Raw genomic sequence first — 55,940 nt, 5'->3', positions numbered from 1 at the left:
AATGGAATTGAAGGAAGCTTCCCAGCGTCTGTCGGATGTGCGGCTTGGCGTGGACTTGGGAATCCTGAAAGCTCCATCCATCTCGGTGCTCAATGAGCTGAATGTCAAGACGCAGCCTGGATTTCTGCAAAAGATGTTTGGCGAGAAGCTGAGCTCAGCCGAATGCGATATGTACCGGGCGAAGCTGTTCCGGGATACATTGGGGATCACACATTAATTATAGATATTTATTATTTATGGAGGTGCAGGGTTATGATGTTTGGCAGATTTACGGAACGCGCACAAAAAGTGCTTGCGCTGGCGCAGGAAGAAGCCGTTCGGCTGGGACACAATAATATCGGCACAGAACATATTTTACTCGGACTTATTCGCGAAGGCGACGGCATTGCCGCCAAAGCTTTGATTGCCCTTGGTCTCGGTCTGGAAAAAATTCAGGACGAGGTGGAAACGCTCATCGGCAGAGGACAAGAACAGCCGACGAACATCGCGTACACCCCGCGAGCCAAGAAGGTCATCGAGCTGTCGATGGATGAAGCCCGTAAGTTGGGCCACACCTACGTCGGCACCGAGCATATCCTCCTCGGACTCATCCGCGAAGGAGAAGGCGTGGCTGCTCGCGTTCTGAACAACCTGGGCATCAGCCTGAACAAAGCCCGTCAACAGGTTCTGCAGCTCCTGGGAAGCAGCGAGTCCACTTCGAGCCACAGCGGAGGCCCATCCAATGTAAGCACACCAACGCTTGACGGATTGGCCCGCGACCTGACGGCCTACGCTAAAGATGGACACTTGGACCCGGTTATCGGGCGCAGCAAAGAGATTGAACGCGTCATTCAGGTGCTGAGCCGCCGGACGAAGAACAATCCGGTGCTCATCGGTGAGCCAGGGGTAGGTAAAACGGCAATCGCCGAAGGCTTGGCACAAAAGATTATCAATAACGAGATTCCGGAAACACTGCGCGACAAGCGTGTAATGACGCTGGACATGGGCTCGGTCGTTGCTGGCACCAAATATCGCGGCGAATTCGAAGATCGTCTCAAAAAGATCATGGACGAAATTCGTCAGGCGGGCAACATTGTGCTCTTCATCGACGAATTGCATACACTGATCGGTGCAGGCGGGGCTGAGGGAGCCATTGACGCTTCCAACATCCTGAAACCCGCGCTGGCCCGCGGCGAGCTGCAATGCATCGGCGCGACAACGCTGGACGAGTACCGCAAGTACATCGAGAAGGATGCGGCTCTGGAACGTCGTTTCCAACCAATCACGGTAGATCAGCCTACTCCGGATGAAGCTGTTCAAATCCTTTACGGCCTGCGTGACCGCTATGAAGCGCATCATCGTGTAAAAATTACGGATGAGGCAATCGTTCAGGCGGTGAAACTGTCTGACCGCTATATCACCGACCGCTTCCTGCCGGACAAGGCGATCGACCTTATTGATGAGGCGGGCTCCAAAGTAAGACTGAACTCTTACACGATTCCGCCGAATTTGAAAGAGCTGGAAACGCGGCTTGACGATATCCGCAAGGAAAAAGACGCCGCTGTTCAAAGCCAGGAGTTCGAAAAAGCGGCTGCTCTTCGTGATACGGAGCAAAAAATCCGTGAAGAGCTCGATACAACAAAGAATCAATGGAAAGAAAAACAAGGCCGTACCGATTCCGAGGTTACCCCTGAGGATATCGCTCAAGTGGTGGCCAGCTGGACCGGAATTCCTGTTAATAAGCTGAAAGAAGAAGAAACGGAACGCCTGCTCAATATGGAAGCCCTGCTGCATGATCGTGTTATCGGCCAGGATGAAGCCGTCAAAGCGGTCAGCCGGGCCATCCGCCGGGCTCGCGCTGGTCTGAAGGATCCGAAGCGTCCGATGGGCTCCTTTATCTTCCTCGGCCCGACTGGGGTTGGTAAGACGGAACTGGCGCGTGCGCTTGCCGAAGCGATGTTCGGAGACGAGAATGCCGTTATCCGTATCGATATGTCGGAGTACATGGAGAAACACTCCACTTCCCGCCTTGTAGGGGCGCCTCCGGGATATGTAGGCTATGAAGAAGGCGGACAGCTTACCGAGAAAGTACGCCGCAAGCCATACTCTGTAGTTCTGCTCGATGAAATTGAGAAGGCACACCCTGAAGTATTCAACATCCTGCTGCAGGTGCTGGAAGACGGCCGCTTGACCGATTCCAAAGGCCGCGTCGTTGATTTCCGCAATACGCTGATCATTCTGACCTCGAACGTTGGCGCTCAAGCGATCAAACGCAACTCCACGCTCGGATTTACGGCGGTACAGGATGCCGGCGCCGAGTACTCGAGCATGAAGGGCAAGGTCATGGATGAACTGAAGAAGAGCTTCCGTCCGGAGTTCCTGAACCGGATCGACGAAATCATCGTATTCCACTCGCTGGAAGAGAAGCACATCGCCGAGATCGTTACGCTGATGTCCGAAGAGCTGCGCAAGCGGCTGCGTGAATACGCCGTCGATTTCGAATTGACGGACACAGCGAAAGCTTTCCTGGCCAAAGAAGGATTTGATCCGGCCTTCGGCGCGCGTCCGCTGCGCCGCGCGATCCAGAAGCATATCGAGGACCGTCTGTCCGAGGAGATGCTGAGAGGCAATATTGCCAAGGGCGATTTGCTGAAGATCGACGAAGAGAACGGCGAACTGACCGTGCGCAAGAAAGAGCCGGTATCGCTGGAGAAGGACGGAGAATAAGATACAGCCTAAAGAATAGGCATGGGTAATCATAGAAGGAGAGCCGCTTCCTTGTTCGGAAGCAGGCTCTCCTTTTTGGCATATATGGATATATATGCTGCGCCCTTTTCCCGAATGCTCTTTCGTTCACCGCCCTTAAATGGTAAACTTTGATTGACAGGGAAATATCCGCGATTTGAAGAAGTGGCGGCATGGTTAAACGGTTCGAAGGAGAAATTATGGCTAAGACAAAAACAAAATTTTACTGCATTGAATGCGGGTACGAGTCTCTGAAATGGCTTGGGAAATGCCCAGGATGTCAGGCTTGGAATAGCATGGTGGAAGAAACGGAAAGCGTAGTCAAAACTCAGGGGATGAACACCCCTGTTTTTCATAGTAAAGAAAAGCCCCAGTCCATCATAAATATAGAAAGCGATCAGGAACCCCGCATATTGACCGGTATCGGCGAACTAAACCGGGTGCTTGGCGGAGGGATTGTGCCGGGCTCTCTGGTGCTTGTGGGAGGCGACCCAGGCATAGGGAAATCGACGCTGCTGCTGCAGACCTCCCATGCGCTGACTACGCAGGGATTGCGCGTGCTGTACATTTCGGGAGAAGAATCGGTTCGTCAGACCAGACTGCGGGCGGACCGGCTCGGAGCCCTGTCATCCGAGCTGTATGTGCTCTGTGAGACGAATATGGAAGCGATCGAGGAAGCGATTGAGGCGATTCAGCCTCAGTTTCTGGTAATCGACTCCATACAGACGGTGTTTCTGCCGGAAGTGACAAGCGCGCCAGGAAGCGTGTCGCAGGTCCGCGAATGCACGACAAGATTTATGCGGATCGCCAAGATTCGCGGCATCGCGACCGTGCTGGTCGGGCATGTTACGAAGGAAGGCGCAATCGCCGGACCCCGGATGCTTGAGCATATGGTGGACTGCGTGCTGTATTTCGAAGGCGAGCGCCATCATACGTACCGGCTGCTGCGGGCCGTCAAGAACCGTTTCGGTTCCACGAATGAAATCGGCATTTTTGAAATGGGCGAAATCGGCCTGTCCGAGGTTGGCAATCCGTCTGAGCTGTTTCTTTCCGAGCGGCCCCTCGGCGTAGCGGGGTCCACAGTTGTAGCCAGCATGGAAGGCACGCGCCCGGTGCTGGTGGAACTTCAGGCGCTTGTCGCCGCCACGCATTTCCCCTCGCCGCGGCGGATGTCCACCGGACTGGATAACCAAAGGATGGCGCTCATTATCGCTGTGCTGGAGAAGCGGATGGGCATGTTCCTGCAAAATCAGGATGCCTATCTTAATGTCGCGGGTGGGGTTAAGCTGGATGAGCCGGCCATTGATCTGGCAGTCGCGGTCAGTATTGCTTCGAGTTTCCGGGATATCCCGACCAAACCGTACGACGTGTTCTTCGGTGAGGTGGGGCTTACAGGGGAAGTCAGAGGCGTCTCGCGTGCGGAGACGCGCGTTAAGGAAGCTGCCAAGCTGGGGTTCCGGAGGGTCATTATGCCCGAGAAGAGCCTGAAAGGCTGGAAGCATCCGCAGGATATACAGATTGTCGGGGTAAGTACCGTAGCAGACGCATTAGCGGTCGCGTTAAATTAGGGGGCAGAGGAATGAAAGACTACCAACTGGAAAATATGAACGATCTGCTCAGGCTAGCCGCACCGGGCACATCCTTCCGGGAAGGACTGGAAAATGTGCTGCGGGCCAAGACAGGCGCGCTGATTGTCGTCGGCTACAGTCCCGAGGTGATGGAGGTGGTAGATGGAGGATTTTCCATCAACTGTGATTTTTCGCCCAATTATTTGTATGAACTGGCCAAAATGGACGGCGCGATTATTCTGAGCGAAGATCTGAAACGCATACTATATGCCAACACTCAATTGATTCCCGATCCCTCGATTTCCTCGATCGAGACCGGAATCCGTCACCGGACGGCTGAACGGGTTGCGAAACAGACGGGTAAGCTGGTCGTATCCATTTCTCAGCGGCGCAACATTATCACGCTCTATCAAGGCTCCATCCGCTATGCGCTTAAGGATATCGGTGTCATTCTGACAAAAGCCAACCAAGCGATTCAGACCTTGGAGAAGTATAAGGCCGTCCTCACGCAGTCGCTGACGAACCTCTCCGCCTCTGAATATGAAGGCATCGTATCCGTGCCTGAAGTAGTTGGCGTCATTCAGCGTGTGGAGATGGTGCTCCGCATCAAGATGGAGATCAAGCGCTATATCACCGAGCTGGGCAACGAAGGACGCCTGATCAGCATGCAGATGGAAGAACTGGTCGGAAATACCGAGGAAGAGGCGTGGCTTCTGTACAGAGACTATGCAAGGGAAGAGGAAGAGGACAAAATCCGCGAAATTATCGCCGGCCTGAAGCGAGCGAGCGACGACGAGCTGATGGATGACAATCATATCGCCCGGCTGCTCGGTTTTTCGTCTACCTCCGTCGCTTCCGAAGAGTCTGTCACACCCCGCGGCTACCGGCTGCTTAACAAAATTCCGCGGCTGCCGAATGTCATTATCCGTAATCTGGTGGAACGTTTTGAAATACTGCCCAATCTCATGATGGCGAGCATAGCGGAGCTGGATGAGGTGGATGGAATCGGAGAGATGCGGGCTCGGGGAATTCAGGACGGATTAAAACGGCTGCAAAAACAAGTTCTTATTGACAGGCAAATGTAAATAACATACAATCACGTAATGTTAGAAACGTTAAGACCTTACCGAATAATATAGGGGGTGACGAAATGATACAAAAATCAATTCCGAGTTTGTTCACGTTAGGTAATTTATTGCTCGGAATGTTCGGCATCATGATGGCGCTCAACGGTAAAATCGGTATGGCAGCAATTATGGTCATTATCGCGATGCTTGCCGATTGCCTGGACGGCCGCGTTGCCCGAGCCCTTGGCGCGGAAAGCGAATTCGGTAAAGAGCTGGACTCGCTGTCGGATGTCGTTTCCTTTGGTGTCGCACCCGCTCTTATAATGTACGTGACAAGTCTGCATGATTTGCATAATGCGTTGGCTTGGTCGGTTACCGCTATTTTTCCAATGTTCGGCGCGCTGCGTTTAGCTCGCTTCAACGTTCACCCGGGCGTTCCCGGGTATTTCATCGGCCTGCCTATCCCGGCTGCCGGAGGCGTACTGGCGACGCTGTCTCTGTTCCATAAAGATGTGTCTCCGATTTTTATGGTTATCGCTGCGCTGCTGTTGTCCTACCTGATGGTCAGCACGGTGAAGTATCCGAATTTCAAAAAAGTCGGGCTGCCCAAAAAAGCGGTCATCGGCGCACCGGTCGTCATTATCATTGCTGTCGCTGTTGCCGTTGTATTTCCGGACCAGATTTCCAAAATGATCTTTGTCCTGCTGGCCCTTTACGCCTTGTACGGTTTGAAGCAGAATGTTGACAGACTGGCGGCCAGACGCCGTCGCCGCAACAGAAGACGTTCGGATGACGAGGCTTATCACTCCAAGAACGGATGAGTTTCCAATCCTGATAATTAAAGAGCCGGTTCCACGCCTTGAAAGGTGTGGTAACCGGCTCTTGTTTATGGTTACGGAGGATCGCATGCCATACGGATGAATGGATGGCAGATCCGGCCTTACGACAAATTGAACAGTCCGAGGGTTGCGCACTTTTGTGATTCCTTCACGACGACCTCGTCCATATTGATCCCAAGCAAATTGCACAGCGCCGACATGTAGAACAGCTCCCGGCCAAGCTCGGAGCCAATGACCTCACGACAATTCTCGCACAACTCTCCCTGAACATGAGTGCCTGCGTTTTCCTTTGCCTTTTCCAGACTTACACCGGATTCAAACACCTGCTTGGTGGCATGAAGCTCGATACAGCCGCATTCCGTAATCGCCTTGACGACGGCGCGGTTGACTGATGCGCTGCTCTGACCGTTCTTGGACAGCACGTCAAGAAGACTGCGGTGTCTTAGCAGCAGCTCGGAGACTTGGTCTTGAAAAGCTTGTAAACTCGGTGCGCTCATTTGCCATTCCCTCCGTTTCTTAATTGAGTTCATTATAAGATACGCAAAAGCTCTTTTTCAACGGGTACTAAGCCATAAATCGAGAAAGCGGCTTTTGTCCACGCGAAGCTTATCCTATCTTATATTTTAAAAAAATGGGCCTCCTACGATTACCTTCCCGGAAATTGGAACATACTGGGGGATAGGCGTGAGATTAAGGGAGGTGCGTAAACCATGTGGAAAAAATGGATTTTATTATTTGCCGCATTATGCGGAGGCTTTTCGGGCTACTCGCTGTATCATGCCGCAGAGCAGGATTTTCCGGAAGGCATGACCAGGCTGGGAAACAGCCTGCCGATCGAAGGAAGTCTTTTGTTTGCGGTTCTGGGTGCCATTATTTTTTTGTTCGCGGTGGCGTTATGCGCAGATTGGGCGGAGGCAAGACTGCGGGAGGCGGTGCGGTACTGCTCTCAGGTGCCGATGGATGAATTGGCTGCCGGAACGGCGGGGCTGCTGGGAGGATTGCTGCTGGCGCTGCTGCTCTATCCTTGCATGACATGGCTGGGGAAAGCGGGCGAGCTCCTTCAGGTGCCTGTTACGGCTGGCTTGGGGTACTTGGGACTGCGAATCGGTCTTGAAAAGAAGAGGGAGCTGGGGGCGCTCTGGGCAACCGGAAGATTCGGACAAGCTGCGGAGCCGGAAGCCCCCGGGCCGGAGGAACATAAAATTCTTGATACCAGCGTCATTATTGACGGACGGATCGCGGATATTTGCAAGACGGGATTCATCGAGGGAACGATCGTCATCCCTGAATTTGTGCTGGAGGAACTGCAGCATATTGCCGACTCATCCGATCTGCTCAAGCGCAACAGGGGCCGCCGGGGTCTGGACATTCTCAATAAAATACAAAAAGAGCTGGACGTTAAGGTGCTGATATACGAGGGGGATTTCGAGGAAATCTCCGAGGTGGACAGCAAGCTGGTGAAGCTGGCGAAGGTGCTGCATGGCAAAGTCGTAACCAATGATTTCAATTTGAACAAGGTGTGCGAGCTGCAAGGCGTTTCTGTGCTGAATATCAATGACCTGGCGAACGCGGTGAAGCCGGTGGTGCTGCCGGGCGAGGAGATTATCGTCCAGGTAATTAAGGATGGCAAGGAGCACGGACAGGGGGTCGCCTATCTGGATGACGGTACCATGATCGTCGTGGAAGGCGGCCGCGAATTTATCGGCAGCACGATGGAAGTGCTTGTGACCAGCGTACTGCAGACGTCGGCGGGGCGGATGATTTTTGCGAAGCCGAAGCTTCTGGAAAAAGCGCAATAGCGCCGGGGCGTTTAAACGGAGAACCGTTTGAACGCCTTCTTTGTGTTCGTAAGGCTGAGTACTCTGTTCTTCGTACGTTCCCCCTTCTCCTGCGGCTTTGTCCGTACCTCGATTCTCCTTCTGCGCTTGCCCCGTCTCGGTCGTTAAGAGCAGCCTTCCAAAGCGCCGCCAGGCTTGGAAAAGCCGGACAAACACGCTATGATGGGGATATAAGTGAAATAACCCGTCAGGTGAGTGTTGTTGCTGCGAAGTTTATTGATGCACGAGCGGGGAACTCGGAACCAAGGACAGGAGCTTACAAGAATGGCAAACAGTGTCGGCGTCGTCGTTGTGGCGGCAGGCAGAGGAACGCGTATGGGAACGGAAGAAAGCAAACAGTATCTGCTGCTGCAGGGCAGGCCAATCGTCGTGCATACGCTGGAAGTGTTCCAGCAGCACGAACGGATCTCGGAGATTGTGCTCGTTACCGGAGTGGAGGATATGGAACGCTGCCGGAAATGGTGCGTTGAATACGGGCTGAGCAAAGTAAAAGACATCGTAGCCGGAGGCGCCGAGCGGCAGCATTCTGTATACCGGGGACTGGAACGGCTAAGTACGGAATGGGTAATGGTCCATGACGGAGTCCGGCCGTTTGTGCGTCCTTCTGATATAGACGCCTGCTACGAAGAAGCGGAGCGGACGGGCGCGTCCGTCCTTGCCGTTCCGGTCAAGGACACGATCAAGCAGGTAGACGCGCGGGGAAGAGTGCTCTCCACGCCGGACCGGCGCAGTCTGTGGGCGATCCAGACCCCGCAGACTTTTCGTCTGTCACAGCTTCGCGCGGCCTATGAAGCGGCAGACCAGGAAGGGTTCGTCGGCACCGACGATTCCAGCCTGGCCGAGCGGGCCGGGATACCGGTAGCTGTAGTCGAAGGAAGCTACAGCAATATTAAAATTACAACGCCCGATGATTTGGAGTATGCGGAATTTACAGTAACCACAGAGAGAGGGACAAGCATGATCGCTGTAGGACAAGGATTTGACGTGCATCAGCTGGTCGAAGGACGGCCGTGCATCATAGGAGGAGTAACGATTCCGTATGAGAAAGGGCTGCTTGGCCATTCGGACGCCGATGTGCTGCTGCACGCGATCAGCGACGCCATTCTAGGCGCCTTGGGGCTCGGCGACATCGGCCGGCATTTTCCCGACACGGACCCCACCTTCAAGGATGCGGACAGCCTGAAGCTGCTGGAGCATGTCTGGGGGCTGGCCAAGGAGCGCGGCTACCGGCTGGGAAATATCGATTCCACCATTATCGCCCAGAAACCGAAGATGGCGCCCTATATTCCGCAAATGACGGAGATTATCGCCCGGGCGCTGGAGGCGGAGCCGTCTCAGGTCAATGTAAAGGCGACCACGACAGAGCAGCTAGGCTTCACCGGACGGGGCGAAGGCATCGCGGCTCAATCTATTGTCTGCCTGCTCCAAAATATGCTATCATCATGAGATGACTGCAAGTAGAGCGAATCAACGAAATGAAAGAGCGGAGGAAATAAAATGGGAGATCAAGTCCGGGTGCGCTATGCGCCAAGCCCTACGGGACATTTACATATCGGCAATGCCAGAACGGCTTTATTCAATTATTTGTACGCCCGGAACCAAGGCGGCAAATTTATTATCCGGATTGAGGATACGGATGTGAAGCGCAATATCGCCGGCGGGGAAGAAAGCCAGCTGAAATATTTGAAATGGCTGGGCATCGATTGGGACGAGAGCATAGATGTCGGCGGCGAATACGGTCCATACCGCCAGACGGAACGGCTCGATCTGTACCGTGTATACTGGCAGGATCTTATTGACCGTGGGCTGGCTTACCGCTGCTATTGCACGGAAGAAGAACTTGAAGCGGAGCGCGAGGAGCAGCTAGCCCGGGGAGAGACGCCCCGTTATTCCGGCAAGCACCGCAATCTGACCGATGAGCAGCGTGCCGCTTTTGAACAGGAAGGCCGCGTCGCGAGCATCCGGTTCCGTGTTCCGGAAGACCGGACCTATTCCTTTAATGATATCGTCAAGGGTCCAATCTCCTTCCAGACAACGGAAATGGGCGATTTTGTCATAGTAAAAAGAGACGGAATTCCAACATATAACTTCGCTGTGGCCGTTGATGACCATTTAATGGAGATTACCCATGTGCTGCGCGGTGAAGACCATATCTCCAACACTCCCCGCCAGCTTATGATATATGAAGCCCTCGGATGGGAAGCGCCGTTGTTCGGACATATGACCCTGATTGTCGGTGAAGACCATAAGAAACTCAGCAAGCGCAATGAATCGATTATCCAGTTCATCTCGCAGTACGAGGATCTGGGCTACTTGCCGGAAGCGCTGTTCAACTTTATTGCACTTCTGGGCTGGTCGCCGGAAGGGGAGGAAGAGATTTTCAGCAAAGAAGAGCTGATCTCTATCTTTAATGCCGACCGCCTGTCCAAGAGTCCGGCCGTATTCGATACGAACAAGCTGGCGCATTTGAACAATCATTATATCAAGCATGCCGATCCGCAGCGGATTGCCGATCTGGCTATCCCCCATTTGCAAAAGGCCGGAAGACTGCCTGCGGAGCTTAGCGATGAGCAGCGCGCGTGGGCGGAAAGCCTTGTCACTCTTTATCAGGAGCAGATGGTGGCAGCTTCGGATATTGTCGATCTGTCGGAAATTTTCTTCCGTACCCACCTGGAACTGGATGCGGAAGCGGCGTCAATCCTGTCAGAAAGCCAAGTGCCGGCGGTGCTTTCGGCCTTTTTGGCGAAGGTTGAAGCGGCTGGGGAGTTTACGCCAGCTGCAATCGGGGCACTAATTAAGGAAGTGCAGAAGGAGACGGGGAACAAGGGCAAAGCGCTGTTTATGCCGATCCGTGTCGCTGTAACCGGACAGACGCACGGGCGCGACCTTAATGCGACCATTGCCCTCATCGGACGCAGCCGTGTCATCGATCGTCTCAAGGCGCAGATAAAAGGGGCCTAAAAGGCCTGGGGAATAGGCAAATGCCCTTGTCAGTCCTTGCGCTTTTCGCTAAGATATAAGATAGAAAATAATCGAAAAAGCTGTGATCAGGAGAAGTACACGTATAACAGCCATTTACAGAGAGAATAACCGCGAAAAGGCCTGCCTTTTCAGGCTGGAAGTTATTCATGGCACACCGTGGAAAATGCGCCTGTGAGCTGTGCGGTTGAGCGGTTGCTGGTAATAGGCACCGTTAGGCCGCGCCGGAAACATCACCGTTACGGATGCTGAGGGGGACAAGGAACCTGCCGTTTTTAAGGCGGGGAGCCCATTGTCCAAGCAGAGTGGGACCGCGCGACGACGTCTCTGCAGCTTTATGCTGCAGGGGCGTTTTTTGTTGAAATATAAGAGACTGCAGCGGCCGCTTATAGAGATCACAGAAATAGCGGATTAACTTCTTCGCTCTGCCTGACAACAGGAGGCGAGGAAGCATGGAGGGGGAACCGCGATGTTTGAGCATATCAAATCGGACATTCAGGTCGTGCTTGACAATGATCCTGCGGCCCGCAACCGGTTCGAGGTCTTCTTTACTTATGCCGGTCTGCATGCGATCTGGGCTCACCGGATTGCCCATCGCTTATACAGACGCGAATGGTTTACGGTGGCGCGCATGGTGTCGCAATTCAGCCGGTTTATGACGGGTATTGAGATTCATCCCGGCGCGCGTATAGGCAGGAGAATGTTCATCGATCACGGTATGGGCGTGGTTATTGGAGAAACTTGCGAGATTGGCGACGATGTTATCATCTACCAGGGGGTCACACTGGGAGGAACGGGTAAAGAGAAAGGGAAGCGCCATCCAACCGTTGGCAATAATGTGGTTATCGGCTCCGGTGCCAAAGTGCTCGGTTCATTCCGGATTGGAGATAACTGCAATGTCGGCTCGAACTCGGTCGTGCTGCGGGAAGTGCCGGACAACAGTACGGTTGTGGGCAATCCCGGCCGCATCGTGAAGCGCAACGGAGAGCGGGTAAGAGACAGACTGGATCATACGAAGCTGCCCGATCCGGTTATCGATTCCTTGCGTTTTCTGCAAAAAGAAATCGAAGAGCTGCGCCAGCAGATCGGCGGGGAAGACGGGCAAAAGGCGGAGCAGCGCCGGCTGGAAAGCGAGCAGTATTTCGGAGATTACGAAATTTAACCAGGCAACTGGCGACGGCCCTGAAAAGGCCGAGCGAGAAAGGATTGAGCAGTATGGCGCTCACTATTTACAATACATTATCACGGAGCAAGGAGGAATTCATTCCACTTGTCCCGGGCAAAGTCAAAATGTATGTATGCGGTCCGACCGTATACGGATACATCCATATCGGAAATGCGAGGCCGGTCATCGTGTTCGATATCGTTCGCAGCTATCTTGAGCAGCTCGGCAACGAAGTCGATTATGTGGTCAACTTTACGGATGTGGACGACAAGCTGATTCGCAAGGCCGAGGAGATGAACATGACCGTGCCCGAAATGGCCGAAATGTTTATTGAGGCTTTCTTGAAGGATAACGAGGGGCTCGGCGTGCGGCGGGCAACCCGGAATCCGCGCGTAACGCAGAGCATGGATCTGATTATCGAATTTATCAAAGAATTGGTGGATAAAGGCTATGCCTACGAAAGCGGCGGGGATGTCTTCTACCGCACCGCCAAATTTGAGAGCTACGGCAAGCTGTCCCGACAGAACCTGGAGGAGCTTCAGTTCGGCATACGCGTTGAAGTCGATTCGCGCAAGGAGAATCCTGAAGACTTCGTACTGTGGAAAGGAGCGAAGCCAGGTGAGATCTTCTGGCACAGCCCATGGGGAGACGGACGCCCCGGCTGGCATATCGAGTGCTCGGCGATGGTGCGCGAATTTTTAGGCGATACCATCGATATCCATGGCGGCGGGCAGGATTTGACCTTTCCGCATCATGAATGCGAATGCGCGCAGAGCGAGGCGCTGACCGGCAAGCCGCTCTCGAATTATTGGATGCATAACGGCTTTCTCAACATCGGCGATGAAAAAATGTCGAAATCACTCGGCAACGGTCTGCTCGTCAAGGATTTCCTCAGCCGCTACAAAGCGGGGGCGATCCGCTACTTCATGCTCGCGACGCATTACCGGAACCCGCTGAACTTCGGCGAAGAGTCGCTGCAGTCCGCGGAGAAAAGCGTTGAACGTATAGCAAGCGCCGCAGGAAACGTCAAGTACCGCCTAGATTTGGCAGGAGGCGACGCCGCAGGAGGAGCGAGTGAAGATCTCTCGGCTAAGCTTGAGGCCATTTTGAAGCAGTATCATGAAAAAATGCAGGACGATTTCAACACGCCGGACGCAATTACGGCCGTATTCGAATGGGTGAACGCAGCCAATTTGGCAATGGCGGACAATAATCTGCCAGCGGCCGATCTGGCTGCGCTGCTGAAGGCTTTTGAAGAGATGAACGCCGTGCTTCGGCTTGTTCCCGAAACGGAAGAAGAGGACGCCGACGACGAAATAGAGCGCCTGATCGAGGAGCGCGTGGAAGCGCGGAAAGCGAAGAACTGGAGCCGGGCCGATGAAATTCGCGATATTTTAAACGGAATGGGTATTGTGCTGGAAGACACTCCGCAGGGAATGCGGTGGAAGCGCAAATGAGCGAAGGCTGGTTTCCTTATTCGCCTTCCAAGCCGGTCAAGCTGATTTCGCCTATTGTGCTGGCCTATATCGGAGACGCGATTTATGAGGTGGCGGTACGGCAGTATCTCATTTCGCGTCCCAACCTGCGCCCAAATCATCTTCACCGCGCTGCGACCGGTTTCGTGTCGGCCAAAGCGCAGAGCAAGATTCTAAATTTGTTGGAACCGGAGCTTACGGATGAAGAGAAGGACATCATTCGGCAGGGACGCAACGCTAAGTCAGGCACCATACCGAAAAATGCCGATGTGCTGGAGTACCGCTACGCCACGGCCTTCGAATGCCTGATCGGCTATCTTTATTACACGGGGCAGCAGGCAAGGCTGCAGGAATTGATACACAGCGGCATTCAGCAAATGGAAAGTTAGAACCGGGAGGATACAACTATGGTTGAAGATTACGATAATAGCGAAGAAATATTGGCCGGCAAGCATTCAGTGCTTGAAGCGCTGCGCGCAGGCCGGACTCTTAATAAAATATGGATTGCGGAGAACGCGCAAAAAGCGCTGACGGCTCCCATTGTGGCCGAGGCCCGTCAGGCGGGCGTCATTATCCAGCATGTGGACAAACGCAAGCTGGACCAGCTCGCTCCCGGATTGCAGCATCAGGGAGTGGTTGCCCAGGCCGCTCCTTACGCCTACGCGGAAGTCGAGGATCTGTTGGCGGCCGCCGAAGCTAAGGGGGAGCCTCCGTTCCTGCTGCTTCTGGACGAAATAGAAGATCCGCATAACCTTGGTTCAATCCTCCGCAGCGCCGATTGCACCGGGGTGCACGGTGTGATTGTGCCTAAACGGCGTTCTGCGCAAATAACAGCCACGGTATCGAGGACTTCTGCCGGTGCGGTGGAATATGTGCCCGTTGCACGGGTAACGAACCTGGGGCAGACAATTGACCGGCTGAAAGAGCTTGGAATTTGGGTTGTCGGAACGGATGTCAATACGGATCAGGATTTGTTCGGCTCCGATATCTTTACCGGTCCGGTTGCGGTAGTGATCGGGAACGAGAGCAAGGGCATGGGCCGGCTGATCCGCGAAAAATGCGATATGCTGCTGAAGCTTCCGATGGTTGGTAGAATTAACTCACTCAATGCTTCCGTAGCCGCGGGCGTCATTATGTACGAGGTGCTGCGGCGCCGTCGCAGACCGGAATAGCGATGAGGGACCTGCGCGATGTGTTGCTGGTGGACGGATATAATATAATCGGCGACTGGCCGGAGCTCGCCGCGCTTTCCCAGACCGGCATGCAGGAAGCTCGTGACCGGCTGCTCGATTTGCTCGCCGATTATCAGGCCTACTCGGGGCGGCGGGTCATCGCCGTGTTCGACGCCTATCGGGTGCCGGGCCTCGGCCGTTCTTTTGTCCAGGGCAAAGTTCAAGTCTATTTCACGAAGGAAAAAGAAACGGCGGATGAGTGCATCGAGCGGCTGGTCGGAGAGTATAGCCACCGCCGCCGGCAGATTTATGTGGCCACCAGCGATTCTACCGAGCAGCATGTTATTTTTGCGCAGGGAGCCCTGCGCGTTTCGGCCAGGGAGCTCCGGCTGGAAGTGGAAGAAATGCAGCGGGAGGTCAAAAAGACAATCGAACCGCGAAACCCCCGCTCCTCCCGGCACACCCTTGAGGACAAGTTGCCGCCCGAAGTGCGCAGCCGGCTGGAAGATTGGCGAAGACAATAAGTATCCGGACATGTTAGAGAAGCTCCGGAAAACTGTAATTTTATGTTATTGATGATCGATACTTGGTTAAACGGTTATTGACGGTGTAAGGTAACGTAATATATACTGTTCGTATATTTCACGAAGTAACGATGCGTCCTGCGTTGCAGCCGGGGGGATTCTTGGTGAGTGTCGACCTCAAGGAACTAGTGCTTTCCGAGTATGAATTCATAAGCGATGAAGACATCGTCGAAGCTTTTCGAAGCGGTGACGGTGGCGCGTTGGAACATCTGATCAACAAATACCGCAATTTTGTGCGCGCGAAGGCCCGGTCCTATTTTCTGATCGGAGCGGATCGCGAGGATATTGTGCAGGAAGGCATGATCGGCCTTTATAAGGCGATTCGTGATTTTAAGGGCGACAAGTTGTCTTCGTTCAAGGCGTTTGCCGAGCTGTGTATTACCCGGCAGATTATTACAGCCATCAAGACGGCCACACGCCAGAAGCATATTCCGCTTAATTCTTACGTCTCTTTGGACAAGCCGATTTATGATGAGGATTCGGATCGTACTCTGATGGACGTCATTTGCGGCTCGCAGGTGCTGGACCCCGAAGAACTGATTATCAATCAGGAGGAATTCATCGGACTTGAGGACAAGATGGCCGAAATTCTCAGCGATTTAGAGCGTAAAGTGCTGATGCTCTATCTCGATGGACGATCCTATCAGGAAATCGCCGAGGATTTGAAGCGGCATGTGAAGTCGATTGACAACGCTCTGCAGCGGGTAAAGCGGAAACTGGAAAGATATCTGGAAGTGCGTGACAATTAGTGATATAATATGAACCGGAAAGGCTCGTATACGAGTCTTTTTTTAATTGGAGAACTGTCGGATGGTTTAACTATGGCGGAAATATATAATACTAGATATCAGACCGGCGGATGCAAGTGAAAGCTGGAGAATAAGGAATGCGGACACGCTTGGACAAGTTGTTTCAGAAATGCGGGAATTTTCGTTGACATTGGGCTTGGCGTTATGATAAAGTGTTTTAGGTAGGCCCAAATTCGCGGCTTTTTTTGAATATAAACAAAGTTGAGGCTTTTGGCTGGAGCTTTGATTATGTTTTGAAAAAGAGATGCCATCCACGAAAAGAACGGTCAGCCGTTTTTTCATGGGATCAATTTTTGCGTCTTTCGGTTCTGCGAATCGAGAGGACGTTTCGGGAGGTGCACAGCATGCGGGTAATTATCACTTTGGCTTGTACAAGTTGCAAACAAAGAAACTACGCGACGACCAAAAACAAGCGTAATCATCCCGACCGCATGGAGTTGAAGAAGTTTTGCAAGTTTTGCAACGCGCAAACTCCTCATCGCGAAACTAGATAGTTTGTTGGAGGTGTAGTCGGCGTGAAACGCAGTTTTAAGTCTTTGTTTTCCTTTTTCACTGAGAGCTGGACTGAACTTAAGAAGGTTCGATGGCCCAGTCGTAAAGAACTAACCAACTATACATTGATCGTTCTAGGTACAATCGTAGTTGTCGCGCTTTATTTCTGGGTTCTGGACATCGGTATTTCCGCTGTGATCGAAGCGATTATTTAGAGAGGTCCCAGGTGGCTTGATATGGAAAAAAGATGGTACGTCGTTCATACCTACTCTGGGTATGAGAACAAGGTCAAAGCCAATTTGGAAAAGCGCGTTGAGTCCATGGGCATGGAAGACAAAATATTCCGCGTTCTTGTTCCTATGGAAGAAGAAGTGGTAAACAAAGACGGCAAGAAGAAGGCCGTCATGCGTAAAGTTTACCCCGGTTATGTTTTGGTGGAAATGATTCAGACGGATGATTCCTGGTATGTTGTCCGCAACACGCCGGGCGTTACGGGATTCGTAGGTTCGACGGGTTCGGGTTCCAAGCCAACCGCATTGCTTCCGGAAGAGGTTGAGCAAATTCTGAAGCATATGGGCATGGTTGAGCCGAAACCGAAGATCGATTTCGAAATCAAGGAATCCGTACGCATTATGGTTGGTCCTTTTGCGAATTTTGTGGGCTCCGTGGAAGAAATTTTGGCTGACAAGAGCAAGATCAAGGTTCATGTGAACATGTTTGGAAGAGAAACCCCGCTGGAGTTGGATTTCACTCAAGTGGAGAAAATATAACACAAGGGTTTCTTGTGAACGAACGGCTTGCCGTTCGAAGTCCAGTATTTAAGTCAAGGAGGTGTCACTCATGGCTAAAAAAGTTATCAAGATGGTGAAACTGCAGATTCCTGCAGGGAAAGCGAACCCTGCGCCTCCGGTAGGTCCGGCGCTTGGTCAAGCAGGTGTCAACATCATGGCATTCTGTAAGGAATTCAACGCCCGTACCGCCGACCAAGCCGGTCTGATTATTCCGGTTGAAATCACGGTATTCGAGGATCGTTCCTTTACGTTCATCACCAAAACTCCTCCGGCTGCTGTTCTGCTCCGCATCGCTGCGAAAGTAGAAAAAGGCTCCGGCGAACCGAACAAGAAAAAAGTTGCAAAGCTGAACCGCGCCGCAGTGCGTGAAATCGCCGAGCAAAAAATGCCTGACCTGAACGCTGCATCCGTGGAAGCGGCTATGCGTATGGTTGAAGGAACTGCCCGCAGCATGGGCATCACGATCGAAGACTAATTTCGACTTCGTGCAGACGGGTCTCTTAGAGACCTCATTATGTGGGAGGATATTCCGCTAATACCACAAAGGAGGAACATTTTCATGGCTAAACATGGTAAGAAATACCTGGAAGCTGCCAAGCTGGTTGACAGCGAAGCAACTTACGAGCCTTCGGAAGCCGTTGAGCTTGTGAAGAAGGCGGCAACTGCCAAATTCGACGAAACCGTTGAAGCGGCTGTCCGTCTGGGCGTAGACCCTCGTAAACAAGACCAAGCCGTTCGCGGCGTTGTTGTCCTGCCTCATGGCACAGGCAAAACCCAGCGCGTGCTTGTATTTGCGAAAGGTGACAAAGCGAAGGAAGCGGAAGCGGCTGGCGCCGATTTTGTTGGCGATCAAGATATGATCAACAAAATCCAACAAGGCTGGTTCGAGTTCGACGTCTGCGTAGCTACACCTGATATGATGAGTGAAGTCGGTAAATTGGGCCGTCTGCTCGGCGGTAAAGGCCTTATGCCTAACCCTAAAGCCGGCACGGTTACATTCGATGTTGCCAAGGCTGTTCAAGAAATCAAAGCCGGTAAAATCGAGTACCGTCTGGACAAAGCGGGTCAAATTCACGCGCCAATCGGCAAAGTGTCCTTTGATGCTGCTCAACTGAACGAGAACCTTAAAGCACTTATCGATGCGTTGAACCGTGCGAAACCGGCTGCAGCCAAAGGGGTATACCTCAAAGGCATCGCCGTATCTTCGACTATGGGACCAAGCGCTCGTGTAAGCACAGCTTCTTACAGATAATTCAGGATTGACTCTCGGGACAATCTTTGATAATCTATAACAGTTGTGATGAGTTAAGGTCTTCAACTTGACTTTGAATATGCTTGCCGTAGACAGTAGGTGCCGCAAGGCTTAATTCCCTACCGAGGTGTTATGATAGAAACAAAGGAAACGGTGATGCCGTGTTCCTACCGTTTTATCAAGCCTTCGTGAATCTGCGGAGGCTTTTCTAATGCCTGCGTAGGATCGGCGGAGCTTTTCGTTAAAAGCACGCTGTATAAAATATCAGGAGGTGTAATCATTGGCAAATGCTAAAGTAATTGAAGCTAAACAGGAAGCGGTTGATGTCGTTACCGGCAAACTGCAAAACAGCATCACGACTGTTGTTGCGGACTACCGCGGATTGAACGTTTCCCAAGTAACCGAACTGCGCAAGCAGCTTCGCGAAGCGGGCGTTGAATTCCAAGTTCTTAAGAACACGCTGCTTCGCCGCGCAACCGCTGCGGCTGAGCTGACTGAACTGGACGAAGTTCTGACAGGTCCTACTGCTATCGCTTTTAGTGCGAACGACGCAGTGGCACCGGCCAAAATTTTGAACGATTTTGCCAAAAAGAACGACGCTTTAAAACTGAAAGGCGGCGTTGTGGAAGGCAAAGTAATCGGCGCGGATCAAATCAAAGCGCTGGCAGAACTTCCTTCCCGCGAAGGACTGCTGTCCATGCTGCTTAGTGTTCTTCAGGCCCCGATGCGCAACTTCGCGCTGGTAGTCAAAGCTGTCGCCGACAAAGAAGAGCAAAGCGCGTAACACAAACCGGAATTTCAATATAAAAATTTCAATATAATTGGAGGTTTAATCATGAGTAAAGAAGCAATCTTGGAAGAAATCAAAGGCATGAGCGTATTGGAACTGAACGAACTGGTTAAAGCAATCGAAGAAGAATTCGGCGTAACTGCAGCAGCTCCAGTAGCAATTGGCGGCGGCGCAGCAGTCGCTGTTGAAGCAGAACAAACTGAATTCGACGTAATCCTGACAAGTGCTGGCGGCTCCAAGATCAACGTAATCAAAGTTGTTCGCGAAATCACTGGTCTGGGTCTGAAAGAAGCCAAGGATCTGGTAGACAACGCTCCGAAGCCGATCAAAGAAAAAGTAAGCAAAGAAGACGCAGATGCTGTGAAAGCAAAGTTGGAAGAAGCAGGCGCAGCTGTAGAAGTGAAGTAATTGTAAGCAACATCCTTGGGAGTGAAGTGATTCCTCCCATCCATTGCAGCCCCTTGAACTTGTTCAAGGGGTTTGCTGTATGCCAAGGATCTAAGGTGGGTACTGAGCAATCCAGAAGAGGGAGGAATGGGTATGTCCCAGCATTATTACTCGCAGCAGCCGGAAGCCCGTCATGACAGACGCGTTATTAGCGCTGTGCTTAGGGGCACAACTTTTCGATTTACAAGCGATGCCGGCGTGTTCTCCAAAGGAGATGTGGATTATGGCAGCCGGGCGCTGATTGAAGCCATGGAAATTCCAGACGGATCTTCGGTGCTTGATGTGGGCTGCGGCTATGGGCCGATTGGTCTTGCAGCTGCGCGTTTGGCTCCCGGAGGAATCGTGACGATGCTTGATATTAACAACCGGGCAGTTGAGCTGGCTCGCGAAAATGCGAAACTGAATGGAATTTCAAATGTGAAGATAATGGAAAGCGATGTGCTGGCTGCAGTAGCTGGACAGATCTTTGATATTATTCTAACCAATCCTCCCATTCGTGCGGGGAAATCGGTGGTCCATCGTATTTTTGAGGAAGCCTATGAACATTTGAATGAAAACGGAGCACTCTGGGTCGTTATCCAAAAGAAGCAGGGCGCGCCTTCGGCGGCGTCCAAGCTGGAGAGTCTATTCGGTGAAGTGCGGGAGATTGGGAAAGACAAAGGATACCGAATTTTAAAAGCTGAAAAAATCACAAAATAAATAGGCTGACATTATTGACACGGGATGTTGGTAGTGGTATTATTATAAAATGTCAGTATTAAGATAGGCTCCATGTCTTTAGTTTGCTGAAATGTCAAGCGTCAACATTGTCAACGGCAGGCGCATGCCGAATGGCAAGTTTGCGCGCAAACGCCTATTAGCAGCCGTTTTCCTTTGAGGAGAGGGGTGATGAGGGCCGGAACGCATAAACACACGCTGGTTAACGTATAATATGTACGTTTTGGGCAAATCTACTGATTATGGAGTAATACCGCCCATGAAGAGATGCGCTCTTTTTTCGAAAGATTTCGATAAGGGCTTTTCTTTATTTCGGGGATGAATCTCTGTTGCTTGGTTCCATTATACGGTTACAAACAGGGGTTCGCAATCAATTTTTAAGTGAGTAGACATGAGGGGTGAGTAAAGTTGGCAGGACATCTTGTTCAGTATGGTCGACGCACTCGGCGAAGCTATGCGAGAATTAACGAGGTACTCGAGGTCCCGAACCTGATTGAGATCCAACAAAAATCATATGATTGGTTTTTGGAGGAAGGACTGCGTGAAATGTTCCAGGACATCTCGCCGATCCAGGATTTCACAGGTAATTTGGTGCTGGAGTTCATTGATTACAGCTTGGGTGAACCGAAATATACGGTAGACGACGCCAAAGAGCGTGACGTGACGTATGCGGCGCCTCTTCGGGTGAAAGTACGGCTCATCAACAAGGAGACCGGCGAGGTCAAGGAACAGGAAGTGTTCATGGGGGATTTCCCGCTGATGACGGAGACCGGCACGTTTATTATTAACGGTGCGGAACGGGTAATTGTCAGCCAGTTGGTTCGCTCTCCTAGCGTCTACTTTAGCACTAAAGTGGATAAGAACGGCAAAAAAACCTACACGGCCACAGTTATTCCGAACCGTGGAGCCTGGCTGGAACTGGAGACCGACGCGAAGGACATCATGTATGTCCGGATCGATCGTACCCGCAAAATTCCGGTTACCGTGCTGCTGCGTGCTCTCGGATTCGGCAGCGATGCCGAAATTTTGGAATTGCTTGGAAATGATGAATATATTCGGAACACCCTTGACAAGGACAACACGGACTCCACGGAAAAGGCGCTTATCGAAATTTACGAACGTCTTCGTCCGGGTGAGCCGCCGACGCTTGATAACGCCAAGAGCTTGCTCGTAGCGCGTTTCTTCGACCCTAAGCGTTACGACCTGGCAAATGTGGGCCGCTACAAAATCAATAAGAAGCTGCACATCAAGAATCGTCTCTTTAACCAGCGGCTGGCTCAGCCTTTGGTGGATGAATCGACTGGCGAAATCCTGGCCGAGACCGGCCAAATGGTGGATCGCCGTCTGCTGGACGAACTGCTGCCGTATTTCGAGAAAAATATGGCTGCCAAGACCTACCGCGTAAGCGGCGGCGTTCTGGATAGTGAAGACATTCCTCTCCAAACGGTGGAGGTATTCTCTCCAATTGAAGAAGGACGAGTGATCAAGCTGATCGCTAACGGCAATATCGATAAATCGGTCAAGCATATCACCCAGGCTGATATTATTTCCTCGATCAGCTACTTTATTAATCTTCTGCACGGTATCGGCAATACCGACGATATCGACCACTTGGGCAACCGCCGCCTGCGTTCTGTGGGCGAGCTTCTGCAGAACCAGTTCCGTATCGGTCTTTCCCGGATGGAACGTGTGGTGCGGGAGAGAATGTCGATTCAGGACGCGAATGCGATCACGCCGCAGGCGCTGATTAATATCCGTCCGGTTATCGCGTCGATCAAGGAGTTCTTCGGGAGCTCCCAGCTGTCGCAGTTTATGGACCAGACGAACCCGCTTGCGGAACTGACGCATAAACGCCGTCTGTCCGCGCTCGGTCCGGGCGGTCTGACGCGTGAACGCGCGGGCTTTGAGGTTCGCGACGTCCATCACAGTCACTACGGCCGGATGTGCCCGATCGAGACTCCGGAAGGTCCGAACATCGGTTTGATCAACTCCTTGTCCACTTTTGCCCGCATTAACGAATACGGCTTTATTGAAGCGCCGTACCGTTGGGTAGATCCGAAGACGGGTCAGGTTACGGAGCAAATCGATTATCTCACGGCAGACGAAGAAGATAATTACGTAGTTGCTCAGGCCAATGCCGAGTTGACGGAGGAAGGCACGTTCAAGGACGAGATGGTTATCGTTCGTTACAACAAGCTGTCCGACAACATCACGACAATGCCGAGCAACCGCGTGGATTACATGGACGTTTCGCCAAAACAGGTTGTATCCGTCGCGACGGCGCTCATTCCGTTCCTTGAGAACGATGACTCCAACCGTGCGCTGATGGGTTCCAACATGCAGCGTCAGGCCGTTCCGCTGCTCATTCCGAAAGCGCCGCTGGTCGGTACGGGAATGGAGCATAAATCGGCAAAAGATTCGGGCGTATGTATCGTCTCCAAATATGACGGCATCATCGAGCGCTCTTCTGCCAATGAAATCTGGCTGCGGCGTGTTGAGACTGTCGACGGCAAAGAAGTTAAAGGCGACATCGTTAAATATAAATTACACAAATTTATGCGTTCGAACCAAGGCACCTGCATTAACCAGCGTCCTCTCGCCAAGAGAGGCGATATCGTCAAGAAAGGTGACATCCTGGCGGACGGTCCTTCCACGGAGATGGGCGAATTGGCCCTTGGCCGCAACGTAGTCGTTGCGTTCATGACCTGGGAAGGCTACAACTACGAGGATGCCATCCTGCTGAGCGAGAAGCTGGTTAAAGAGGACGTATACACTTCGATCCATATCGAAGAATACGAATCCGAAGCGCGGGATACCAAGCTCGGACCGGAAGAAATTACACGCGACATTCCGAACGTGGGCGAAGAAGCCCTTCGTAATCTGGATGAGCGCGGCATTATCCGGATCGGCGCGGAAATCAGCGCGGGCGACATTCTCGTCGGCAAGGTTACGCCAAAAGGCGTGACGGAGCTGACGGCGGAAGAACGCCTGCTGCACGCCATCTTCGGTGAGAAAGCCCGCGAAGTACGCGATACTTCCCTGCGCGTACCTCACGGAAGTGACGGCATTATCGTCGATGTCAAGGTGTTTACACGTGAGAACGGCGACGAGCTGCCTCCTGGCGTCAATCAGTTGGTTCGTGTCTATATCGCCCAGAAGCGTAAAATCTCCGAGGGCGACAAAATGGCCGGACGTCACGGCAACAAGGGTGTCGTAGCCCGTATTCTGCCTGAAGAAGATATGCCATTCCTGCCAGACGGAACACCGGTGCAGGTTGTGCTGAACCCGCTGGGCGTTCCTTCACGGATGAACATCGGGCAGGTGCTTGAGGTTCACCTCGGGTTCGCCGCCATGCGTCTGGGCATCCACGTCGCAACGCCGGTATTCGATGGAGCGCGTGAGTATGACGTGTTCGACACGATGGAAGAAGCCGGCATGCAGCGTAACGGTAAGACCATTCTGTACGACGGACGGACGGGTGAACGTTTTGAACGTGAAGTAACGGTCGGCGTCATGCACATGATCAAGCTGGCGCACATGGTCGACGATAAAATCCATGCCCGTTCAACTGGACCATACTCGCTCGTTACGCAGCAGCCGCTCGGCGGTAAAGCCCAATTCGGCGGACAGCGCTTCGGTGAGATGGAAGTGTGGGCGCTTGAAGCATACGGCGCCGCCTATACACTGCAAGAGATTCTAACTGTTAAATCCGATGACGTTGTCGGACGGGTGAAGACATACGAATCCATTGTCAAAGGTGAGAATGTGCCGGAGCCGGGCGTTCCTGAATCCTTCAAAGTATTGATCAAAGAGCTTCAGTCTCTCGGTATGGACGTCAAAATCCTGAGCGGCGACGAGCAGGAGATCGAAATGAAAGAGCTGGACGACGAGGATGAGACTTCAAGCGACAAGCTGAGCCTCAATCTGGAAGGTGCGGAAGTCGGAGTGGAATGAATTTTCCCCATAAAGTGAAGCGGCTCTAAGATTAAGTGCTCTGCGGCGCCGCTGAACTGCTGAGGATAACAATAAAGCGGCAGCGCCATGCTTCCCCGGGGTGGCCTTCCGCTGTATGACCGCAGCTTCTCCCGCTGCAAGGAGTAGGGAGAGGAACGGCGGCACCAAATCAGGATCAGGTTAAGGAGGGTTGCTCCTTGTTGGACGTAAACAATTTTGAATTCATGAAAATCGGGCTGGCTTCCCCGGAGAAGATTCGTTCTTGGTCCCGCGGAGAGGTTAAGAAACCGGAAACCATCAACTATCGCACACTCAAGCCGGAAAAAGAGGGTCTTTTCTGCGAACGGATCTTCGGACCGCAAAAAGACTGGGAGTGTCATTGCGGCAAATACAAACGTGTCCGTTATAAAGGCGTAGTCTGCGACCGCTGCGGCGTCGAAGTCACACGCGCCAAAGTGCGCCGCGAGCGTATGGGCCATATTGAGCTCGCCGCTCCGGTTTCGCATATCTGGTATTTCAAAGGCATTCCGAGCCGCATGGGTCTGGCGCTTGATATGTCTCCGAGATCACTTGAAGAGATTATTTACTTCGCATCTTATGTCGTAACCGATCCCGGCGATACGCCTCTGGAGAAGAAACAGCTGCTGTCCGAGAAGGAATACCGCAGCTACCGCGAGAAGTACGGTTACGGCTTCCAGGCGAGCATGGGAGCGGAAGCGGTCAAAAAGCTGCTTCAGGATCTTGATATCGAAAAAGAGCTGGAATTCCTTAAGGAAGAGCTGCGCACCGCTCAAGGCCAACGCCGCAACCGTGCGATCAAGCGCCTTGAAGTGATCGAAGCTTTCCGCAACTCCGGCAACAAGCCCGACTGGATGATCATGGACGTTCTCCCGGTTATTCCGCCGGAACTGCGTCCGATGGTACAGCTGGACGGCGGACGTTTCGCAACGTCCGACTTGAACGACCTGTACCGCCGCGTAATCAACCGCAACAACCGTCTGAAAAGACTGCTTGATCTTGGCGCTCCGGATATCATCGTGCAGAACGAGAAACGGATGCTTCAGGAAGCCGTCGACGCTCTGATTGATAACGGCCGCCGCGGCCGCCCGGTAACGGGCCCAGGCAACCGTCCGCTGAAATCGCTCAGCCATATGCTGAAAGGTAAGCAGGGCCGTTTCCGTCAGAACCTGCTCGGTAAACGGGTTGACTATTCCGGTCGTTCCGTTATCGTCGTAGGTCCTTACCTGAAAATGTACCAATGCGGCCTGCCTAAGAAAATGGCGCTGGAGCTGTTTAAGCCATTCGTCATGAAGGAACTGGTTAACAAAGGTCTTGCCCATAACATTAAGAGCGCGAAACGCAAAGTCGAACGCGTAAGCCCGGAAGTATGGGATGTGCTTGAAGAAGTCATCAAGGAGCATCCGGTACTGCTGAACCGTGCCCCCACGCTTCACCGTCTCGGTATCCAAGCATTTGAACCGATTCTGGTGGAAGGCCATGCCATTCGTCTTCATCCGCTCGTATGTACAGCGTACAACGCCGACTTTGACGGTGACCAAATGGCCGTTCACGTTCCGCTCTCCGCGGAAGCACAGGCGGAAGCCCGCATCTTGATGCTGGCGTCCGGCAACATTTTGAACCCGAAGGACGGCAAACCGGTCGTTACCCCTTCCCAGGACATGGTTCTCGGTTCATTCTATCTGACCATGGACAACAAGGAAGAAAAGGGCAGCGGCATGATTCTCCGTACCGTGAACGAAGCGGTTTCCGCTTACCAGCGCGGCACTGCCGGTCTTCATGCGCGAGTAGCCATTCCGGTCAAGGCGCTTAACAAGACCAGCTTCACCGAGAAGCAGCAGACCGCCATGCTGATCACGACTGTCGGAAAAATTATTTTCAACGAGATTTTCCCGGCAAGCTTCCCTTACATCAACGAAGCGACCCGCGACAATCTGCTGCAGGGGACGCCGGAGAGATATTTCATTTACGAAAAAGGCGCCAACATCCGGGAACTGCTTGACGAGGTTCCGATTGCGGGCGCTGTCGGCAAAGAATATCTGGGCTCGATTATCGCTCGCTGTTTCGAAATTTATCATACGACCAAAACATCGGTCATTCTGGATAAAATCAAGCAGCTTGGCTTTACCTACTCTACCCGTGCCGGCGTAACGATCGCCGTATCGGACGTTATCGTGCCGGAAGAGAAGAAAGCCATCTTGAAAGAATCCGAAGAGAAAGTCGATGTCGTCGCCAAGCAATACCGCCGTGGCCTCATTACCAATGAAGAGCGGTATGACCGCGTCATTGAAATTTGGTCCAAGACGAAGGACGATCTGACCAACGTGCTCATGAAGTCCATGGACCGTTTCAATTCCATCATGCTGATGGTGGACTCCAAAGCACGGGGTAACAAATCGCAGATCACTCAGCTTGGCGGGATGCGCGGACTGATGGCGACACCGTCGGGACGTATCTTCGAACTGCCGATCAAGGCGAACTTCCGCGAAGGTCTGACCGTCCTTGAGTACTTTATCTCTACTCACGGTGCGCGGAAAGGTCTGGCGGATACGGCGCTTCGTACCGCTGACTCCGGTTACCTGACACGCCGTCTTGTCGACGTGGCGCAGGACGTAATCGTCCGCGAGGAAGACTGCGGCACCGACAAAGGCTTTACCGTCAGCCGTATCCAGGATGGCAAAGAGGTTATCGAGGATCTGTACGACCGTATTGAAGGCCGCTACTGCTTCGAGACCGTCCGCCATCCGGAAACAGGTGCAATCATTGTACACCGTAATGATCTGATTGATTCCGACAAAGCGGAAGAAATCGTCAAAGCCGGAGTAGGCAAGCTGCAAATCCGTTCCGTGCTGAGCTGCCGCGCCCGTCATGGCGTCTGCAAGAAGTGCTACGGACGCAACCTGGCGACCGGCAAGCACGTCGAGATCGGCGAAGCTGTCGGCATTATTGCCGCACAATCCATCGGTGAACCGGGAACGCAGCTTACCATGCGTACGTTCCATACCGGGGGTGTTGCGGGCGATGATATCACGCAAGGTCTTCCGCGTATCCAGGAGCTGTTTGAGGCGCGTAACCCGAAAGGCCAAGCGACCATCAGTGAAATCGACGGCGTCGTGAAGGAGATTCGCGAAGCGAAAGACCGCCGCGAAATCGAGGTTCAGGGTGAAGCGGAATCGAAAGTCTACTCGATTACCTACGGATCACGCCTGCGCGTAAGCGAAGGAGACGAGGTCGAGGCCGGTGACGAACTGACCGACGGTTCCATCGATCCGAAAGAAATGCTGCGCATCAAGGGGATCCGCGGGGTGCAGAACTATATCCTTCAGGAAGTACAGCGCGTATACCGGAATCAGGGCGTAGAAATCAACGACAAGCACGTTGAGGTCATGATTAGACAAATGCTGCGCAAAATCCGCATCATTGATGCCGGTGATACTAACCTGCTGCCTGGCTCCTTTGCGGATATCCATGAATACGAATCTGCGAATAAGGAAGTCATCCTGTCCGGCAAAGAACCGGCTGTTGCGAAGCCTGTGCTGCTCGGTATTACGAAGGCATCGCTGGAAACAGACTCCTTCTTGTCCGCGGCATCGTTCCAAGAGACGACGCGCGTGCTGACCGACGCCGCCATCAAAGGCAAGGTCGACCAGCTGCTCGGCCTCAAGGAGAATGTTATTATCGGTAAGCTGATTCCTGCCGGAACGGGCATGAACCGCTACCGCAATGTCAAATTGGTCAATCCGGAAGAAGAGCAAAGCGAAGAGGAAGCTTTAGAAACTGTTCCGGCTGAATAAAGCAAGAATTCTCTGTTAGACTATCCGCGCCGGCGCTATCTTTCGTTTAGCCCGGCGCGGAAGTCTGCAGTTATTTTTTTGAGATATTCTTGACACTGTTTGACGGCAGTGATAATATATTATAGGTGCGTGAGTATCCTTGTTATCTTTGTTCATTGGAGGGTTTTGTAATGACTGATGATAGAGGACTACGGGACGCTCAGATCAAGATCGGCACCAAGCAAACCGTCAAAGCGGTGGAGATGGGCCAGGCCGCAGAAGTCTATGTGGCGGAAGACGGAGATCCCAGGCTTACTTCAAGAATCGTTAGTCTTTGCAATAAACATGGCGTCAAGTTGACTTATGTCGATACGATGCAGCAGTTGGGCAAGGCATGCGGAATCGAAGTGGGCGCTGCAATGGCAGCCGTCTTAAAATAATAGCGTGAAGAACTGTTTTTGTGTCGTGAGAGTAACTCCGGTGGCAAAGACTTTTCATTTGTTCTTTTATGAACCGCCTGGGTCTGTGGGCTTAAGAAAAGGTTTATAAGAGATCATTATTAGAGGAAGGGGGTGGCACAACAATGCCAACTATCAATCAATTGGTTCGTAAAGGCCGTCAAGCCAAGATCGAAAAATCGAAATCGCCCGCACTGCAAAAAGGTTTTAATGCCCTGAAGCGTGAGGCTACGGATTTGAGCGCTCCGCAAAAACGCGGTGTGTGCACTCGCGTAGGTACTATGACTCCGAAGAAACCGAACTCCGCACTTCGTAAATATGCCCGTGTTCGCTTGACGAACCGCGTAGAGGTGACAGCTTATATTCCGGGTATCGGACATAACCTGCAAGAGCACAGCGTGGTGCTGATTCGCGGAGGCCGGGTTAAAGACCTTCCGGGTGTTCGTTACCACATCGTTCGCGGCGCGCTGGATACAGCAGGCGTGAACAACCGGATGCAATCTCGCTCCAAATACGGCGCGAAACGTCCGAAAGCTAAGAAATAATAAATGAACGAATAAGAACAATCTAATGAAAGGGGGATATCCATGCCACGCAAAGGTCCAGTTTCCAAAAGAGACGTACTGCCGGATCCGGTGTATAACAGCAAACTGGTTACTCGTTTGATTAACCGTGTAATGCTGGATGGTAAAAGAGGTGTCGCTCAAAGCATTCTGTACAACGCGTTCAAGTTGATTGAAGAACGTACGGGGAAAGACCCAATGGAAGTATTTGAAGCAGCCATCAAGAACATCATGCCGGTTCTCGAAGTTAAAGCCCGCCGTGTAGGCGGCGCGAACTACCAAGTGCCGATCGAAGTTAAACCTGAGAGACGTACTTCCCTGGGATTACGTTGGCTCGTAAACTACTCCCGCAACCGCGGTGAGAAGACGATGGAAGAGCGTTTGGCGGCTGAGATTATCGATGCTTCCAATAACACAGGCGCTTCCGTCAAGAAACGTGAAGACACGCACAAAATGGCTGAAGCGAACAAAGCATTCGCTCACTACCGCTGGTAGGATCAAGGTCAATCAAATAACTTCAATTTTGAAGGGAGATCCATTTCATGGCAAGAGAGTTCTCCTTGAAAAATACACGTAATATCGGGATCATGGCGCATATTGACGCCGGTAAGACGACGACCACGGAACGGATTCTTTTCTATACAGGCCGTACGCACAAAATCGGTGAAGTTCACGAAGGTGCGGCAACGATGGACTGGATGGAGCAAGAGCAGGAGCGCGGAATTACGATTACTTCCGCCGCTACCACTGCTGCGTGGAAAGGTCACCGGGTCAACATCATCGATACCCCGGGACACGTTGACTTCACCGTTGAAGTTGAACGTTCCCTTCGTGTATTGGACGGGGCAGTAGGCGTTTTCAGTGCGAAAGAGGGCGTTGAGCCTCAGTCTGAAACCGTTTGGAGACAGGCTGACCGTTATGGCGTTCCCCGGATCGCCTATGTTAACAAAATGGATATCATCGGCGCGGACTACCTTAACGTAGTTAAGGACATGCGTGAACGTCTGCAAGCAAATGCGGTTGCCATTCAGCTGCCGATCGGTGCCGAGAATGATTTCATCGGCATCATCGACCTGATCGAGCAAAAAGCCCATATGTACAAAGACGATCTTGGCCGTGATATTGAAGTGACGGATATCCCGTCCGAATTCCTGGATCAAGTCGAAGAGCTGCGCAATGAGCTCATTGAGAAAGTTGCGGAACTCGACGAAGATCTGACCATGAAGTACCTGGAAGGCGAAGAGATTACTATTGACGAAATCAAAGCTGCACTGCGCAAAGGCGTAGTGGACGTTAAGATTTTTCCGGTAATCTGCGGTTCTTCTTACCGCAACAAAGGGGTTCAGCTGATGCTGGACGCTGTTATCGATTTCCTGCCGGCTCCGATTGATGTTCCATCGATTAAGGGTCATCTTGAAGATGGTACGGAAGCCGAGCGTCACTCTTCGGACGAAGAGCCGTTCTCCGCGCTAGCATTTAAAATCATGACCGACCCTTATGTTGGTAAGTTGACGTTCTTCCGTGTATATTCCGGTATTCTGGAATCCGGTTCTTATGTTCTGAATGCCACGAAAGGCAAGCGTGAGCGTATCGGACGTATCCTGCAAATGCATGCGAATAGCCGTCAGGAAATCTCTATTGTGTATTCCGGCGACATCGCGGCGGCCGTAGGTTTGAAAGACACCGGCACAGGTGATACACTGTGTGATGAGAAGAATCCGGTTATTCTCGAATCGATGAACTTCCCGGATCCTGTTATCGAGATCGCAGTTGAACCTAAGACGAAGGCCGACCAAGACAAAATGGGCGTTGCTCTCGGCAAGCTGACTGAAGAAGACCCGACACTGCGCGCGCACACCGACGAAGAAACGGGACAAACGATTCTTGCCGGTATGGGCGAGCTTCACTTGGATATCATTATCGACCGTATGCGTCGTGAATTCAAAGTGGAGACCAACGTTGGTAAACCGCAGGTTGCTTACCGTGAAACGTTCAGAGCTCCTGCTCGCGTCGAAGGCAAGTTCGTTCGTCAGTCCGGCGGCCGTGGTCAATACGGTCACGTATGGGTTGAATTCGAGCCTCTCGAGGCAGGTACTGGCAGCCAGTTCGAAAGTAAGGTTGTCGGCGGTTCCGTACCGAGAGAATACATCGCCCCTGCGCTTGCAGGTATTGAAGAGCAAATGAAGAACGGCGTTATCGCCGGCTTCCCGCTCGTTGATGTCAAAGCAACCATCGTTGACGGTTCTTACCATGATGTCGACTCCAACGAAATGGCGTTTAAGATCGCCGGCTCGATGGCGCTTAAAGCAGCTAAAGACAAGTGTAAGCCTGTCCTGCTTGAGCCAATCATGAAAGTGGAAGTAACAGTGCCCGAGGAATACATGGGCGACGTTATGGGTATGCTGAACTCCCGCCGCGGACGGATCGAAGGTATGGATTCCCGGGCAGGAGCCCAAATTATCCGTGCGAAAGTGCCTCTTTCCGAAATGTTCGGTTATTCCACTACCCTGCGTTCCGGTACACAAGGCCGCGGCGTATTCTCGATGGAACTCTCGCACTACGAAGAAGTTCCTAAATCCATTGCGGACGAGATCGTGGCTAAGAACAAAGGCGCAGAGTAAATCCATGTTTTACTTGCCGTCCGATTGGTTCCCGATAGTCATCTTAGAGTCAGCTAAAGATCGGACGGCTCCAATAATAAGAACCCATATTAAGGAGGAACTGTTCAAATGGCAAAGGCTAAGTTTGAACGTAACAAACCGCACGTTAACATCGGAACTATCGGTCACGTCGACCATGGTAAAACGACACTGACTGCTGCAATCACGACTGTATTGTCCAAAAAATACGGCGGTGCCGCTGTAGCATTCGACCAAATTGACAAAGCTCCGGAAGAGCGCGAACGTGGTATCACCATCTCCACAGCTCACGTTGAATATGAAACTCCTAATCGTCACTACGCACACGTAGACTGCCCTGGACACGCCGACTATGTTAAAAACATGATCACCGGCGCAGCGCAAATGGACGGCGCTATCCTGGTTGTATCCGCAGCTGACGGCCCAATGCCGCAAACTCGCGAGCACATCCTGCTGTCCCGTCAGGTAGGCGTTCCTTACATCGTCGTATTCCTGAACAAATGCGACATGGTTGAAGACGAAGAGCTTCTGGAACTGGTTGAAATGGAAGTTCGCGATCTGCTTAACGAATACGAATTCCCGGGCGACGACACTCCGATCACCCGTGGTTCCGCTCGTGAAGCCCTGCAAAATCCTGACGGCGAATGGGCTCAAAAGATCGTTGAAATGTTCGAAACGATCGACACTTACATTCCGCTGCCAGAGCGCGACACTGAAAAACCTTTCCTTATGCCTGTCGAGGACGTATTCTCCATCACTGGCCGCGGTACCGTGGCAACTGGCCGCGTAGAACGCGGAACGGTTAAAGTGGGCGACGAAATTGAAATCGTTGGTATCCAAGAAGAAACGAAGAAATCCGTCGTTACTGGTGTTGAAATGTTCCGTAAATTGCTTGACTCCGCTCAAGCTGGCGACAACATCGGCGCTCTGCTCCGTGGTGTTGACCGTAACCAAATCGAGCGCGGACAAGTGTTGGCCAAACCGGCTTCCGTTAAGCCGCACACTGAGTTCACTGCTCAAATCTACGTCCTGACTAAAGAAGAGGGTGGCCGTCACAAGCCCTTTTTCACAGGATACCGTCCTCAGTTCTACTTCCGTACAACTGACGTAACAGGTATCATCAACCTGCCGGAAGGTACCGAAATGGTAATGCCTGGCGACAACATCACAGTAACCGTTTCACTGATCTCCCCGATCGCTATCGAAGAAGGAACGAAGTTCTCCATTCGTGAAGGCGGCCGTACAGTTGGAGCCGGTACTGTAGCATCTATCCAAAAATAAGTTCGGATTCTTACTCTTTTAAGAGCAAGATAAGGACTAACAAAGCAGGGACCCTTCATTTGAAGGGTCCCTGTTTTGTTATGTAGATTTTCTACGTGCACATCAACTAAGAATAAAAAATTTTAAATAATTTAATTCGTATATTCAGCAAATCAAATAAAATACCGAAGATATTATTACAACCATATTTCAACTAATTTCGACTCAAAACGACATGATGGCACAAATGCTATGCCGAAATAGAAATATGTATCAATAAATATTAGATTATATGGGGGAATCAGTATGGGGAAATGTCCGTTTGCTTTTTTACATGGTTTAGCTTTTCAAAAGAAAAGAGTGGCGCCCCATGAACCTCAGTCCTTCCTGCGTGCTATGGGTTCAGAATCTTATCATTCCATACAAGGCCAAGAAGAATTGAATGAACAGATGAGAATGATAGACTTGACTGATGATGACCTGGAGCTGCTGCGCAGAATGAAGCCTGCTATGGTGCGGAATATTGACGAGATTACCGACCGTTTTTATAACTCAGTGGTTGATGTGGGTAAGCTGGAGCAGATCATCGTCGAACACAGCAGTATAGACAGGCTGAAGCAAACTCTACGAGAACATATCGTCGAAATCTTTGACGGCAGTGTGGACAATCGTTACATATCGAAACGGCTGGTTATCGCTAATATTCATAAGAAGGTTGGGTTGGAGCCGAAGTGGTACTTATCCGCTTTTCAAAATCTGCAAAATGTATTTATCGGAGTAATATACAAAGAGGCTTTTAATGATGCGGAGCGGCTAAAAATGGTGCAAACAGTGACCAAACTTTTGAATCTGGAGCAGCAGCTCGTTCTGGAAGCCTACGAAAAAGAGAATATCAGAGAAAAAGAAGAACAATACGAAACTGTGAAAAATGAGTTGAAACAGAAGATTGCCGAATTCAGCGGCGAACTGGTCGATCTCAGTATCGACACGAATGCAGCGATCGAGCAGCTTGTTACAAGCAGTAATGAAGTTAATAATTCATTTCAGCGCACCGCTTTTTCAGCCCTTGAATCTCAAGAGAAGGCAAAGGACGGACGTGAGCTGCTGAGCAGGCTGAACGGACAGATTGGACATATTTTTGAAACAACGAATGAAATGGAACAATCGGTAAAAGAGCTTAGCCAATTTTCAAAGCAAATTCAGACGATCGTCGGTGCAGTTCAGGAAATTGCGGATCAGACCAAAATATTATCGCTTAACGCAACAATAGAAGCAGCAAGGGCGGGCGAGCATGGAAGAGGCTTCAGCGTCGTTGCTCAAGAGGTCAATCGACTGGCGGAAGATACAAAAAGCACGGTTGTGCACATTGGAGAATTGACGGCCAAATCCGGCATTCTGACTACACAGGTGGTGGAAGAAATCAGAAAAGTGCAGGAACTGACGGAAAGCGGCAAGCTGCAATCGGATGAGACCAGCCAACTGTTCTCCGACATCTTGGACACAATGCAGAGCAGCACCCGTGAGATCGTAACAGTAGAGGAAGAAATCCGAACACTCATTCATGCTATAGAAGGAATAGGCTCGACAACTGCGCAAACAGCCGCATCCGCGGAGTATTTCAAGTCGGCAACAGCCAGTCTATAATTAAAAGAACTGCACATCATGGCGCATGAATAAAATCATGCGTTCTTTTATTTTTTGCTTGCAATAGGCGGAATGATTCTATATAATAATAAATGTTGTTCTGCGACGTTGCGATGATGTGAGAGGTTACTGACACACCCGGCTCCTTTGCCATGAAGCCTGTGGTCAGAAAATTTTCACGGAGTATGTCCGATAATAAATTGGGCGATAGAAGGAGGGACTAAAATGGCAAAGCAAAAAATTCGTATCCGCTTGAAAGCATACGACCACAGAATTCTTGATCAATCCGCTGAGAAGATCGTTGAAACAGCAAAACGTTCCGGTGCAGGTGTATCCGGGCCGATTCCGCTGCCAACTGAGAAGCAAGTTATTACTATTCTCCGTGCGGTGCACAAGTACAAGGATTCCCGTGAACAGTTCGAAATGCGTACTCACAAGCGTCTGATCGACATTGTGAATCCAACGCCACAAACTGTGGATGCCTTGATGCGCTTGGATCTGCCGTCCGGTGTAGATATCGAAATTAAATTGTAATTCTTCTATTTAGAAACAGGAAAAGAAAAGAGGTGTCAACATGAAAGGTATCTTAGGAAAAAAACTCGGTATGACTCAAGTGTTTACTCCTGAAGGTAACGTAATCGCGGTTACGGTTATCGAAGCGGGTCCTTGTGTGGTACTGCAAAAGAAAGACCTCAATACCGACGGGTATGAAGCAGTGCAGTTGGGCTTTTCCGATAAGAAAAACACCAACAAGCCTGAACAAGGTCACGCCCAGAAGGCAAATGCAACACCTAAGCGCTACGTTCGCGAAATTCGCGGTGTTGACCTCGGGGCACTCGAGGTTGGACAAGAGCTGAAGGCTGACGTCTTCGCAGAAGGCGAATTTGTTGACGTAACCGGTATTTCCAAAGGCAAAGGCTTCCAAGGCGTTATCAAACGTTGGGGACAAAGTCGCGGACCAATGGCTCACGGTTCCCGCTATCACAGAAGACCGGGTTCGATGGGTTCCATTCAAGCCAACCGTGTTCCTAAAGGCAAACGCCTGCCAGGACACATGGGTCATGACACGGTGACGATTCAAAAGCTTGAAGTCATCAAAGTAGACGTAGAACGCAATGTATTGCTGGTAAAAGGCTCCATTCCGGGACCTAAGAACAGCTTCGTGAAGGTCAAAGAAACCGTTAAGAAATAACTTTTGAAGAAAGGAGGAACATGAAATGCCAAAAGTAACACTTTTTAATATCAGCGGCAACGAAGTTGGTGAAGTTGAACTGAGCGACGCGATTTTCGGTATCGAGCCGAACACTCACGTGCTGAATGAAGCGGTTCTTCTGCAAAGAGCTTCTTTGCGCCGTGGTACCCACAAAGTTAAAGGACGTTCCGAAGTTCGTGGCGGCGGACGCAAGCCTTGGAAACAAAAAGGCACAGGCCGTGCTCGTCAAGGTTCGATTCGTTCTCCTCAATGGAAAGGCGGCGGCGTTGTCTTCGGACCGACTCCACGCAGCTATTCCTGGAAACTGCCTAAGAAGGTTCGTCGTCTGGCGATCAAATCCGCGTTGTCCTCGAAGGTGCTTGAGAACGACATTATCGTACTTGATAGCCTGACCCTGAATGCTCCGAAGACGAAAGAATTCGTAGCCATTCTGAACAACCTGAAGGTAGCTCAAAAAGCTCTTATCGTAGCTCCTAGCTATGACGACAATGTGGCTCTCTCCGCTCGCAACATCCCTGGGGTGAAGTTCGTAGCGGCTGATGGCATCAATGTTCTTGACGTGCTGACGCACGACAAACTGATCATCACTAAAGATGCAGTTTCTAAGGTAGAGGAGGTGTTCGCGTAATGAAAGATCCTCGCGATATCATCAAACGTCCGGTGATTACGGAACGCACATCCGACTACATGAGCGATTTGAAATATGCTTTTGAAGTGGACATTCGTGCCAACAAGACCGAAATCAAACAGGCTGTAGAGGCCATCTTTAAAGTAAAAGTCGTTGCTGTGAACACACTGCGTGTTCCTGGAAAGCTGAAGCGTTATGGACGCTACTCCGGATATACTCCGGAATGGAAGAAAGCTATCGTGAAGCTTAGCCCGGACAGCAAGCCGCTCGAGTTCTTTGAAGCGGTAGAATAATATCCTGTAAAGCAAGGAGGGAAACATAGTGCCAATCAAAAAGTACAAACCGACTTCTCCGGCAAGACGCGGAATGTCCGTGTCTACGTTTGAAGAAATCACAACAAACCAGCCTGAGAAATCGCTGCTGGCGCCGCTGAGCAAAAAAGCGGGCCGCAACAACCAAGGTAAAATTACGGTTCGTCACCATGGCGGCGGACATAAGCGTAAATACCGTATCATCGACTTTAAGCGGACGAAAGACGGCATACCAGGCAGCGTTGCTACGATTGAGTATGATCCGAACCGCACATCCAATATTGCCCTGATTCACTACGCTGACGGAGAGAAACGTTACATCATCGCTCCTAAAGGTCTGAAAGTTGGGGATAAGATCGAATCCGGTCCTGCAGCGGACATCAAAATCGGTAACTCCCTTCCCCTGGCTAACATTCCAGTGGGTACGGTTATCCACAACATCGAGCTGAAGCCTGGCAAGGGCGGCCAATTGGTTCGCGCAGCCGGTACGGAAGCGCAGTTGCTCGGTAAAGAAGACAAGTACGTTTCCGTGCGTCTCTCTTCCGGTGAAGTTCGCAGAATTCTGAGCGTATGCCGCGCTACAATCGGTTCGGTTGGTAACGAAGACCACGAGCTGATCAAGATCGGTAAAGCTGGCCGTAGCCGTTGGTTGGGTCAACGTCCTGAAGTCCGCGGTGTTGTTATGAACCCGAACGATCACCCTCATGGTGGTGGTGAAGGACGCGCTCCGATCGGACGTAAATCGCCGTTGTCTCCTTGGGGCAAACCGACTCTTGGATACAAAACGCGTAAGAAAAACAAAGCTTCTGATAAATATATCATTCGTCGCCGCACGAAATAAGACGCTTCAAGGTGAGCTTGAACCCGCGAAGCGTCGAATCGCGGCTTGAACATTTGATGAAGGGAGGATTCATACATGAGTCGCAGTTTGAAGAAGGGGCCTTTTATCGACGGCTACCTGCTGAAAAAAGTTGAAGACTTGAACGTTTCGGGCAAAAAAGTGGTCATCAAAACTTGGTCCCGCCGCTCAACCATTTTCCCTCAATTTATCGGACATACGTTTGGTGTGTATGACGGCCGTAAACACGTGCCTGTATACGTAACGGAAGATATGGTAGGTCACAAGTTGGGCGAGTTCGCGCCGACGCGTACTTACAAAGGCCACGCGGGTGACGATAAGAAAACGAGAAGATAATAACAGGTTCTCTGTTCGAGAGGAGGGAAAACAATGCAAGCAAAAGCGCATGCAAGATCGGTGCGGATTTCCGCTCGTAAAGCGAAACTGGTTGTTGACTTGATTCGCGGCAAGCAGGTGGGAGAGGCAATCGCCATCCTTCGCCACACTCCGAAATCCGCTTCCCCGGTAGTTGAAAAGCTGCTGAACTCGGCGATCGCCAATGCCGAGCACAACTATTCGATGGACGTAAACAACTTGTTTATTAGCGAAGTTTTCGTTAACCAAGGTCCAACGATGAAACGGTTCCGTCCGCGCGCGATGGGTCGCGCCAGCCGGATCAACAAACGCACCAGCCACATTACTTTGGTGGTATCTGAGAAATAAGGAGGGATAACGTGTGGGTCAAAAGGTAAATCCAGTCGGACTTCGGATCGGGATTATTCGTGATTGGGAATCCAAATGGTATGCAGGCAAAGATTTCGGAACACTTCTTCTGGAAGACGTCAAAATTCGGGAATACCTCAAAGGCAAGTTGAAAGATTCCGCTGTTTCCCGTATTGAAATTGAAAGAGCGGCTAGCCGCGTGAACGTTACGATTCATACTGCCAAACCGGGTATGGTTATTGGTAAAGGCGGCGCTGAAGTAGAAGTGCTTCGCAGCGCGGTTACACAAATCGCCGGCGGTAAAAAAGTGCACATCAATATCAATGAAATCAAACACCCTGAGCTGGACGCTATTCTCGTTGCCGAGAGCATCGCACAACAGCTGGAACGTCGCGTATCGTTCCGTCGTGCGCTTAAGCAGGCTATTCAAAGAACAATGCGTTCCGGTGCAAAAGGGATTAAAACTTCTGTCAGCGGACGTCTTGGCGGCGCCGAGATCGCTCGTACGGAAGGCTATAGCGAAGGAACAGTTCCACTTCATACGCTTCGTGCCGATATCGACTACGGAACGGCTGAAGCTCATACAACTTACGGCCGGATCGGCGTAAAAGTATGGATCTATCGTGGAGAGGTACTTCCTACGGCTAAGAAACAAGCTGCTAAGGAAGGAGGCAACTAATCATGTTAGTACCAAAACGTGTTAAGCACCGCAAACAACAACGCGGTCACATGAAGGGTCTGGCAAAAGGCGGAACCGAGCTGAACTTCGGCGAATTCGGTCTGCAAGCTCTGGAGCCATCTTGGATCACTAACCGTCAAATCGAAGCGGCTCGTATCGCGATGACCCGTTACATCAAACGGGGCGGTAAAGTGTGGATCAAGATTTTCCCTGACAAGCCGATTACTCAAAAGCCTCTCGAGGTTCGGATGGGTAGCGGTAAAGGTAACGTTGAGAAATGGGTAGCCGTAGTTAAACCGGGCAAGATTATGTTCGAACTCGGAGGCGTGTCGGAAGAAATCGCTCGTGAAGCGATGCGTCTTGCCGCTCACAAGCTGCCAATCAAGACTAAGTTTGTGAAACGTGAAGAATTGGGTGGTGAAGCAAATGAAAGCTAATGAACTTCGCAACTTGACCACTGCCGAGATTGAACAAAAGATTGCTGGCTTCAAAGAAGAGCTTTTTAATCTGCGTTTTCAACTGGCAACAGGCCAACTGGACAACCCGACTCGGATTCGTGATGTGCGTAGAGAAATAGCTCGTGCTAAAACCGTTATCCATGAGAGAGTACTTGGGATCAGCTAAGTGAAACGGATGGAATGATCCGTATCAGGAAGGAGGCTAATTATGAGCGAAGAACGCAACGCGCGCAAAGTGCAAATCGGTAAAGTTGTCAGCGACAAAATGGACAAAACGATCGTGGTTGCCGTTGAAACTTACAAAAAGCATAATCTGTACCACAAGCGCATCAAATACACCAAGAAATTCAAAGCGCATGATGAGAACAATACCGCCCAAATCGGCGATACTGTAAAAATCATGGAAACTCGTCCACTCTCCAAAGACAAACGCTGGAGACTGGTTGAAGTGGTGGAAAAAGCGGTTATCATCTAATGCGTCACATGACAGTTTTTCCGAAAGGAGGAAATATTAATGATTCAACCATTTACACGCTTGCATGTAGCTGACAACTCCGGTGCGAAGGAACTGATGTGTATCCGCGTATTGGGCGGTACTGGCCGTCGGACGGCAGCTATCGGCGATCTGATCGTTTGCTCGGTAAAACAAGCAACACCAGGCGGCGTTGTCAAAAAAGGTGATGTAGTAAAAGCGGTGGTTGTGCGCACGAAGCGCTCTGTACGCCGTAAGGACGGATCTTACATCGCATTTGACGAGAACGCAGCAGTTGTTGTAAAAGACGACAGAAGCCCGCGCGGAACACGTATTTTCGGACCAGTTGCCCGCGAACTTCGCGACAAGGATTACATGAAGATCGTTTCCTTGGCACCGGAAGTTATCTAATACCGCTTAGGCGGCTCATATAGCGACTTGCAAAAGGCTTAGAACCAGGAGGTGTAACAAATGCCTAGAGTGAAAAAAGTTCTGGAATCCCATAACAACAAACTGCACGTGAAAAAAGACGATGTGGTTATGGTGATCAGCGGAAAAGATAAAGGCAAGAAGGGCCGCGTCATCGCTGCGTATCCGCGTAAAAACCGCGTACTGGTAGAAGGCGTGAACATGGTGAAGAAGCACCAGAAGCCTAACCAGCTAAATCCGCAAGGCGGCATCATCGAGCAGGAAGCTGCGATCCACGTATCCAACGTTATGCACATCGATCCGAAGAGCGGCAAAGTAACCCGTATCGGTTATAAAGTGCTGGACAACGGCAAGAAGGTTCGCGTAGCGAAAAGATCCGGAGAGATCATCGACTAATATATCGCTTAAGAAAGGAGGTTAACTCTTCATGGCAGCAAGAATGAAAGAACGTTTTCTGAACGAGATTACGCCGGCTCTGATTCAGAAGTTTAACTATAAAACGGTTATGCAAGTGCCGAAAATCGAGAAGGTTGTTATCAACATGGGCGTAGGCGACGCCGTGCAAAACTCGAAGGTACTTGATTCCGCTGTGAACGATATGCAGCTGATCGCCGGTCAAAAACCGGTAATCACGAAAGCCAAGAAGTCTATCGCCGGTTTCAAACTGCGCGAGAACATGCCGATCGGCGTTAAGGTAACCCTTCGCGGTGAACGCATGTACTACTTCCTGGATAAATTGTTCAACGTAACGCTTCCGCGCGTTCGTGACTTCCACGGTGTTTCGACCAAAGCTTTCGACGGCCGCGGCAACTACACACTGGGTCTGAAAGAACAATTGATTTTCCCTGAGATCGAATATGACAAGGTGGACAAAGTCCGCGGTATGGATATTGTAATCGTAACGACGGCAAAGACGGATGAGGAATCCCGCGAGCTGCTGGCTCAACTGGGAATGCCTTTCGCGAAGTAAGGTTCGGTCGTCCAATTCTCCGAAACTGTTTAGGAGGTGTCAGGCTAAAGTGGCAAAAACTTCGATGAAAGTTAAACAACAACGCGAGCCGAAATTCAAAGTGCGTGCATACACACGTTGCGAGCGTTGCGGTCGTCCACATTCGGTACTGCAAAAGTTCAAAATTTGCAGAATTTGTTTCCGTGAATTAGCTTATAAAGGCCAGATTCCTGGCGTGAAAAAAGCAAGCTGGTAAGAAGTTTATATACGGGAAGGAGGTTTACACCAAATGACTATGTCTGATCCTATCGCAGATATGCTTACTCGCATTCGTAATGCCAACATCGTGCGTCACGAAACGGTAGAGCTGCCTGCTTCGACATTGAAAAAACAAATCGCCGATATCCTGAAGCGCGAAGGCTTCATCCGTGATGCGGAATTTGTTGAAGATAACAAACAAGGGCTTATCCGGATTTTCCTGAAATACGGCCCGCAACAAGAACGTGTTATTACCGGTCTGAAAAGAATCAGTAAGCCAGGCCTGCGCGTATACACAAAGAGCAACGAGGTTCCTCGTGTACTCGGCGGACTGGGTATCGCGATTATCTCCACTTCCAAGGGAGTTATGACCGACAAAGAAGCTCGTCAAGCAAAATCCGGCGGTGAAGTTCTCGCCTACGTTTGGTAATCACGTCACAAGATAAGGAGGTGCAACACAAATGTCTCGTATTGGTCGCAAACCAATCGCAGTACCTAGCGGTGTAGACGTGACGGTGAATAACACTGTCATTACCGTTAAAGGTCCTAAAGGTACTTTGACTCGTGAACTTCATAAAGATATGAAGGTTACGGTTGAAAATAACGAAATTCTTGTTGTCCGTCCTTCGGACAACAAACTGCATCGCTCTCTTCACGGCACGACCCGCTCCGTTGTCAACAACATGGTAAGCGGCGTGACCGAAGGATTCTCCAAATCTCTGGAACTGGTTGGGGTCGGATATCGTGCAAACAAATCCGGAGATAAAATCGTTCTGAATGTCGGCTACTCCCATCCGGTTGAGATCACTCCGGAACCGGGCATCGAGTTCGAAGTTCCTGCCAACACGAAAATCATCGTAAAAGGCATCGACAAAGAACGCGTAGGCGCATATGCCGCGAAGATTCGTTCCGTACGCGAACCTGAGCCATATAAAGGCAAAGGGATTAAATATGAGGGCGAACGCATTATCCGTAAAGAAGGTAAAGCCGGTAAGAAGAAATAAGCCGGCTGGCCTTGATCCTAAGATGCATATCGCGTCTTAACGTGAAGCTGCCTTAAGGCAAAGTGAAGGGAGTGAAAAGGAAGTCATGATTACAAAAGAGGACAAAAATAAAGCTCGTATCAAAAGACACCTGCGTGTACGTAAGAAAATCGAAGGTACTACTGAACGCCCTCGCCTGAATGTGTTCCGCTCTTCCAAACACATTTATGCTCAACTGATCGACGATGTTAAAGGCGTAACTATCGCATCCGCATCGACGCTCGATAAAGAATTGAAAGATTCTGTTGGCAATGGCGGCAGCGTTGAAGCTGCAAGCAAAGTCGGCCAACTGGTTGCCGAGCGCGCCAAAGCAAAAGGACATACAGTTGTGGTATTCGACCGCGGAGGCTACCTGTATCATGGACGGATTCAAGCGCTTGCTGATGCAGCCCGCGCGGCTGGTCTTGAATTCTAGAAACATTCTTAAAAGGAGGTTAACGACTTGCGTGTAGATCCAAACACTTTAGAGCTGACAGAAAGAGTTGTTCACATTAACCGCGTTGCTAAAGTTGTAAAGGGCGGACGCCGTTTCAGCTTCAGCGCACTGGTTGTTGTCGGCGACGGCAAAGGCTGGGTCGGTGCGGGTATCGGTAAAGCCGGCGAAGTTCCGGATGCGATCCGCAAAGGCATCGAAGACGCCAAGAAAAACCTGATCCACGTTCCACTCGTAGGAACGACGATTCCTCACCTGGTTAACGGACATTTCGGCGCTGGACGCGTACTGCTGAAACCGGCATCGGAAGGTACTGGCGTTATCGCCGGCGGACCTGTTCGTGCGGTATTGGAACTGGCTGGCGTTGGCGATATTTTAACAAAATCTTTAGGTTCTTCGAACTCCATGAATATGGTCAATGCAACTTTGGAGGGATTGTCCCGTCTGAAGCGCATTGAAGAGGTCGCGAAGCTTCGCGGCAAATCTATCGAAGAGCTTCGCGGTTAAGGAGGGGAACGTCAATGGCTAAATTGCAAATCACCCTCGTTCGCAGTTTGATCGGACGTCCGGAAACACAACGTGTGACCGTTAAGACGCTCGGCCTGCGTAAACTCAATTCGTCTGTGGTTCACAACGATAATCCTGCGATCCGCGGAATGATCAATAAAGTGAGCCATCTCGTATCCGTAACTGAAATTGAAGGCTAAGTCGCCTTTTACCCATTAATAGACATAAGGAGGTGCAAACGATGAAGTTACATGAACTCGCTCCGGCTCCAGGATCCCGCAAAGAACGCAACCGTGTAGGTCGCGGTACTTCCAGCGGTAACGGCAAGACATCCGGCCGTGGTCATAAAGGTCAAAACTCTCGTTCCGGCGGTGGTGTTCGTCCGGGCTTCGAAGGTGGCCAAAACCCACTCTATCGTCGTCTGCCTAAGCGTGGATTCGTCAATCCTACCCGTAAAGAGTACGCGATTGTGAATCTGGAGGAACTGAACAGCTTTGCAGAAGGAACGGAAGTTACGCCTCAATTGCTGCTCGAAACAGGCGTTGTAAAGAACGCGAAGAGCGGCATCAAAATTCTCGGCAATGGAGAAGTTACTGTAAAACTTACAGTTCAAGCAAACAAGTTCTCTCAATCTGCGGTAGAGAAAATCGAGGCTGCCGGCGGTAAAACCGAGGTGATCTAATGTTCAAGACGCTTAAGAATATATGGCATGTTGAAGATTTGCGCAAAAAGATTCTGTTCACCCTGTTTGTATTTATCATCTACCGAATCGGTTCGTTCGTGCCGGTTCCTGGTGTGGACAAAACTGTGTTTGAATCGGCCGGCAACGAGGCTGGAAACGCCTTAATGAACCTATTCAACACGTTTTCGGGCGGAGCGCTTAAAAACTTCTCCATTTTTGCGATCAGCATTTACCCGTACATTACTGCATCCATCATCGTTCAGCTTTTGTCGATGGATGTAGTGCCGAAGTTTGCCGAATGGGCAAAGCAAGGCGAACACGGTAAAAAACAGCTGGCGCAAATTACCCGTTACGGTACGGTTGTGTTGGCTCTGATTCAAGGTTTTGCAACCTCTGTCGGTTTCAACCGAATGTATGGTACGCAAATGATGCCGAATGCAACGATTGCGGACTATCTGCTGGTTGCCATTATTTTGACGGCAGGTACTTCATTTCTGATGTGGCTTGGTGAACAGATTACCGAGAGGGGTATCGGAAACGGGATCTCGATCCTGATTTTTGCGGGAATCGTCGCAGGCATTCCGGGATATTTCACGGCAACGGCGCAATCGAGCTTTATCCAGCCGGGGCAGACTTTCCTGAATATTCTTAAAGTCGTGGTCGTTGCTATCGTGATTGTGGCAATTATCACGGGCGTTATCTTCGTACAGCAAGGAATTCGGAAGATTCCCGTACAATATGCCAAACGCGTAGTCGGAAACAAAATGTATGGTGGACAAAATACGCACATTCCGCTTAAAATCAATGCGGCGGGCGTAATCCCCGTTATCTTTGCCGTATCGCTGCTTCAATTCCCGATTGTCATCGCCAACTTCTGGTCGACTCATGCCTGGGCACAGTGGATCTCCAACAATCTTTCTCATGACAGGCCGCTCGGCATGGTCCTTTACGTGATCATGATCATCGGATTCACGTTCTTTTACACGTTTGTCCAGATGAATCCGCAGCAGATGGCCGACAATATGAAAAAGAACGGCGGTTACATTCCTGGCATTCGTCCGGGGAAGGCAACGGAGAAGTATCTGACCCGGGTAATGTCCCGTCTGACGATGTCGGGTGCGCTGTTCCTGGCCATCATCTCTGTGCTTCCGGTGCTCTTCGGTTCTTTGTCCGGTTTGCCGCGGTCGGTGCAGATCGGCGGCACTTCGCTGCTCATCGTTATCGGCGTCGCGCTGGATACGATGAAGCAGATCGAGAGCCAATTGATTAAACGCCATTACAAAGGCTTCATTAACAAATAGGCGATAGGTTCCGGTGAAGCAGCTCAATTACAGACTTCCCGGCGCCTATTGTGCTGTTTCTTGCCTGGTGGCGATCCTGCTAAAGGGGAGAGACGTAACTTGAACATCCTTTTCATGGGCCCGCCTGGGGCAGGCAAGGGAACACAAGCTGCGGCTATCGTAAAGGAGCTGGACATACCCCATATCTCGACGGGAGACGCTTTTCGTCTCGCGATCAAGCAGGGAACTCCAGTCGGTCTGAAAGCCAAATCCTTTATAGACCAAGGCTTGCTTGTACCGGATGATGTAACGATTGGAATTGTGGAAGAGCGGCTGCAGCAGTCCGATTGCGAAAAAGGTTTTTTATTGGACGGCTTTCCAAGAACTCTTTCGCAAGCGGAAGCGCTGGATGAGCTTCTTGCACGCATGAATACTTCTCTGAATCATGTCATCAATTTGAACGTGGACCGCGGACTGCTTCTGGCCCGTCTGACCGGACGGCGGATTTGTAAGGTATGCGGTGCATCGTATCACTTGATTTTCAACCCGCCGAAACAAGAAGGCATCTGTGATATCGATGGCGGCGAGTTGTATCAGCGTCCGGATGACAATGAAGAAAGTGTTGGCAAGCGATTGGATGAGTATGACAACAAGACGGCGCCGCTGCTTCACTTTTACGAGAATAAAGGTCTTTTGCGTCAGGTAAACGGGGAAAACGAAATCGACGTCGTTTCTGCCGAAATTGTATCTTTACTGCGAGGTTAGTGTAATGATCATATGTAAGTCCGAACAGGAACTTGCCTTTATGAGAGAAGCGGGACGAATTGTTGCCGAGACTCACCGTCTCATGGCACAGGCTATCCAGCCCGGAATTACGACCGGAGAGCTTGACAGAATCGCTGATCAATACATTCGCAGTCAAGATGCTGTGCCGTCATTCAAAGGCTACAATGGTTTTCCTGCCAGCATTTGCGCTTCAGTCAACGATCAGTTGGTGCATGGATTTCCCGGCAAACGCAAACTGGTGGAAGGTGATATCGTATCGCTGGACATTGGAGCGCAGTACAAGGGATATCACGGCGATTCCGCCTGGACCTATGGGGTAGGCAGCATATCCGAAGAAGCCCAGCGGCTCTTGGATGTGACGGAGGGCTCCCTGTATGCAGGCCTTGAGCTGATTAAGCCGGATGTGCGCCTGTTTACAATCTCCCACGCTATTCAAAAATATATCGAAGATGCCGGTTTCTCGGTGGTCCGCGAGTATGTTGGGCATGGCGTTGGGGCAGAACTGCATGAAGAACCGCAAATTCCGAACTACGGCATTGCAGACCGCGGTCCACGGCTTAAGGCAGGCATGGTGCTCGCCATTGAGCCGATGGTCAATGCGGGCAAACGTTATGTCCGAACGCTGGAAGATAACTGGACGGTCGTGACGGTGGACGGTTCGTTGTGTGCTCACTTTGAGCATACAGTGGCGGTTACACCGGAAGGCATGGAAATTTTCACGAAATTGAATGCGTAGGTGATCTTAGTTGAATGCCGAGAGCAGCCCGCAAGTCGGTCAATTGGTGAAAATACTCAAAGGTAAGGAAGCCGGAGAGGTTGCCGTTGTCATCGCTGTTGTAGACAGCAGGTTTGTGTATATTGCGGACGGAGACAAACGCAAGTTTGACGGACCGAAGAAGAAGAACATCCTTCATCTGGAGTTCACTCCGATCGTCAGCAGCGAGGTTGTGAACAGTCTGAAAGAAACCGGCCGGGTAACGAATGGAAAGCTGCGTTATGCAGTTGTGAATTACGTACGCTCCGCCGGAATAAGCGCTATGAAGAAAGGAGAATAGCTGTGGCCAAAGAAGATGTCATTGAGGTGGAAGGCACCGTCATTGAACCGTTGCCGAATGCAACGTTTAAGGTTGAGCTGGAGAACGGTCATCAGATTCTTGCTCACGTATCCGGTAAGCTGCGGATGCACTTTATCCGTATTTTGACCGGTGACAAAGTGGTTGTACAGTTATCGCCTTATGATTTAACCAAAGGTCGTATAACTTACCGTAAATAGATCTGCTTTATGCAGAGCGTGCATGTATGCTTTTGAAGCCAGTTTTACTACCTGTAAAACTAAGCGGACGCTTTCGAACCCAGTTTTACTGCGTAAAACTTTGAGGAGGTAATAAGCATGAAGGTAAGACCTTCTGTAAAGCCCATTTGCGAGAAATGCAAAGTCATCCGCCGCAAAGGGACTGTAATGGTAATTTGCGAAAATCCGAAGCACAAACAAAAACAAGGTTAAAGAAGGGGGTGTAGCGTAAAATGGCTCGTATAGCTGGAGTGGATTTGCCACGTGACAAACGCGTTGAGATCGCCTTGACTTATATTTTCGGAATCGGTAGAACGACTTCCCAGAAAATTCTTAAAGAAACAGGGATCGATGTTAATACACGTGTCCGTGATTTGACGGAAGATGAAGTCAGCAAACTACGTGAAACGATCGACAAATCGGTCAAAGTGGAAGGCGACCTGCGTCGTGAAATTTCCTTGAATATTAAGCGTCTTACCGAGATTGGCTGCTACCGCGGTGTTCGACACCGTCGCGGTTTGCCGGTTCGCGGTCAACGTACCAAGACAAATGCCCGTACCCGGAAAGGCCCGCGTCGTACGGTAGCAAACAAGAAGAAATAATAAGGGGGGATAAGAGACAATGGCTAAACCGAAAAAAGTCGTACGTACGAAACGTCGCGACCGTAAAAATATCGAATCCGGCGTGGCACATATCCGTTCCACGTTCAACAATACCATCGTTACCATCACGGATCCTCACGGCAACGCTATTTCCTGGGCAAGCTCCGGCGGCCAAGGATTTAGGGGTTCCCGTAAGTCGACTCCGTTCGCAGCCCAAATGGCGGCAGAAGTTGCAGCTAAGGCAGCTATGGAGCACGGCATGAAGAGTGTCGAAGTTATGGTTAAAGGACCGGGCGCGGGCCGCGAAGCAGCCATCCGTTCCCTTCAAGCCGCAGGCCTTGAAGTTAACCTCATTAAAGACGTCACTCCGGTTCCGCACAATGGATGCCGTCCGCCGAAACGTCGCCGCGTATAGTGAATCAGCGATGTAAATGTGGTATAAATCCGGCACAATCTGCTAATAATGGTTGTTTAGGCATACTACATGATACACCTGATGGGGTGACAGTTTCATATAGGAGCGACGTTGAAGGAGGGTTACACTCGTGATAGAAATCGAAAAGCCGAAGATTGAGACCGTAGAAGCTAATGATGAAGGAACCTATGGGAAATTCGTAGTAGAACCGCTGGAACGTGGATATGGCACGACTCTGGGGAACTCGCTTCGCCGGATACTGCTGTCCTCCCTTCCGGGAGCCGCAGTGACCTCGGTCCAAATTGACGGCGTTCTGCATGAGTTCTCCACCGTTCCCGGCGTAATGGAAGACGTGACCGAAATCATTTTGAACCTCAAAGCTCTTTCCCTGAAGATTCATTCAGACGAAGAGAAAGTGTTCGAGATTGATGCTGAAGGGGAAGGCGTCGTAACCGCAGGTGACATCCGTGCGGACAGCGATGTTGAGATCCTTAACCCGGACCTTCATATTGCAACGCTGGGACCTGGCGCGAGACTTCACATGCGTATATTTGCAGGCCGGGGTCGCGGCTATGTCCAAGCGGACCGTAACAAGCGCGAAGACCAGCCGATCGGCGTCATTCCGGTAGATTCCATCTACACTCCGATTTCCCGTGTGAATTACACAATCGACAATACCCGTGTCGGTCAAGTGACCAACTACGACAAGTTGACGATGGAAATCTGGACCGATGGCAGCATCAGACCGGAAGAGGCTGTTAGCCTTGGAGCCAAAATCTTGAATGAGCATCTTGTATTGTTCGTAGGTCTTACGGATGAAGCAAAAGATGCCGAGATTATGGTTGAAAAAGAAGAAGACAAAAAAGAAAAAGTGCTTGAGATGACAATCGAAGAGCTGGATCTTTCGGTCCGTTCCTACAACTGTCTCAAACGCGCCGGCATCAATACGGTGCAGGAGCTTACCACGAAAACGGAAGAAGATATGATGAAGGTCCGCAACCTGGGCCGCAAATCTTTGGAAGAAGTTCAGGAGAAGCTCGAAGAGCTCGGTTTGGGTCTGCGTACCGAAGAATAAAGCGATAAGATTGACGAAGTAGAGGAGGGAAAAACATGGCATACCAAAAGTTGGGCCGTGATTCCAGTGCGCGTAAAGCATTGTTCCGCGACTTGGTAACGGACCTGTTCTTATATGAGCGCATCCAAACCACGGAAGCGAAAGCGAAGGAAGTTCGTTCCATCGCCGAAAAACTGATCACGAAAGCGAAAAAGGGCGATCTGCATGCCCGTCGTCAAGTAGCTGCATTCGTACGCCGCGAAACTGCCGACGGTGAGCAGGATGCAATTCAAAAACTGTTCGCTGAAATCGCACCGCGCTATACGGAACGTCCAGGCGGATACACTCGTATCCTGAAGCTCGGACCTCGCCGCGGCGACTCGGCACCTATGGTGTACCTTGAACTGGTAGACCGTGCCTAGTTAATGGCAGCAAGCTTGATTTCCCGATTGCCCCTGTTATCCATCTCTTTTGGAGAAGGGTAGGGGATGATCCGTGTTATTGTATCAGTGGAATATGGCCCGGCTCTTCTTTCGGAGAGGCGGCGTCATGTCCCGGCTCCTACCGACGGCGTGATCTACCGGATATCTGCATAGGTGTCCGCCAGTCGTGCAGTAAACCGCGGAAATCCGCTTGTTCAATGGAAGGAGCTCCCGAAGGGGCTTCTTTTTTTTGGGAGGAGAGCCGAAATGCGCAATCTATTCATGAAAGTCACCTATGACGGTACGAACTATGATGGCTTTCAGACTCAGCCCGGAGGCAACACAGTTCAAGATAAGCTGGAACAGGCTATTGCCCATCTGACAGGTGAAGTGTTGAAGATTACCGCTTCCGGACGTACGGACGCCGGCGTTCATGCATATGGACAGCCTTTTAATTTCGAGACAGCGTCGCGTATTCCGCTTGAGCGCTGGTGTCTGGCGCTGAACGCACGTCTGCCGGAAGATATCGTGGTTACGGAAGCACACGAAGTGCCGCTCTCTTTCCATTCCCGCCGGGCAGCCAAGCGGAAGACCTATCGATACACGATCAATGGGAACCGGTTTCCGGATCCTTTTCAGCGGCGCTTTCAGTTTCATCATCCCGTAGCGCTTGATGTGAAGGCAATGGAGAAAGGACTCGTCCCTCTGGTCGGCACCTATGATTTCACCTCCTTTGCATCGCGGAAATCGACGAAGACCTCGCATGTCCGTACAATTTATAAAGCGTATATGGAGATTGACCGAAGCATGTGCAGGCCGGACTCGTCCGATCAGGGTGTCATTCACACTTACATTACCGGCAGTGGGTTTTTGCAGCATATGGTACGGATTATCATGGGTACGCTGATTCAAGTGGGAGAGGGCAAACGCGGACCGGAGACCATAGCGGACATTCTGGCAGCATGCGACCGGGCGGCAGCCGGCCCGACTGCGGTGGCTAAAGGACTGGCGCTATGGGATGTAAGCTACCGGGATTCGCAAGAATGAAATTCACATCAGTTTGCTGAAAAAAGCAAAATAATGATCGGAAAATCTCTTGCACTTGGCATGCTTATCCTGTAAAATAAAAGTTGTGTTTTCTTGATGGCTATCCCACAGCCCCGATCAAGAAAACCCTGAAAAATGCTTTACCTAACAATCAAAAATGTAATTTCGATGAGAAATCAGATATACGAGATTTTCGTACGAGAACAAGGAGGAACTATTCATGCGTACCACCTACATGGCGAAGCCGAACGAAGTTGAACGCAACTGGCATATTATCGATGCCGAAGGCAAAACACTCGGCCGTCTGGCAAGTGAAGCCGCCGCTTTGATCCGCGGCAAACACAAACCGCAATTTACACCTCATGTTGATACTGGCGACTTCGTCATCGTTATCAACGCCGAGAAGATTCACCTGACTGGCAAGAAACTGCAAAACAAGAAATACTACCGTCACTCGCTGCATCCGGGCGGTCTGAAAGTAACCACAGCTGAAACCTTGCTGAACAGCAAACCTGAGCGTGTAATTGAATCTGCCGTTCATGGTATGATTCCGAAGACTCGCCAAGGCAATGCGATGAAGCTGAGATTGAAAGTTTATGCCGGCGCCGAGCATCCACACGCAGCACAAAAACCTGAAGTTTACGAACTTCGCGGATAAGAATAAGGGAGGACAGTTTCATGGCACAAGTACAATACTATGGGACAGGTCGTCGTAAACATTCGGTAGCACGTGTTCGCCTCGTACCGGGTGAAGGACGCATTGTCATTAACAAACGCGACATCAACGAATATTTTGGTTTGGAAACACTCAAACTGATTGTTAAGCAACCTTTGACTCTGACTGAAACGCTGGGCAGCTACGATGTTCTGGTTATCGCTCACGGAGGCGGAATTTCCGGCCAAGCCGGCGCAATCCGTCACGGTATTTCCCGCGCTCTGCTGAAAGCAGATCCAGAATACCGTTCTTCCTTGAAGAAAGCCGGATTCCTGACTCGTGACCCACGTATGAAGGAACGTAAGAAATACGGCCTCAAGGCTGCACGTCGTGCGCCTCAGTTCTCGAAACGTTAATATCCCTTGTGCATCAAGGAATTTCAGCCTCTGGCCCTCACAGCCAGGGGCTTTTATTTTGCCCTCGAAACAAGCCGTGACCATATTTTGACCATATTTATTTTTCCTGACCATTCGTGACCACATCCGATCCGGTGACCGGTGGTTCTGATTCCATGAATTTTTCGAATCGGTCGGCGGTTTTTTCCTTGGCCGCATTCGTGACATGGGTGTAAATGTTCATGGTCATTTTGATATCCGAATGCCCGAGCCGTTCCTGCACTTCTTTGATGCTGGCGCCAGCTTCGAATAGCAGTGAAGCGTGCGTATGCCGCAGGCCGTGAACAGTAATAGAGTGCAGCTTGTGATTCTCGATAATTTCATTCAGTTTGTCGTTTGGATATGCCAAGCGGATCGGTGTACCGTCCTCGCGGGTGAATATGAGCCGGTCATCCGTAGGATTGATAGGTGCCACAGGGCCCCTATTTTGCTCTGATCGGCGTTTTTTGAGTAAACCCAGTGTTGTATCGTCCAGACTCAGAACGCGCCGTGAGGCAGCTGTTTTCGATGTTAGAGCCATGAACCCCTTGTCTTTTTCGTGAAATAGTGTCTTATTCAGAGAAACAGTTTTTTTCTTGAAGTCGATATCGCTCCAGCGCAATGCCAGCACTTCACCTTTACGCGCTCCTGTGTAGATCAGCAAGTGAAACATAAGAAAATCCTTGAATTCGAATTCCTCTTTGACTATCCCCAAGAATCGTTTGATTTCATGCTTTTCCCAGTAATTCCGTTCCTTTTGACTGTCTGCCAAATGTTCATCATCCGACTTGGGAATCACGGCTCCTTTCATCGGGTTTCGTGTAATGATGTTCATCTTGATCCCATACTCAAAGATCTGATTTGCGTACATCTTCATGTTGTCGATGGTCGTAATTTTTTTTGCCATTTCGTTAATGACTTCTTGGCAGTAAGATCGTGTGATGTCGACCATTTTGATATTCCCGAAGCGCGGTAGCAGTTGCTGTTTGAACTTGGAACGGACAGCTTTTTTGGTGCTGGGCTTGAAGTTTGGCGAATGGGTAGCATACCACTGTTCGTACACCTTCTCGAAGGTAATTGTTCTATCCTGGGCAACGAATGATCCATCAGCAATTTCTTTCTCCGTCTGAGCGGCGTCAAGCTGCGCTTCTTTCTTCGTTCTGAATCCTCGCTTTGTTGACTGTTTCCGCTTGCCCGTTTCTGGATTGATTGTGCTGTAATACTTGTACAACCAGCGCGGTCCGTCCTTTGTGTCGTATTTTTGAAAACTTGCCATAACAATTCCTCCTTACCAGCTTAATTTTCGGATCATTGATTGATCGCGCGCCATTAACATTTCCACATCGCGCATGTGGATAACAAATGTTTGCTTTGTGAGGCCGTATCGGTACAGCAGCTCATACACTTGAAGAGTAACAACGCCATCAAAGCAAATCACATCGCTGCTGTGTACAGGGGTGCATTCAGCGCCAAACATTTCTTCCGGATCTATTTCCGGTAGTCTTTCGCCAATTGGCAATTCGATTTCACGGCAGTTAATCAATGTCCACTCGTCCAGGATGACGATTAGCTGTGAGGGGCCGTCATACGTTCCTGATGGATCGTAATAGGCCATAATTTGCACTTCATCTGACACACAAGATTTCACCTCCTTTCCAGGTTGATATGCGGCTGAAGTCTCCGCAAGTGTAGTTCCTTCAAATTCGCGGCGTAAGATTTGCCCGTATCTTTTGCTGGCAAGCTCTGTCCCGACCGCAAACATGGTGGCCAATTGCTGCACGGCTTGTTTACGGTCCGGAGAGAGTTCCAATCGCTCAATCATGAAGAAGGGCATCAAAGCATATAAGGCGAACTGCTCACTGTCTTCTTCTTGATATTGAACAAAGGATTGCAGCATGGCGATTTGATTTCCTTCATGTCGCAACAAGTGACCGAGTTCGTGTAGAAAATCCTTTCGCTGATCAGTTTCGTTTTTGCGAGAATCAAGGATCATGCAGAAAGTGCCTGACTTCAGACGATGTGAACGACTTTCGATTGGCGAAAACTTAAGACGAATCCGAAGTCGAGCGGCAATGCAATCAATCGTTATATCTTTAGGGCTCATGATGTGGTGATCTATGTAAAGTTGTTCTACATATTCTTCAAGATGTGTTTTTTTGTAATGAATAAACATATTAATCCTCCTGGATAAGAATGTGTGTTCGTATGTATGGGTAAGCGGAATCAGCTCGGAGCTGATGCCACGACATTTGCTGATCCTATGTTATTTATCCTTTTCGCCTTCCGCTTTCTCTTCCTCTTCAACCTGCTTAATAAATCTCCAGAAAGTCAACATTTCCTTTTTGCGTTCTTCTGGCGCTTCAAGATAATCTTTAAAAAATAAGCCATGTTCAGGATTTTTCATAAATGCCTCAAATTCACGAGCCTCTTTATTTGTTCCGCCTTCAAAACTTTCTAAATAATCGATTGCTTTCTTATACATATCAGAATTCTCACTTGAAAATGAGAACCCTCCTAAAAGTTCTAGATATTCATATTCTTTTACTGGAATCGATAAAGAAGTTGCAACATCTTCCCGAGACAGACCTTTTCTTAATCTAAGCTCTTCAAGTTTGTGGACTTCTTCTACGTTGATCGGCTTGTTATAGGTTAATTTTGCAATCTCTCTGAATTCTTTTGGGTTTTTAAGCAACAAAAGTTTAAGCATTGCATGCCAAAGCTCAATAAAATCATCATGTGTTATTGAATCAATGAAAGCAACTACCGCCTCTTCCTTCATTTCATCAGTAGGATTGTCTATCCCCGTGTCTTTGAAATGCTGAAGAATAAAGTCAGATTCAACTATAAATTTTTTGAATTGCCGATATTGTTCAGAATCCTTTAATGAGTTCTTAACAATGACAGGTGCTTTTTCATAGTAAGCAGCTAATACCAGCCGTTCCGGATCGCCCCCAGTAATTTCGGCAAGAGCTCTATTCATTTCCTCAGAAGCAGGATTTTTTGTTTTATCGTTTTTTAGCATCGAAATATATGAACGATCAATTTTTATGCCTTTTTCCTCGTCCATTCTTTTAGCGATTTCACTCAAAGAAAGGCCACTGGCTTCGATATATTGAGTTAACAACTCAGAATATTTCATTTTAATCGTCCCTTCAGTTATTTATATTCTAATATTAACACACTGTTGAAGATTTATTCAACATAATTTGTTCTTGTTAAATGAATATTCATTGACATGTTGTGCGATAAAGAGGTATTCTGACGTCATAGATACTGTTGAATGAATATTCACAAAACAGTAAATATTCATTCA

68 protein-coding genes, 1 pseudogene and 1 other annotated feature (1 of these 70 running past the window's edge) are annotated in these 55,940 nt (G+C 50.5%); of the genes and pseudogenes, 65 read left to right on the top strand and 4 right to left on the bottom strand.

Annotated features, from left to right (window positions below):
* From mcsB to pssA, 5 genes are all read left to right on the top strand, one after another.
* Positions 1-217: the end of a protein-arginine kinase McsB gene (gene mcsB / locus KP014_RS00340; protein WP_090834682.1), read on the top strand. Its footprint begins 848 nt before the window's first position; only the last 217 of its 1,065 coding nucleotides appear in the window; the start codon falls outside the window, past its left edge; its stop codon occupies positions 215-217.
* 35 nt (positions 218-252) lie between these two features.
* Positions 253-2,706, top strand: a complete 2,454-nt coding sequence (clpC, locus tag KP014_RS00335) for an ATP-dependent protease ATP-binding subunit ClpC (protein WP_036592278.1) — start codon at positions 253-255, stop codon at positions 2,704-2,706.
* 218 nt (positions 2,707-2,924) lie between these two features.
* Positions 2,925-4,292 (top strand): DNA repair protein RadA, encoded by a 1,368-nt coding sequence (gene radA / locus KP014_RS00330; protein ID WP_036592305.1) that lies wholly within the window; start codon positions 2,925-2,927, stop codon positions 4,290-4,292.
* Between the two features lie 11 nt (positions 4,293-4,303).
* Complete coding sequence (disA, locus tag KP014_RS00325; RefSeq protein WP_036592280.1) at positions 4,304-5,377, top strand: DNA integrity scanning diadenylate cyclase DisA; 1,074 nt, start codon at positions 4,304-4,306, stop codon at positions 5,375-5,377.
* Positions 5,378-5,442: 65 nt separating this feature from the next.
* The gene (gene pssA, locus KP014_RS00320; protein WP_036592281.1) at positions 5,443-6,180 is read left to right on the top strand and encodes a CDP-diacylglycerol--serine O-phosphatidyltransferase; all 738 of its coding nucleotides are present in this window, start codon (positions 5,443-5,445) and stop codon (positions 6,178-6,180) included.
* 119 nt (positions 6,181-6,299) lie between these two features.
* Here pssA and KP014_RS00315 read toward each other — a convergent pair whose 3' ends face one another.
* Positions 6,300-6,695 (bottom strand): nucleoside triphosphate pyrophosphohydrolase family protein, encoded by a 396-nt coding sequence (locus KP014_RS00315; RefSeq protein ID WP_036592282.1) that lies wholly within the window; start codon positions 6,693-6,695, stop codon positions 6,300-6,302.
* A 213-nt stretch (positions 6,696-6,908) separates the two neighbouring features.
* Here KP014_RS00315 and KP014_RS00310 point away from each other — a divergent pair, with 213 nt between their 5' ends.
* From KP014_RS00310 to rpsI, 60 genes and pseudogenes are all read left to right on the top strand, one after another.
* Positions 6,909-7,997, top strand: a complete 1,089-nt coding sequence (locus tag KP014_RS00310) for a PIN/TRAM domain-containing protein (RefSeq protein WP_036592283.1) — start codon at positions 6,909-6,911, stop codon at positions 7,995-7,997.
* A gap of 303 nt (positions 7,998-8,300) precedes the next feature.
* Positions 8,301-8,981: pseudogene (ispD, locus tag KP014_RS28520) on the top strand (2-C-methyl-D-erythritol 4-phosphate cytidylyltransferase); the annotation flags it as partial.
* Between the two features lie 12 nt (positions 8,982-8,993).
* Positions 8,994-9,482, top strand: coding sequence for a 2-C-methyl-D-erythritol 2,4-cyclodiphosphate synthase (ispF, locus tag KP014_RS28515; protein ID WP_246590798.1), 489 nt, complete (start codon positions 8,994-8,996; stop codon positions 9,480-9,482).
* 51 nt (positions 9,483-9,533) lie between these two features.
* Positions 9,534-10,997 carry a glutamate--tRNA ligase gene (gene gltX, locus KP014_RS00300; protein ID WP_036592287.1) on the top strand — a complete coding sequence of 488 codons (1,464 nt, stop codon included), beginning with the start codon at positions 9,534-9,536 and terminating at the stop codon, positions 10,995-10,997.
* 487 nt (positions 10,998-11,484) lie between these two features.
* Complete coding sequence (cysE, locus tag KP014_RS00295) at positions 11,485-12,177, top strand: serine O-acetyltransferase (RefSeq protein ID WP_036592288.1); 693 nt, start codon at positions 11,485-11,487, stop codon at positions 12,175-12,177.
* A gap of 53 nt (positions 12,178-12,230) precedes the next feature.
* Positions 12,231-13,637: a cysteine--tRNA ligase gene (gene cysS / locus KP014_RS00290; RefSeq protein ID WP_036592290.1), complete on the top strand. Its 1,407-nt coding sequence runs from the start codon at positions 12,231-12,233 to the stop codon at positions 13,635-13,637.
* Positions 13,634-14,044, top strand: a complete 411-nt coding sequence (locus KP014_RS00285) for a Mini-ribonuclease 3 (protein WP_036592292.1) — start codon at positions 13,634-13,636, stop codon at positions 14,042-14,044. The genes cysS and KP014_RS00285 overlap by 4 nt, the downstream gene beginning before the upstream one ends.
* Positions 14,045-14,062: 18 nt before the next feature.
* Positions 14,063-14,827: a 23S rRNA (guanosine(2251)-2'-O)-methyltransferase RlmB gene (rlmB, locus tag KP014_RS00280; protein WP_036592294.1), complete on the top strand. Its 765-nt coding sequence runs from the start codon at positions 14,063-14,065 to the stop codon at positions 14,825-14,827.
* A gap of 2 nt (positions 14,828-14,829) precedes the next feature.
* Positions 14,830-15,351, top strand: a complete 522-nt coding sequence (locus KP014_RS00275) for an NYN domain-containing protein (RefSeq protein WP_036592296.1) — start codon at positions 14,830-14,832, stop codon at positions 15,349-15,351.
* A gap of 164 nt (positions 15,352-15,515) precedes the next feature.
* Positions 15,516-16,160: an RNA polymerase sporulation sigma factor SigH gene (gene sigH, locus KP014_RS00270; RefSeq protein WP_025691675.1), complete on the top strand. Its 645-nt coding sequence runs from the start codon at positions 15,516-15,518 to the stop codon at positions 16,158-16,160.
* A 404-nt stretch (positions 16,161-16,564) separates the two neighbouring features.
* The gene (gene rpmG / locus KP014_RS00265; RefSeq protein ID WP_081755001.1) at positions 16,565-16,714 is read left to right on the top strand and encodes a 50S ribosomal protein L33; all 150 of its coding nucleotides are present in this window, start codon (positions 16,565-16,567) and stop codon (positions 16,712-16,714) included.
* 21 nt (positions 16,715-16,735) lie between these two features.
* Entirely contained in the window at positions 16,736-16,927 is a 192-nt protein-coding gene (secE, locus tag KP014_RS00260; protein ID WP_025691674.1) for a preprotein translocase subunit SecE, read from the top strand.
* A gap of 21 nt (positions 16,928-16,948) precedes the next feature.
* Positions 16,949-17,482: a transcription termination/antitermination protein NusG gene (gene nusG, locus KP014_RS00255; protein WP_025336689.1), complete on the top strand. Its 534-nt coding sequence runs from the start codon at positions 16,949-16,951 to the stop codon at positions 17,480-17,482.
* A 70-nt stretch (positions 17,483-17,552) separates the two neighbouring features.
* A complete protein-coding gene (gene rplK, locus KP014_RS00250; protein ID WP_025691673.1) occupies positions 17,553-17,978 on the top strand; it encodes a 50S ribosomal protein L11 in 426 nt (141 codons plus the stop codon).
* A gap of 84 nt (positions 17,979-18,062) precedes the next feature.
* Positions 18,063-18,755: a 50S ribosomal protein L1 gene (rplA, locus tag KP014_RS00245; protein WP_036592298.1), complete on the top strand. Its 693-nt coding sequence runs from the start codon at positions 18,063-18,065 to the stop codon at positions 18,753-18,755.
* Positions 18,756-18,823: 68 nt separating this feature from the next.
* Positions 18,824-18,974, top strand: a sequence feature (ribosomal protein L10 leader region).
* Positions 18,975-19,035: 61 nt separating this feature from the next.
* The gene (gene rplJ / locus KP014_RS00240) at positions 19,036-19,539 is read left to right on the top strand and encodes a 50S ribosomal protein L10 (RefSeq protein WP_036592300.1); all 504 of its coding nucleotides are present in this window, start codon (positions 19,036-19,038) and stop codon (positions 19,537-19,539) included.
* A gap of 51 nt (positions 19,540-19,590) precedes the next feature.
* Positions 19,591-19,953 (top strand): 50S ribosomal protein L7/L12, encoded by a 363-nt coding sequence (rplL, locus tag KP014_RS00235; protein WP_036592301.1) that lies wholly within the window; start codon positions 19,591-19,593, stop codon positions 19,951-19,953.
* A gap of 132 nt (positions 19,954-20,085) precedes the next feature.
* Complete coding sequence (locus tag KP014_RS00230) at positions 20,086-20,691, top strand: class I SAM-dependent methyltransferase (protein ID WP_036592308.1); 606 nt, start codon at positions 20,086-20,088, stop codon at positions 20,689-20,691.
* 426 nt (positions 20,692-21,117) lie between these two features.
* Positions 21,118-24,663 carry a DNA-directed RNA polymerase subunit beta gene (gene rpoB, locus KP014_RS00225; RefSeq protein ID WP_090834683.1) on the top strand — a complete coding sequence of 1,182 codons (3,546 nt, stop codon included), beginning with the start codon at positions 21,118-21,120 and terminating at the stop codon, positions 24,661-24,663.
* Between the two features lie 197 nt (positions 24,664-24,860).
* The gene (rpoC, locus tag KP014_RS00220; protein WP_036592456.1) at positions 24,861-28,475 is read left to right on the top strand and encodes a DNA-directed RNA polymerase subunit beta'; all 3,615 of its coding nucleotides are present in this window, start codon (positions 24,861-24,863) and stop codon (positions 28,473-28,475) included.
* A 170-nt stretch (positions 28,476-28,645) separates the two neighbouring features.
* A complete protein-coding gene (locus tag KP014_RS00215) occupies positions 28,646-28,894 on the top strand; it encodes a ribosomal L7Ae/L30e/S12e/Gadd45 family protein (protein ID WP_025697592.1) in 249 nt (82 codons plus the stop codon).
* Between the two features lie 143 nt (positions 28,895-29,037).
* The gene (gene rpsL, locus KP014_RS00210) at positions 29,038-29,457 is read left to right on the top strand and encodes a 30S ribosomal protein S12 (RefSeq protein WP_025693021.1); all 420 of its coding nucleotides are present in this window, start codon (positions 29,038-29,040) and stop codon (positions 29,455-29,457) included.
* A gap of 42 nt (positions 29,458-29,499) precedes the next feature.
* Complete coding sequence (gene rpsG / locus KP014_RS00205) at positions 29,500-29,970, top strand: 30S ribosomal protein S7 (RefSeq protein ID WP_025336679.1); 471 nt, start codon at positions 29,500-29,502, stop codon at positions 29,968-29,970.
* Between the two features lie 47 nt (positions 29,971-30,017).
* Positions 30,018-32,096 carry an elongation factor G gene (gene fusA, locus KP014_RS00200; protein ID WP_090834685.1) on the top strand — a complete coding sequence of 693 codons (2,079 nt, stop codon included), beginning with the start codon at positions 30,018-30,020 and terminating at the stop codon, positions 32,094-32,096.
* A gap of 108 nt (positions 32,097-32,204) precedes the next feature.
* A complete protein-coding gene (gene tuf / locus KP014_RS00195) occupies positions 32,205-33,395 on the top strand; it encodes an elongation factor Tu (protein ID WP_036589455.1) in 1,191 nt (396 codons plus the stop codon).
* Between the two features lie 285 nt (positions 33,396-33,680).
* Positions 33,681-35,018 (top strand): globin-coupled sensor protein, encoded by a 1,338-nt coding sequence (locus KP014_RS00190; RefSeq protein WP_036589453.1) that lies wholly within the window; start codon positions 33,681-33,683, stop codon positions 35,016-35,018.
* A gap of 225 nt (positions 35,019-35,243) precedes the next feature.
* Positions 35,244-35,552 carry a 30S ribosomal protein S10 gene (gene rpsJ / locus KP014_RS00185; RefSeq protein ID WP_006676490.1) on the top strand — a complete coding sequence of 103 codons (309 nt, stop codon included), beginning with the start codon at positions 35,244-35,246 and terminating at the stop codon, positions 35,550-35,552.
* Between the two features lie 40 nt (positions 35,553-35,592).
* Entirely contained in the window at positions 35,593-36,210 is a 618-nt protein-coding gene (gene rplC / locus KP014_RS00180) for a 50S ribosomal protein L3 (RefSeq protein WP_036589445.1), read from the top strand.
* Between the two features lie 25 nt (positions 36,211-36,235).
* Positions 36,236-36,859: a 50S ribosomal protein L4 gene (gene rplD, locus KP014_RS00175; RefSeq protein ID WP_036589443.1), complete on the top strand. Its 624-nt coding sequence runs from the start codon at positions 36,236-36,238 to the stop codon at positions 36,857-36,859.
* The gene (gene rplW, locus KP014_RS00170) at positions 36,859-37,152 is read left to right on the top strand and encodes a 50S ribosomal protein L23 (RefSeq protein WP_025336673.1); all 294 of its coding nucleotides are present in this window, start codon (positions 36,859-36,861) and stop codon (positions 37,150-37,152) included. Before rplD ends, rplW begins: the two co-directional genes overlap by 1 nt.
* A 28-nt stretch (positions 37,153-37,180) precedes the next feature.
* Positions 37,181-38,011: a 50S ribosomal protein L2 gene (rplB, locus tag KP014_RS00165; protein WP_036589441.1), complete on the top strand. Its 831-nt coding sequence runs from the start codon at positions 37,181-37,183 to the stop codon at positions 38,009-38,011.
* A gap of 75 nt (positions 38,012-38,086) precedes the next feature.
* Complete coding sequence (gene rpsS, locus KP014_RS00160; protein ID WP_025336671.1) at positions 38,087-38,365, top strand: 30S ribosomal protein S19; 279 nt, start codon at positions 38,087-38,089, stop codon at positions 38,363-38,365.
* A 33-nt stretch (positions 38,366-38,398) separates the two neighbouring features.
* On the top strand, positions 38,399-38,731 hold the full coding sequence (gene rplV, locus KP014_RS00155) for a 50S ribosomal protein L22 (protein ID WP_025693028.1): 333 nt from the start codon (positions 38,399-38,401) through the stop codon (positions 38,729-38,731).
* Between the two features lie 13 nt (positions 38,732-38,744).
* A complete protein-coding gene (rpsC, locus tag KP014_RS00150) occupies positions 38,745-39,410 on the top strand; it encodes a 30S ribosomal protein S3 (RefSeq protein ID WP_025694127.1) in 666 nt (221 codons plus the stop codon).
* Positions 39,411-39,412: 2 nt separating this feature from the next.
* Positions 39,413-39,847, top strand: a complete 435-nt coding sequence (gene rplP / locus KP014_RS00145; protein WP_036589439.1) for a 50S ribosomal protein L16 — start codon at positions 39,413-39,415, stop codon at positions 39,845-39,847.
* Positions 39,837-40,034, top strand: coding sequence for a 50S ribosomal protein L29 (gene rpmC, locus KP014_RS00140; protein ID WP_025693031.1), 198 nt, complete (start codon positions 39,837-39,839; stop codon positions 40,032-40,034). Before rplP ends, rpmC begins: the two co-directional genes overlap by 11 nt.
* A gap of 42 nt (positions 40,035-40,076) precedes the next feature.
* The gene (gene rpsQ, locus KP014_RS00135) at positions 40,077-40,343 is read left to right on the top strand and encodes a 30S ribosomal protein S17 (RefSeq protein ID WP_036589437.1); all 267 of its coding nucleotides are present in this window, start codon (positions 40,077-40,079) and stop codon (positions 40,341-40,343) included.
* Positions 40,344-40,382: 39 nt separating this feature from the next.
* A complete protein-coding gene (gene rplN, locus KP014_RS00130; protein WP_019908234.1) occupies positions 40,383-40,751 on the top strand; it encodes a 50S ribosomal protein L14 in 369 nt (122 codons plus the stop codon).
* Between the two features lie 60 nt (positions 40,752-40,811).
* On the top strand, positions 40,812-41,165 hold the full coding sequence (rplX, locus tag KP014_RS00125; RefSeq protein ID WP_081754722.1) for a 50S ribosomal protein L24: 354 nt from the start codon (positions 40,812-40,814) through the stop codon (positions 41,163-41,165).
* Positions 41,166-41,196: 31 nt separating this feature from the next.
* Positions 41,197-41,739: a 50S ribosomal protein L5 gene (gene rplE / locus KP014_RS00120; RefSeq protein WP_036589430.1), complete on the top strand. Its 543-nt coding sequence runs from the start codon at positions 41,197-41,199 to the stop codon at positions 41,737-41,739.
* Between the two features lie 49 nt (positions 41,740-41,788).
* Complete coding sequence (locus KP014_RS00115) at positions 41,789-41,974, top strand: type Z 30S ribosomal protein S14 (protein ID WP_036589425.1); 186 nt, start codon at positions 41,789-41,791, stop codon at positions 41,972-41,974.
* A 33-nt stretch (positions 41,975-42,007) separates the two neighbouring features.
* Positions 42,008-42,406 (top strand): 30S ribosomal protein S8, encoded by a 399-nt coding sequence (gene rpsH / locus KP014_RS00110; RefSeq protein WP_025694125.1) that lies wholly within the window; start codon positions 42,008-42,010, stop codon positions 42,404-42,406.
* A 31-nt stretch (positions 42,407-42,437) separates the two neighbouring features.
* Positions 42,438-42,980: a 50S ribosomal protein L6 gene (gene rplF / locus KP014_RS00105; RefSeq protein ID WP_025697566.1), complete on the top strand. Its 543-nt coding sequence runs from the start codon at positions 42,438-42,440 to the stop codon at positions 42,978-42,980.
* Positions 42,981-43,065: 85 nt separating this feature from the next.
* Entirely contained in the window at positions 43,066-43,434 is a 369-nt protein-coding gene (gene rplR / locus KP014_RS00100; protein ID WP_036589420.1) for a 50S ribosomal protein L18, read from the top strand.
* A gap of 27 nt (positions 43,435-43,461) precedes the next feature.
* Positions 43,462-43,959 (top strand): 30S ribosomal protein S5, encoded by a 498-nt coding sequence (gene rpsE / locus KP014_RS00095; RefSeq protein ID WP_025694123.1) that lies wholly within the window; start codon positions 43,462-43,464, stop codon positions 43,957-43,959.
* Positions 43,960-43,973: 14 nt separating this feature from the next.
* Positions 43,974-44,159 carry a 50S ribosomal protein L30 gene (gene rpmD / locus KP014_RS00090; protein WP_025697563.1) on the top strand — a complete coding sequence of 62 codons (186 nt, stop codon included), beginning with the start codon at positions 43,974-43,976 and terminating at the stop codon, positions 44,157-44,159.
* Between the two features lie 41 nt (positions 44,160-44,200).
* Positions 44,201-44,641, top strand: a complete 441-nt coding sequence (rplO, locus tag KP014_RS00085) for a 50S ribosomal protein L15 (RefSeq protein ID WP_036589416.1) — start codon at positions 44,201-44,203, stop codon at positions 44,639-44,641.
* Positions 44,641-45,942, top strand: a complete 1,302-nt coding sequence (gene secY / locus KP014_RS00080) for a preprotein translocase subunit SecY (protein ID WP_036589413.1) — start codon at positions 44,641-44,643, stop codon at positions 45,940-45,942. Before rplO ends, secY begins: the two co-directional genes overlap by 1 nt.
* Positions 45,943-46,041: 99 nt before the next feature.
* Positions 46,042-46,686: an adenylate kinase gene (locus KP014_RS00075; RefSeq protein WP_036589411.1), complete on the top strand. Its 645-nt coding sequence runs from the start codon at positions 46,042-46,044 to the stop codon at positions 46,684-46,686.
* Between the two features lie 4 nt (positions 46,687-46,690).
* A complete protein-coding gene (map, locus tag KP014_RS00070; protein ID WP_036589409.1) occupies positions 46,691-47,443 on the top strand; it encodes a type I methionyl aminopeptidase in 753 nt (250 codons plus the stop codon).
* 10 nt (positions 47,444-47,453) lie between these two features.
* Positions 47,454-47,762: a KOW domain-containing RNA-binding protein gene (locus tag KP014_RS00065; protein ID WP_036589407.1), complete on the top strand. Its 309-nt coding sequence runs from the start codon at positions 47,454-47,456 to the stop codon at positions 47,760-47,762.
* 2 nt (positions 47,763-47,764) lie between these two features.
* Positions 47,765-47,980 (top strand): translation initiation factor IF-1, encoded by a 216-nt coding sequence (gene infA / locus KP014_RS00060; RefSeq protein ID WP_006212898.1) that lies wholly within the window; start codon positions 47,765-47,767, stop codon positions 47,978-47,980.
* Between the two features lie 117 nt (positions 47,981-48,097).
* On the top strand, positions 48,098-48,211 hold the full coding sequence (gene rpmJ / locus KP014_RS00055) for a 50S ribosomal protein L36 (protein WP_003322638.1): 114 nt from the start codon (positions 48,098-48,100) through the stop codon (positions 48,209-48,211).
* A 20-nt stretch (positions 48,212-48,231) separates the two neighbouring features.
* Entirely contained in the window at positions 48,232-48,600 is a 369-nt protein-coding gene (rpsM, locus tag KP014_RS00050; RefSeq protein ID WP_025693041.1) for a 30S ribosomal protein S13, read from the top strand.
* A gap of 19 nt (positions 48,601-48,619) precedes the next feature.
* Positions 48,620-49,015 (top strand): 30S ribosomal protein S11, encoded by a 396-nt coding sequence (gene rpsK / locus KP014_RS00045; RefSeq protein WP_025336652.1) that lies wholly within the window; start codon positions 48,620-48,622, stop codon positions 49,013-49,015.
* Between the two features lie 130 nt (positions 49,016-49,145).
* Positions 49,146-50,090 carry a DNA-directed RNA polymerase subunit alpha gene (locus KP014_RS00040; protein ID WP_025693043.1) on the top strand — a complete coding sequence of 315 codons (945 nt, stop codon included), beginning with the start codon at positions 49,146-49,148 and terminating at the stop codon, positions 50,088-50,090.
* A 35-nt stretch (positions 50,091-50,125) separates the two neighbouring features.
* Positions 50,126-50,491 (top strand): 50S ribosomal protein L17, encoded by a 366-nt coding sequence (rplQ, locus tag KP014_RS00035; RefSeq protein WP_036589400.1) that lies wholly within the window; start codon positions 50,126-50,128, stop codon positions 50,489-50,491.
* A gap of 267 nt (positions 50,492-50,758) precedes the next feature.
* The gene (truA, locus tag KP014_RS00030; protein WP_090834687.1) at positions 50,759-51,538 is read left to right on the top strand and encodes a tRNA pseudouridine(38-40) synthase TruA; all 780 of its coding nucleotides are present in this window, start codon (positions 50,759-50,761) and stop codon (positions 51,536-51,538) included.
* 220 nt (positions 51,539-51,758) lie between these two features.
* Positions 51,759-52,196, top strand: coding sequence for a 50S ribosomal protein L13 (gene rplM, locus KP014_RS00025; protein WP_025693046.1), 438 nt, complete (start codon positions 51,759-51,761; stop codon positions 52,194-52,196).
* Positions 52,197-52,216: 20 nt separating this feature from the next.
* The gene (gene rpsI, locus KP014_RS00020) at positions 52,217-52,609 is read left to right on the top strand and encodes a 30S ribosomal protein S9 (protein WP_025693047.1); all 393 of its coding nucleotides are present in this window, start codon (positions 52,217-52,219) and stop codon (positions 52,607-52,609) included.
* Positions 52,610-52,706: 97 nt separating this feature from the next.
* On the opposite strand, the gene KP014_RS00015 is transcribed toward rpsI, so the two are convergent.
* From KP014_RS00015 to KP014_RS00005, 3 genes are all read right to left on the bottom strand, one after another.
* Positions 52,707-53,903 carry a site-specific integrase gene (locus tag KP014_RS00015; RefSeq protein WP_051500604.1) on the bottom strand — a complete coding sequence of 399 codons (1,197 nt, stop codon included), beginning with the start codon at positions 53,901-53,903 and terminating at the stop codon, positions 52,707-52,709.
* Positions 53,904-53,915: 12 nt separating this feature from the next.
* The gene (locus tag KP014_RS00010) at positions 53,916-54,800 is read right to left on the bottom strand and encodes an ImmA/IrrE family metallo-endopeptidase (protein WP_051500605.1); all 885 of its coding nucleotides are present in this window, start codon (positions 54,798-54,800) and stop codon (positions 53,916-53,918) included.
* 90 nt (positions 54,801-54,890) lie between these two features.
* A complete protein-coding gene (locus tag KP014_RS00005; protein WP_051500606.1) occupies positions 54,891-55,766 on the bottom strand; it encodes a helix-turn-helix domain-containing protein in 876 nt (291 codons plus the stop codon).
* Between the last annotated feature and the right edge of the window lie 174 nt (positions 55,767-55,940).

It is taken from the genome of Paenibacillus sophorae (genome assembly GCF_018966525.1).
GTDB classification, from domain to species: domain Bacteria; phylum Bacillota; class Bacilli; order Paenibacillales; family Paenibacillaceae; genus Paenibacillus_AQ; species Paenibacillus_AQ sophorae.
Note: the sequence above shows the minus strand (reverse complement) of the source record. Positions and strands in the feature narration are given on the sequence as shown.

Excerpts from the sequence above, each read along its gene's own strand:
- clpC (WP_036592278.1), top strand. The coding sequence starts at position 253 with ATGATGTTTGGCAGATTTACGGAACGCGCACAAAAAGTGCTTGCGCTG.
- radA (WP_036592305.1), top strand. The coding sequence starts at position 2,925 with ATGGCTAAGACAAAAACAAAATTTTACTGCATTGAATGCGGGTACGAG.
- disA (WP_036592280.1), top strand. The coding sequence starts at position 4,304 with ATGAAAGACTACCAACTGGAAAATATGAACGATCTGCTCAGGCTAGCC.
- pssA (WP_036592281.1), top strand. The coding sequence starts at position 5,443 with ATGATACAAAAATCAATTCCGAGTTTGTTCACGTTAGGTAATTTATTG.
- KP014_RS00315 (WP_036592282.1), bottom strand. The coding sequence starts at position 6,695 with ATGAGCGCACCGAGTTTACAAGCTTTTCAAGACCAAGTCTCCGAGCTG.
- KP014_RS00310 (WP_036592283.1), top strand. The coding sequence starts at position 6,909 with ATGTGGAAAAAATGGATTTTATTATTTGCCGCATTATGCGGAGGCTTT.
- ispF (WP_246590798.1), top strand. The coding sequence starts at position 8,994 with ATGATCGCTGTAGGACAAGGATTTGACGTGCATCAGCTGGTCGAAGGA.
- gltX (WP_036592287.1), top strand. The coding sequence starts at position 9,534 with ATGGGAGATCAAGTCCGGGTGCGCTATGCGCCAAGCCCTACGGGACAT.
- cysE (WP_036592288.1), top strand. The coding sequence starts at position 11,485 with ATGTTTGAGCATATCAAATCGGACATTCAGGTCGTGCTTGACAATGAT.
- cysS (WP_036592290.1), top strand. The coding sequence starts at position 12,231 with ATGGCGCTCACTATTTACAATACATTATCACGGAGCAAGGAGGAATTC.
- KP014_RS00285 (WP_036592292.1), top strand. The coding sequence starts at position 13,634 with ATGAGCGAAGGCTGGTTTCCTTATTCGCCTTCCAAGCCGGTCAAGCTG.
- rlmB (WP_036592294.1), top strand. The coding sequence starts at position 14,063 with ATGGTTGAAGATTACGATAATAGCGAAGAAATATTGGCCGGCAAGCAT.
- KP014_RS00275 (WP_036592296.1), top strand. The coding sequence starts at position 14,830 with ATGAGGGACCTGCGCGATGTGTTGCTGGTGGACGGATATAATATAATC.
- rpmG (WP_081755001.1), top strand. The coding sequence starts at position 16,565 with ATGCGGGTAATTATCACTTTGGCTTGTACAAGTTGCAAACAAAGAAAC.
- nusG (WP_025336689.1), top strand. The coding sequence starts at position 16,949 with ATGGAAAAAAGATGGTACGTCGTTCATACCTACTCTGGGTATGAGAAC.
- rplK (WP_025691673.1), top strand. The coding sequence starts at position 17,553 with ATGGCTAAAAAAGTTATCAAGATGGTGAAACTGCAGATTCCTGCAGGG.
- rplA (WP_036592298.1), top strand. The coding sequence starts at position 18,063 with ATGGCTAAACATGGTAAGAAATACCTGGAAGCTGCCAAGCTGGTTGAC.
- rplL (WP_036592301.1), top strand. The coding sequence starts at position 19,591 with ATGAGTAAAGAAGCAATCTTGGAAGAAATCAAAGGCATGAGCGTATTG.
- KP014_RS00230 (WP_036592308.1), top strand. The coding sequence starts at position 20,086 with ATGTCCCAGCATTATTACTCGCAGCAGCCGGAAGCCCGTCATGACAGA.
- KP014_RS00215 (WP_025697592.1), top strand. The coding sequence starts at position 28,646 with ATGACTGATGATAGAGGACTACGGGACGCTCAGATCAAGATCGGCACC.
- rpsL (WP_025693021.1), top strand. The coding sequence starts at position 29,038 with ATGCCAACTATCAATCAATTGGTTCGTAAAGGCCGTCAAGCCAAGATC.
- rpsG (WP_025336679.1), top strand. The coding sequence starts at position 29,500 with ATGCCACGCAAAGGTCCAGTTTCCAAAAGAGACGTACTGCCGGATCCG.
- fusA (WP_090834685.1), top strand. The coding sequence starts at position 30,018 with ATGGCAAGAGAGTTCTCCTTGAAAAATACACGTAATATCGGGATCATG.
- tuf (WP_036589455.1), top strand. The coding sequence starts at position 32,205 with ATGGCAAAGGCTAAGTTTGAACGTAACAAACCGCACGTTAACATCGGA.
- KP014_RS00190 (WP_036589453.1), top strand. The coding sequence starts at position 33,681 with ATGGGGAAATGTCCGTTTGCTTTTTTACATGGTTTAGCTTTTCAAAAG.
- rpsJ (WP_006676490.1), top strand. The coding sequence starts at position 35,244 with ATGGCAAAGCAAAAAATTCGTATCCGCTTGAAAGCATACGACCACAGA.
- rplC (WP_036589445.1), top strand. The coding sequence starts at position 35,593 with ATGAAAGGTATCTTAGGAAAAAAACTCGGTATGACTCAAGTGTTTACT.
- rplD (WP_036589443.1), top strand. The coding sequence starts at position 36,236 with ATGCCAAAAGTAACACTTTTTAATATCAGCGGCAACGAAGTTGGTGAA.
- rplW (WP_025336673.1), top strand. The coding sequence starts at position 36,859 with ATGAAAGATCCTCGCGATATCATCAAACGTCCGGTGATTACGGAACGC.
- rpsS (WP_025336671.1), top strand. The coding sequence starts at position 38,087 with ATGAGTCGCAGTTTGAAGAAGGGGCCTTTTATCGACGGCTACCTGCTG.
- rplV (WP_025693028.1), top strand. The coding sequence starts at position 38,399 with ATGCAAGCAAAAGCGCATGCAAGATCGGTGCGGATTTCCGCTCGTAAA.
- rplP (WP_036589439.1), top strand. The coding sequence starts at position 39,413 with ATGTTAGTACCAAAACGTGTTAAGCACCGCAAACAACAACGCGGTCAC.
- rpmC (WP_025693031.1), top strand. The coding sequence starts at position 39,837 with ATGAAAGCTAATGAACTTCGCAACTTGACCACTGCCGAGATTGAACAA.
- rpsQ (WP_036589437.1), top strand. The coding sequence starts at position 40,077 with ATGAGCGAAGAACGCAACGCGCGCAAAGTGCAAATCGGTAAAGTTGTC.
- rplN (WP_019908234.1), top strand. The coding sequence starts at position 40,383 with ATGATTCAACCATTTACACGCTTGCATGTAGCTGACAACTCCGGTGCG.
- rplX (WP_081754722.1), top strand. The coding sequence starts at position 40,812 with ATGCCTAGAGTGAAAAAAGTTCTGGAATCCCATAACAACAAACTGCAC.
- rplE (WP_036589430.1), top strand. The coding sequence starts at position 41,197 with ATGGCAGCAAGAATGAAAGAACGTTTTCTGAACGAGATTACGCCGGCT.
- rpsH (WP_025694125.1), top strand. The coding sequence starts at position 42,008 with ATGACTATGTCTGATCCTATCGCAGATATGCTTACTCGCATTCGTAAT.
- rplF (WP_025697566.1), top strand. The coding sequence starts at position 42,438 with ATGTCTCGTATTGGTCGCAAACCAATCGCAGTACCTAGCGGTGTAGAC.
- rplR (WP_036589420.1), top strand. The coding sequence starts at position 43,066 with ATGATTACAAAAGAGGACAAAAATAAAGCTCGTATCAAAAGACACCTG.
- rpmD (WP_025697563.1), top strand. The coding sequence starts at position 43,974 with ATGGCTAAATTGCAAATCACCCTCGTTCGCAGTTTGATCGGACGTCCG.
- rplO (WP_036589416.1), top strand. The coding sequence starts at position 44,201 with ATGAAGTTACATGAACTCGCTCCGGCTCCAGGATCCCGCAAAGAACGC.
- secY (WP_036589413.1), top strand. The coding sequence starts at position 44,641 with ATGTTCAAGACGCTTAAGAATATATGGCATGTTGAAGATTTGCGCAAA.
- map (WP_036589409.1), top strand. The coding sequence starts at position 46,691 with ATGATCATATGTAAGTCCGAACAGGAACTTGCCTTTATGAGAGAAGCG.
- rpmJ (WP_003322638.1), top strand. The coding sequence starts at position 48,098 with ATGAAGGTAAGACCTTCTGTAAAGCCCATTTGCGAGAAATGCAAAGTC.
- rpsM (WP_025693041.1), top strand. The coding sequence starts at position 48,232 with ATGGCTCGTATAGCTGGAGTGGATTTGCCACGTGACAAACGCGTTGAG.
- rpsK (WP_025336652.1), top strand. The coding sequence starts at position 48,620 with ATGGCTAAACCGAAAAAAGTCGTACGTACGAAACGTCGCGACCGTAAA.
- rplQ (WP_036589400.1), top strand. The coding sequence starts at position 50,126 with ATGGCATACCAAAAGTTGGGCCGTGATTCCAGTGCGCGTAAAGCATTG.
- truA (WP_090834687.1), top strand. The coding sequence starts at position 50,759 with ATGCGCAATCTATTCATGAAAGTCACCTATGACGGTACGAACTATGAT.
- rplM (WP_025693046.1), top strand. The coding sequence starts at position 51,759 with ATGCGTACCACCTACATGGCGAAGCCGAACGAAGTTGAACGCAACTGG.
- rpsI (WP_025693047.1), top strand. The coding sequence starts at position 52,217 with ATGGCACAAGTACAATACTATGGGACAGGTCGTCGTAAACATTCGGTA.
- KP014_RS00015 (WP_051500604.1), bottom strand. The coding sequence starts at position 53,903 with ATGGCAAGTTTTCAAAAATACGACACAAAGGACGGACCGCGCTGGTTG.
- KP014_RS00010 (WP_051500605.1), bottom strand. The coding sequence starts at position 54,800 with ATGTTTATTCATTACAAAAAAACACATCTTGAAGAATATGTAGAACAA.
- KP014_RS00005 (WP_051500606.1), bottom strand. The coding sequence starts at position 55,766 with ATGAAATATTCTGAGTTGTTAACTCAATATATCGAAGCCAGTGGCCTT.